General features: G+C 51.7%; 50 protein-coding genes and 1 tRNA gene (2 of these 51 running past the window's edge). 23 read left to right on the top strand and 28 right to left on the bottom strand.

What is annotated here, in order from left to right; genetic code table 11:
• The 8 genes from appB to hyaA all read right to left on the bottom strand — a co-directional run.
• On the bottom strand, positions 1 to 565 hold the 5' end (the start) of the coding sequence (gene appB, locus D9736_RS10105; protein ID WP_130258263.1) for a cytochrome d ubiquinol oxidase subunit II. It extends 572 nt beyond the left edge of the window; the window shows 565 of its 1,137 coding nt (coding positions 1-565); it begins with the start codon at positions 563 to 565; its stop codon lies off the left edge, out of view.
• Between the two features lie 11 nt (positions 566 to 576).
• Complete coding sequence (appC, locus tag D9736_RS10100; protein WP_130258262.1) at positions 577 to 2,121, bottom strand: cytochrome bd-II oxidase subunit 1; 1,545 nt, start codon at positions 2,119 to 2,121, stop codon at positions 577 to 579.
• A gap of 134 nt (positions 2,122 to 2,255) precedes the next feature.
• Positions 2,256 to 3,113, bottom strand: a complete 858-nt coding sequence (locus D9736_RS10095; protein ID WP_130258261.1) for a hydrogenase expression/formation protein — start codon at positions 3,111 to 3,113, stop codon at positions 2,256 to 2,258.
• Positions 3,110 to 3,508 carry a hydrogenase-1 operon protein HyaE gene (hyaE, locus tag D9736_RS10090; RefSeq protein WP_130258260.1) on the bottom strand — a complete coding sequence of 133 codons (399 nt, stop codon included), beginning with the start codon at positions 3,506 to 3,508 and terminating at the stop codon, positions 3,110 to 3,112. Before hyaE ends, D9736_RS10095 begins: the two co-directional genes overlap by 4 nt.
• Positions 3,505 to 4,092 (bottom strand): hydrogenase 1 maturation protease, encoded by a 588-nt coding sequence (hyaD, locus tag D9736_RS10085; RefSeq protein ID WP_130215801.1) that lies wholly within the window; start codon positions 4,090 to 4,092, stop codon positions 3,505 to 3,507. The genes hyaE and hyaD overlap by 4 nt, the downstream gene beginning before the upstream one ends.
• On the bottom strand, positions 4,089 to 4,799 hold the full coding sequence (gene hyaC, locus D9736_RS10080) for a Ni/Fe-hydrogenase b-type cytochrome subunit (protein WP_130258259.1): 711 nt from the start codon (positions 4,797 to 4,799) through the stop codon (positions 4,089 to 4,091). Before hyaC ends, hyaD begins: the two co-directional genes overlap by 4 nt.
• A gap of 18 nt (positions 4,800 to 4,817) precedes the next feature.
• Complete coding sequence (gene hyaB / locus D9736_RS10075; RefSeq protein WP_130258258.1) at positions 4,818 to 6,611, bottom strand: Ni/Fe-hydrogenase large subunit; 1,794 nt, start codon at positions 6,609 to 6,611, stop codon at positions 4,818 to 4,820.
• On the bottom strand, positions 6,608 to 7,726 hold the full coding sequence (gene hyaA / locus D9736_RS10070; protein ID WP_010344442.1) for a hydrogenase 1 small subunit: 1,119 nt from the start codon (positions 7,724 to 7,726) through the stop codon (positions 6,608 to 6,610). The genes hyaB and hyaA overlap by 4 nt, the downstream gene beginning before the upstream one ends.
• Positions 7,727 to 8,131: 405 nt before the next feature.
• Here hyaA and D9736_RS10060 point away from each other — a divergent pair.
• From D9736_RS10060 to tusE, 3 genes are all read left to right on the top strand, one after another.
• Positions 8,132 to 8,219, top strand: a tRNA-Ser gene (locus D9736_RS10060).
• 198 nt (positions 8,220 to 8,417) lie between these two features.
• Positions 8,418 to 9,077: an FtsH protease modulator YccA gene (yccA, locus tag D9736_RS10055; protein ID WP_000375136.1), complete on the top strand. Its 660-nt coding sequence runs from the start codon at positions 8,418 to 8,420 to the stop codon at positions 9,075 to 9,077.
• Positions 9,078 to 9,168: 91 nt separating this feature from the next.
• Positions 9,169 to 9,498, top strand: a complete 330-nt coding sequence (gene tusE, locus D9736_RS10050; protein ID WP_000904443.1) for a sulfurtransferase TusE — start codon at positions 9,169 to 9,171, stop codon at positions 9,496 to 9,498.
• Here the strand turns inward: tusE and yccX are convergent.
• Positions 9,495 to 9,773 carry an acylphosphatase gene (gene yccX, locus D9736_RS10045; RefSeq protein WP_130258257.1) on the bottom strand — a complete coding sequence of 93 codons (279 nt, stop codon included), beginning with the start codon at positions 9,771 to 9,773 and terminating at the stop codon, positions 9,495 to 9,497. The two genes, tusE and yccX, sit on opposite strands and share 4 nt — an antisense overlap.
• A 94-nt stretch (positions 9,774 to 9,867) precedes the next feature.
• On the opposite strand from yccX, the gene rlmI reads away from it, so the two are divergent.
• On the top strand, positions 9,868 to 11,058 hold the full coding sequence (rlmI, locus tag D9736_RS10040; RefSeq protein WP_064528417.1) for a 23S rRNA (cytosine(1962)-C(5))-methyltransferase RlmI: 1,191 nt from the start codon (positions 9,868 to 9,870) through the stop codon (positions 11,056 to 11,058).
• Between the two features lie 57 nt (positions 11,059 to 11,115).
• Positions 11,116 to 11,433, top strand: a complete 318-nt coding sequence (gene hspQ, locus D9736_RS10035; protein WP_001295356.1) for a heat shock protein HspQ — start codon at positions 11,116 to 11,118, stop codon at positions 11,431 to 11,433.
• Between the two features lie 45 nt (positions 11,434 to 11,478).
• Here the strand turns inward: hspQ and D9736_RS10030 are convergent, their stop codons facing one another.
• Positions 11,479 to 11,892: a CoA-binding protein gene (locus D9736_RS10030; RefSeq protein ID WP_130258316.1), complete on the bottom strand. Its 414-nt coding sequence runs from the start codon at positions 11,890 to 11,892 to the stop codon at positions 11,479 to 11,481.
• Positions 11,893 to 12,064: 172 nt separating this feature from the next.
• Between D9736_RS10030 and D9736_RS10025 the strand changes: the two genes are divergently transcribed.
• Together D9736_RS10025 and mgsA are read left to right on the top strand one after the other, a co-directional pair.
• A complete protein-coding gene (locus tag D9736_RS10025; protein WP_130205387.1) occupies positions 12,065 to 12,727 on the top strand; it encodes a DUF2057 family protein in 663 nt (220 codons plus the stop codon).
• A 95-nt stretch (positions 12,728 to 12,822) separates the two neighbouring features.
• Positions 12,823 to 13,281, top strand: a complete 459-nt coding sequence (mgsA, locus tag D9736_RS10020) for a methylglyoxal synthase (RefSeq protein WP_064528411.1) — start codon at positions 12,823 to 12,825, stop codon at positions 13,279 to 13,281.
• A gap of 31 nt (positions 13,282 to 13,312) precedes the next feature.
• Here mgsA and helD read toward each other — a convergent pair whose 3' ends face one another.
• Positions 13,313 to 15,367 (bottom strand): DNA helicase IV, encoded by a 2,055-nt coding sequence (helD, locus tag D9736_RS10015; protein ID WP_130258315.1) that lies wholly within the window; start codon positions 15,365 to 15,367, stop codon positions 13,313 to 13,315.
• A gap of 122 nt (positions 15,368 to 15,489) precedes the next feature.
• Here helD and D9736_RS10010 point away from each other — a divergent pair, with 122 nt between their 5' ends.
• Together D9736_RS10010 and yccS are read left to right on the top strand one after the other, a co-directional pair.
• On the top strand, positions 15,490 to 15,936 hold the full coding sequence (locus D9736_RS10010; RefSeq protein WP_064528407.1) for a YccF domain-containing protein: 447 nt from the start codon (positions 15,490 to 15,492) through the stop codon (positions 15,934 to 15,936).
• Between the two features lie 9 nt (positions 15,937 to 15,945).
• The gene (gene yccS, locus D9736_RS10005) at positions 15,946 to 18,108 is read left to right on the top strand and encodes a YccS family putative transporter (RefSeq protein ID WP_130258256.1); all 2,163 of its coding nucleotides are present in this window, start codon (positions 15,946 to 15,948) and stop codon (positions 18,106 to 18,108) included.
• Here the strand turns inward: yccS and sxy are convergent.
• Positions 18,071 to 18,700, bottom strand: coding sequence for a CRP-S regulon transcriptional coactivator Sxy (sxy, locus tag D9736_RS10000; protein WP_130222097.1), 630 nt, complete (start codon positions 18,698 to 18,700; stop codon positions 18,071 to 18,073). The genes yccS and sxy overlap by 38 nt on opposite strands.
• 217 nt (positions 18,701 to 18,917) lie before the next feature.
• Between sxy and sulA the strand changes: the two genes are divergently transcribed.
• Both sulA and ompA read left to right on the top strand, forming a co-directional pair.
• Positions 18,918 to 19,427, top strand: coding sequence for an SOS-induced cell division inhibitor SulA (sulA, locus tag D9736_RS09995; RefSeq protein WP_064528402.1), 510 nt, complete (start codon positions 18,918 to 18,920; stop codon positions 19,425 to 19,427).
• 356 nt (positions 19,428 to 19,783) lie between these two features.
• Positions 19,784 to 20,836, top strand: a complete 1,053-nt coding sequence (gene ompA / locus D9736_RS09990) for a porin OmpA (protein WP_064528817.1) — start codon at positions 19,784 to 19,786, stop codon at positions 20,834 to 20,836.
• Between the two features lie 74 nt (positions 20,837 to 20,910).
• Here the strand turns inward: ompA and matP are convergent, their stop codons facing one another.
• The gene (matP, locus tag D9736_RS09985) at positions 20,911 to 21,363 is read right to left on the bottom strand and encodes a macrodomain Ter protein MatP (RefSeq protein WP_130258255.1); all 453 of its coding nucleotides are present in this window, start codon (positions 21,361 to 21,363) and stop codon (positions 20,911 to 20,913) included.
• Between the two features lie 185 nt (positions 21,364 to 21,548).
• On the opposite strand from matP, the gene D9736_RS09980 reads away from it, so the two are divergent.
• Together D9736_RS09980 and fabA are read left to right on the top strand one after the other, a co-directional pair.
• On the top strand, positions 21,549 to 23,309 hold the full coding sequence (locus D9736_RS09980; RefSeq protein WP_130215789.1) for a Lon protease family protein: 1,761 nt from the start codon (positions 21,549 to 21,551) through the stop codon (positions 23,307 to 23,309).
• Between the two features lie 68 nt (positions 23,310 to 23,377).
• Positions 23,378 to 23,896 carry a bifunctional 3-hydroxydecanoyl-ACP dehydratase/trans-2-decenoyl-ACP isomerase gene (gene fabA, locus D9736_RS09975; RefSeq protein ID WP_000227926.1) on the top strand — a complete coding sequence of 173 codons (519 nt, stop codon included), beginning with the start codon at positions 23,378 to 23,380 and terminating at the stop codon, positions 23,894 to 23,896.
• A 69-nt stretch (positions 23,897 to 23,965) separates the two neighbouring features.
• On the opposite strand, the gene rmf is transcribed toward fabA, so the two are convergent.
• The 6 genes from rmf to rlmKL form a co-directional block, all read right to left on the bottom strand.
• Positions 23,966 to 24,133, bottom strand: a complete 168-nt coding sequence (gene rmf / locus D9736_RS09970) for a ribosome modulation factor (protein ID WP_000828648.1) — start codon at positions 24,131 to 24,133, stop codon at positions 23,966 to 23,968.
• A gap of 255 nt (positions 24,134 to 24,388) precedes the next feature.
• The gene (gene pqiC, locus D9736_RS09965; protein ID WP_130222099.1) at positions 24,389 to 24,952 is read right to left on the bottom strand and encodes a membrane integrity-associated transporter subunit PqiC; all 564 of its coding nucleotides are present in this window, start codon (positions 24,950 to 24,952) and stop codon (positions 24,389 to 24,391) included.
• On the bottom strand, positions 24,949 to 26,589 hold the full coding sequence (pqiB, locus tag D9736_RS09960) for an intermembrane transport protein PqiB (RefSeq protein ID WP_130205377.1): 1,641 nt from the start codon (positions 26,587 to 26,589) through the stop codon (positions 24,949 to 24,951). Before pqiB ends, pqiC begins: the two co-directional genes overlap by 4 nt.
• A 4-nt stretch (positions 26,590 to 26,593) precedes the next feature.
• Positions 26,594 to 27,847 (bottom strand): membrane integrity-associated transporter subunit PqiA, encoded by a 1,254-nt coding sequence (gene pqiA, locus D9736_RS09955; protein ID WP_130258254.1) that lies wholly within the window; start codon positions 27,845 to 27,847, stop codon positions 26,594 to 26,596.
• A gap of 199 nt (positions 27,848 to 28,046) precedes the next feature.
• Positions 28,047 to 29,954 (bottom strand): ABC transporter ATP-binding protein, encoded by a 1,908-nt coding sequence (locus D9736_RS09950; protein WP_130222102.1) that lies wholly within the window; start codon positions 29,952 to 29,954, stop codon positions 28,047 to 28,049.
• Between the two features lie 11 nt (positions 29,955 to 29,965).
• A complete protein-coding gene (rlmKL, locus tag D9736_RS09945) occupies positions 29,966 to 32,074 on the bottom strand; it encodes a bifunctional 23S rRNA (guanine(2069)-N(7))-methyltransferase RlmK/23S rRNA (guanine(2445)-N(2))-methyltransferase RlmL (RefSeq protein WP_064528388.1) in 2,109 nt (702 codons plus the stop codon).
• A 242-nt stretch (positions 32,075 to 32,316) separates the two neighbouring features.
• Here rlmKL and ycbX point away from each other — a divergent pair, with 242 nt between their 5' ends.
• Complete coding sequence (gene ycbX / locus D9736_RS09940; protein WP_130258253.1) at positions 32,317 to 33,426, top strand: 6-N-hydroxylaminopurine resistance protein YcbX; 1,110 nt, start codon at positions 32,317 to 32,319, stop codon at positions 33,424 to 33,426.
• On the opposite strand, the gene zapC is transcribed toward ycbX, so the two are convergent.
• Complete coding sequence (gene zapC / locus D9736_RS09935) at positions 33,423 to 33,965, bottom strand: cell division protein ZapC (protein ID WP_064528385.1); 543 nt, start codon at positions 33,963 to 33,965, stop codon at positions 33,423 to 33,425. The genes ycbX and zapC overlap by 4 nt on opposite strands.
• 172 nt (positions 33,966 to 34,137) lie before the next feature.
• Positions 34,138 to 35,148 (bottom strand): quinone-dependent dihydroorotate dehydrogenase, encoded by a 1,011-nt coding sequence (pyrD, locus tag D9736_RS09930; RefSeq protein ID WP_130205367.1) that lies wholly within the window; start codon positions 35,146 to 35,148, stop codon positions 34,138 to 34,140.
• 236 nt (positions 35,149 to 35,384) lie between these two features.
• Between pyrD and ssuE the strand changes: the two genes are divergently transcribed.
• The 5 genes from ssuE to ssuB are packed head-to-tail and all read left to right on the top strand — an operon-like array spanning position 35,385 to position 39,621.
• Positions 35,385 to 35,960 carry an NADPH-dependent FMN reductase gene (ssuE, locus tag D9736_RS09920; protein ID WP_130215779.1) on the top strand — a complete coding sequence of 192 codons (576 nt, stop codon included), beginning with the start codon at positions 35,385 to 35,387 and terminating at the stop codon, positions 35,958 to 35,960.
• Positions 35,953 to 36,912: an aliphatic sulfonate ABC transporter substrate-binding protein SsuA gene (gene ssuA / locus D9736_RS09915; RefSeq protein ID WP_130258251.1), complete on the top strand. Its 960-nt coding sequence runs from the start codon at positions 35,953 to 35,955 to the stop codon at positions 36,910 to 36,912. Before ssuE ends, ssuA begins: the two co-directional genes overlap by 8 nt.
• Entirely contained in the window at positions 36,909 to 38,054 is a 1,146-nt protein-coding gene (gene ssuD, locus D9736_RS09910; RefSeq protein ID WP_130258250.1) for an FMNH2-dependent alkanesulfonate monooxygenase, read from the top strand. Before ssuA ends, ssuD begins: the two co-directional genes overlap by 4 nt.
• 11 nt (positions 38,055 to 38,065) lie before the next feature.
• Positions 38,066 to 38,857 (top strand): aliphatic sulfonate ABC transporter permease SsuC, encoded by a 792-nt coding sequence (gene ssuC, locus D9736_RS09905; protein WP_130258249.1) that lies wholly within the window; start codon positions 38,066 to 38,068, stop codon positions 38,855 to 38,857.
• Positions 38,854 to 39,621, top strand: coding sequence for an aliphatic sulfonates ABC transporter ATP-binding protein (gene ssuB, locus D9736_RS09900; protein WP_130258248.1), 768 nt, complete (start codon positions 38,854 to 38,856; stop codon positions 39,619 to 39,621). The genes ssuC and ssuB overlap by 4 nt, the downstream gene beginning before the upstream one ends.
• Positions 39,622 to 39,927: 306 nt before the next feature.
• On the opposite strand, the gene pepN is transcribed toward ssuB, so the two are convergent.
• Positions 39,928 to 42,540: an aminopeptidase N gene (gene pepN / locus D9736_RS09895; RefSeq protein WP_130258247.1), complete on the bottom strand. Its 2,613-nt coding sequence runs from the start codon at positions 42,538 to 42,540 to the stop codon at positions 39,928 to 39,930.
• Between the two features lie 265 nt (positions 42,541 to 42,805).
• On the opposite strand from pepN, the gene pncB reads away from it, so the two are divergent.
• The 4 genes from pncB to aspC all read left to right on the top strand — a co-directional run bounded on the left by pncB (position 42,806) and on the right by aspC (position 48,625).
• Positions 42,806 to 44,008, top strand: a complete 1,203-nt coding sequence (gene pncB / locus D9736_RS09890) for a nicotinate phosphoribosyltransferase (protein WP_130205357.1) — start codon at positions 42,806 to 42,808, stop codon at positions 44,006 to 44,008.
• Positions 44,009 to 44,176: 168 nt separating this feature from the next.
• On the top strand, positions 44,177 to 45,577 hold the full coding sequence (asnS, locus tag D9736_RS09885) for an asparagine--tRNA ligase (protein WP_130205355.1): 1,401 nt from the start codon (positions 44,177 to 44,179) through the stop codon (positions 45,575 to 45,577).
• Positions 45,578 to 46,180: 603 nt separating this feature from the next.
• Positions 46,181 to 47,251: a porin OmpF gene (gene ompF / locus D9736_RS09880; protein WP_130205353.1), complete on the top strand. Its 1,071-nt coding sequence runs from the start codon at positions 46,181 to 46,183 to the stop codon at positions 47,249 to 47,251.
• Positions 47,252 to 47,434: 183 nt separating this feature from the next.
• Positions 47,435 to 48,625 carry an aspartate transaminase gene (gene aspC / locus D9736_RS09875; RefSeq protein WP_130205351.1) on the top strand — a complete coding sequence of 397 codons (1,191 nt, stop codon included), beginning with the start codon at positions 47,435 to 47,437 and terminating at the stop codon, positions 48,623 to 48,625.
• 221 nt (positions 48,626 to 48,846) lie between these two features.
• Here aspC and gloC read toward each other — a convergent pair whose 3' ends face one another.
• The 6 genes from gloC to mukF all read right to left on the bottom strand — a co-directional run.
• Positions 48,847 to 49,494 (bottom strand): hydroxyacylglutathione hydrolase GloC, encoded by a 648-nt coding sequence (gene gloC, locus D9736_RS09870; RefSeq protein WP_130205349.1) that lies wholly within the window; start codon positions 49,492 to 49,494, stop codon positions 48,847 to 48,849.
• A gap of 26 nt (positions 49,495 to 49,520) precedes the next feature.
• Complete coding sequence (locus D9736_RS09865; protein ID WP_130205347.1) at positions 49,521 to 50,069, bottom strand: YcbK family protein; 549 nt, start codon at positions 50,067 to 50,069, stop codon at positions 49,521 to 49,523.
• 180 nt (positions 50,070 to 50,249) lie between these two features.
• A complete protein-coding gene (gene ldtD, locus D9736_RS09860) occupies positions 50,250 to 52,097 on the bottom strand; it encodes a L,D-transpeptidase (protein ID WP_130258246.1) in 1,848 nt (615 codons plus the stop codon).
• A 257-nt stretch (positions 52,098 to 52,354) separates the two neighbouring features.
• A complete protein-coding gene (mukB, locus tag D9736_RS09855; RefSeq protein WP_130258245.1) occupies positions 52,355 to 56,815 on the bottom strand; it encodes a chromosome partition protein MukB in 4,461 nt (1,486 codons plus the stop codon).
• Positions 56,815 to 57,519 carry a chromosome partition protein MukE gene (gene mukE, locus D9736_RS09850; protein WP_130258244.1) on the bottom strand — a complete coding sequence of 235 codons (705 nt, stop codon included), beginning with the start codon at positions 57,517 to 57,519 and terminating at the stop codon, positions 56,815 to 56,817. Before mukE ends, mukB begins: the two co-directional genes overlap by 1 nt.
• Positions 57,500 to 57,671, bottom strand: the final stretch of a protein-coding gene (gene mukF, locus D9736_RS09845; protein ID WP_130205341.1) for a chromosome partition protein MukF. 1,151 nt of this gene lie beyond the right edge of the window; only the last 172 of its 1,323 coding nucleotides appear in the window; its start codon lies beyond the right edge, outside the window; its stop codon occupies positions 57,500 to 57,502. The genes mukE and mukF overlap by 20 nt, the downstream gene beginning before the upstream one ends.

Here is a 57,671-nt window from a genome sequence, read left to right as displayed (position 1 = left end):
GCAACCAGACGCCCCCTTGCAAAATCACCATCCCCAGACTGAGCAAGCCGCACAGCAAAGGGAATGGCGTCAGCAACTGCCAGAAGCTACCGAGATACTCCACGCGTAATTGCGGTGTGAAGGCAAACGGCACGCCGAGCAACAAGTTGCCGAAGGCGATACCGAAGACTACCGGCGGCACCAGACTACCAATGACCAGACCGGCATCCCACATTTTGCGCCAGCGGGCATCCGCTATTTTGCCGCGATAATCAAAAGCTAACGGGCGGAAGAACAGCGAGCACAGCACCAGGATCATCGCCACATAAAAGCCAGAAAACGCCGCTGCGTAGACTCTGGGCCAGGCGGCAAATAATGCCCCACCTGCGAGGATCAGCCAGACCTGGTTACCCTCCCAGTGAGCGCCAACGCTGTTGATCACTATCCGGCGTTCATCATCGTCACGCGCCACCAGTGGCAGCAGACAACCGATCCCCATGTCAAATCCGTCGGTGACCATAAAGACCACCAGAATGACGCCCATCAGCAGCCACCAGATGAACCGTAATGTTTCATAATCAAACATGACTCTCTCCTTTACCCCTGTTGCTGCGCTGGTTGTTCACTCTGCATCGTACTCGGCCCCAGGCGGGCATATTTCTGCATCAGGTAGACTTCGGCGATTAAGAACAGGGTGTAAAGCCCTACGATCATGATCAGAGAGAAGGCAAGTTGGCCCGTGGTTAATGCAGAGTGCGCGGAGTATGTCGGTAAGATGTCCTGAATCGCCCACGGCTGACGACCAAACTCGGTCATAAACCACCCGGCTTCAATGGCAATCCACGGCAGTGGCAAACTCCAGAGCGTCATTTTCAGCACCCAGCGATGTTGATCGATTTTGCCGCGCAGCGTCTGGACGAGCGCAATCAGCATCACCAGTAACAGCAGCGAACCGCAGCCAACCATGATGCGGAAACTCCAGAATACCGGCGCAACTTGCGGGATTGCGCCACGCATCGCCGCCTGGTACTGCGCAGCAGTGACATGATTCATATCCGGTGCATAGCGGGAGAGCAGCATGCCGTAACCGAGATCGCCTTCTAACTCGCGAAACGCCTGTAATACATGCGGCTCGCGGTTGCCCTGCGATATCTCCTGCATTAACAGCCAGGCTATGCGCCCGCGTTGCAGCCGTGGGTAGGTTTCGGCCATCAAATTTTTCAGCCCGGGAACAGGTTTATCCAATGAATGAGTGGCGAGGATCCCTAACAGGGCCGGGATTTTAATGGCAAAAGCGTTGCGTTCTTGATCTTGTTCCGGCCAGGCAACGAGATGGAACGGCGCAGGTGCAGGTTCGGTTTGCCACTCCCCTTCCATCGCCGCCAATTTTACCGGCTGTACTCGTGCGACTTCATATGCAGAGCTGTCTCCGAGTTGCAGCGCGCCGATTATCGCCAGGGTCCCGAAGACAGAACCGATGGCAAACGAGCGGAGTGCAACGTCGCGCTCCCGCCCACGCAGCAAATACCACGCGCTGATCGCCATAATGAACATCGCCCCGGTCACATAACCTGCCATCACCGTGTGCACAAATTTCACCTGGCTGACAGGGTTAAAGACCAGATCGCTGAAGCTGGTCATCTCCATACGCAGGGTATCGATATCGAAATGCGCCCCGGTCGGGAACTGCATCCAGCCATTGGCATTCAAGATCCACAATGCGGAGATATTTGAACCGAATGCCACCAGCCAGGTGACCAACAGGTGTTGATATTTGTTCAGGCGTTGCCAGCCGAAGAAGAACAGACCAACAAAAGTGGATTCGAGGAAGAAGGCCATTAATGCTTCCATCGCCAGCGGTGCGCCGAAAATGTCGCCTACATAGTTGGAATAGAATGACCAGTTAGTACCAAACTGAAACTCCATCGTCAGGCCAGTGGCCACGCCGAGAGCAAAGTTGATACCGAAGAGCTTACCCCAGAAACGCGTCATATCGCGGTAGATTGTTTTGCCGGTAACCACGTAAATAGTTTCCATGATGGCCAGCAAAAAAATCAGCCCCAGGGTAAGGGGCACAAATAAAAAGTGATACAGCGCGGTCAGCGCAAACTGCCAGCGCGATAAGTCAATAACATCCCACATGCTAACTCCTGTAGGCGAAGAGAGGGTAATAACCCTTTAATAGTAGATCCCTCTTTTTATCCTTACAGTTTGTAGGTAGTTGTATTCGCTAATTGCGATATTCACAGGACCGAAAGCGATATTTGCCACCATTTTTACTGTTGTGCGCTTTCCGCCAGCCACTGACAAACCTCGCCGAGACGCTGCGCAGAGTCCGCCAGATCTTCCGACGCAGCCAGCACAACTTCGGGTATCGGGCAGATTTCATAACTCTCAAGCAGCGGGCCTTTTAAGGTGTCCATACAGCGTAAATGCCAGACATGGCGTAATCCCGTAGCGTTGATATAGCTCTCGCCGTAGCCAATGGTGCGAATCTGAATATTGCCCGGCCCGCAAAGACGCGACAGAAAAAGCCGGTCAGCTTCGCTGATGGGTAACTGCGTCAGGTTAATACTGTGCGGCTGCGCGTCGGGGTTTCGCACATGCGCCAGCAACTCATGGGCCAGCGGTAAGCCATTCATCAGGCCATCAATGGGCGGCGGTAACAGCGAATCTGTCGGCAAGACGTTTTGCGTTGCCGCCTGCCACAACGCCAGCGGCGCGCAACCAGCCTCCAGTTTGTCCTCCAGCAACTGTTCGCCGCGACGTCTGCGTACACGCCATAATCCACAGAAGATCGCCTCCTGAATTTCACTTTCACTGCCGTCAGCGTGCTGGATGCGCACTGACACTTCCCCTTCCCCAAGCAGCGTATTGATGAAATGACGATCGTCGGCGTTGAGATTTAACAGATCGACTGCCAGCACCTCACCCAGCGGCGACTGGCGTTCGCTTAGTTGATGTTGTAACTCGTTTAACAGCGCAATCACCTGCGGGCTATGCACACATTGCTCCAGTGCCGCCATACTTGGTTCATCATTCACCTGACAGGTAATCGGCAGTGGATTCATACTGAAACTGTCGTCGCCAGGTTGTGTTCCCGGTCCCAGCAGATGGAAGAAAGTGTCGCTCATGAGGCTCGCTCCTGTTGCGGTTCGACAAGCCCACGCATCAGGTTTATCAGCTCCGCCCACGGGTGGATGCCGTTCAACACGCCGCGATAGCTACCGCCGGTAAACACCAGGGTGGCGGGAAAGCGAAAAACACCAAAGCGATCGCCAATGGCTTCGCTTTGCTCAAGATCGGCAATCGCCACCTTCCACACATAGTCTGGAAACTCGCGCAGTAGCTCGCCGATCATTACCGGATTGTCGCTGACTTCAGGCGTCCGTTTTGGGTCACTGCTTAACAACACCACGCCGTCTGGCGTTTGCGTAAGCCAGTCATCAAGATGGGATTCACTGACCGGCGTCCAGCCACGCGCCAGCATTCGTTGCCACAACGCATCAAATGGTGTGTCGTTGCTCATCCCTGCTCCTCCAGCGTCATCCGGTACTGGCGCAAACGAACGCCTTCGTAATTTTCCATCGACAGACAGTCATAATTGAGACAACGAGACTCCTCAGTCGGTTGCGGTACAACTCCCCACTCAGCCAGCTGGACCAGCGCCGCCTGTTCCGCAGCGGGCAGTTGCTCTCGCGCCAGTTCGCTCAGGCTGCCGCCGTAGTCGTCGAGCATCGCCGGTTGCAGGCCGACGAGGGCAATATGTGCTGGCAGATGTCCGCGGATATCTGCCAGCGCCAGCACTTCGGAGAAACTGTTCTGGTGCAGGCTCATTTTCTTCGCGCTGAGATAGGCCGGAATACGTTCTCCGGCATAGGTTCGTAGCGTTCCTGGCTCCAGCCCATAATCAATGGCATCGAGAATCAACAAGTGGCTGGCGCTTTCGACATAGCCCAGCAAGTTCAGCCCCTGAGTGCCGCCATCAACAATCTCCACTTCCTCGGGCCAGTGATAATGGGCATACAGCCGTTCTGCCACCCGCACGCCGAAGCCTTCATCGGCCCACAACAGATTTCCCAGCCCCATCACCACCACGCGTTGCTCACTCATGAACGCCCCTTGTTGCTTTTGACTTTAAAAAATTTGTGGCTGCGGTAGCCGTTCACCATGGTGGAGATCACCGTGTCATCAGACATGATGTCTTCACGCAGCGCCATGTACACATGACCGATCACAAACGCGCCAATCAGCCACATCCCCAGCCGATGCCAGCTGTGAATGTCCATTGAGTTGCCGCCCGTCCAGTAGAAAAATTCCACCACGTAACGGAACGGTGTGAAGAAGGCGTACTGACTGTGTTCGCTGAACAGCGCAAAACCGGTGACGATCATAAAAACGGACATCAGGAAATAGCCGAACATCGCGGCCTGGGCGATGGGATTATGACCAATATCAGCACTCGGGCGTTTTGCCAAAAACAGATACCAGCGAATTTCATACCACACGCCCAGCCACCAGCTTTTACGCCACACTGGCACGATAAACAGCTCGCGGGAGTAGCGATTACCGACAAATGCCCAGTAGATCCGCATCAGTAATATCACGGTAAAAATCATCCCGGCACTGAAGTGAATTAACCGGATGTACCCCATATAGAACAGATACGTCGCCTCGCCGCTGACCGAAGGCAGCGGTTTGCCGATAAAGTAGCCAGTAACCATCAACACTGCCATGCACAGCACCGTCAGCCAGTGCCAGATCCGCACGGGCGCTTCAAAGACATAGTGGCTGACAACGTTGTCGCTTTTCTGTTGCATGATGATTCTCCTTCGCTGTTAACGCACCTGCACGGAGATAAGCTCGCTACCGTCGTCGCCCAGCACATGAGTTGAACAGGCGAGGCACGGGTCGAAGCTGTGCAAAGTACGCAGGATTTCCAGCGGCTGTTCAGGAATAGCCATTTTGGTGTTCATCAGCGCCGCTTCATACGCACCAATTTGCCCTTTGGGATCGCGCGGGCTGGCGTTCCAGGTGGTCGGCACCACGCACTGATAGAGATCAATCTTGCCATCGCGAATGGCGGCCCAGTGGCCTAACGCCCCGCGCGGCGCTTCGGTAAAGCCAACGCCACGACACTCTTTCGGCCAGGTCGCTGGCTCCCATTTTTCGGTAGAGGCAGTGGCGAGATTGCCGTTTTTCAGGTTGGTCATCAGCTTGTCGAAGAAGTACTGCAACTTACCTGCGGCCCACTGCGCTTCGTGCGCGCGGCACAAAATGCGGCCCAACGTTGACTGGATGCCATAAAGCGGCAGGTTCAGTGCCGACATCATGCGATCGACAGACTCAACGGTTGCCGCATCGCCTTTGTGGTAAGCGATTAATGTGCGCGCCAGTGGCCCCACTTCCATCGCATGACCGCGCCAGCGTGGCGCTTTGATCCACGAGTAGCGTTCCTGTTCATTCAGCTGCTGAATGTTGGTGTCACTGCCTTTGACATCGCCGGGGTTGTACCACGGATCGGTAATACCATCGAAGGGATGACGTCCAACCCGATCGTCGGGATAACGATACCAGGCGTGATCGACAAACTCCTGCACCTGCTGCGGATCCACTAAATCTACTGGCAACACGTTTTTGAAGTCGCCGTTAATTACTGCGCCGCCAGGCATCAGCAGACTTTTTTCGCCAAAGTCGTTGGCGATATCGGGGAACGCACCGTAGCTGAGGACGCATTGATCCGAAAGGCCCGTGCCGATCTCGCTCCACGGTTTGTTGAACTGGCCGATGGCTAAAGCGTCGGGAATCATCACGTTATTAATGAAGTCCGCCGTACGGGTAATGATCGACTGCACCAGGTTCAGACGTTCCATATTGACCGCCCCGACCGCGCCGCTTTCGTCAATGTTAATGGCGCAAGGCATCCCGCCGACAATCCAGTTTGGATGTGGGTTTTTACCGCCAAAGACCGCGTGGATTTTGACAATTTCACGCTGGAAATCGAGAGCTTCGAGATAGTGGGCAAAGCCCATCAGATTGGCTTCTGGCGGCAGTTTATATTGCGGATGGCCCCAGTAGCCGTTGCGGAAGATCCCCAACTGCCCGCCTTCAACAAATTTCTTCAGTCGGTTTTGCACATCGAAGAAATAGCCAGGGGACGATTTCGGCCACGAAGAGAGGCTTTGCGCCAGTTCGGAGGTTTTCCGCGGATCAGCTTTCAGCGCATCTAACACATCGATCCAGTCCATCCCGGCGAGCTGATAGAAATGCACCAGATGATCGTGGCACCAGAGCGTTGCCAGCATAATATTGCGGATGATATTGGCGTTGTCCGGCACTTTAATACCGATGGCATCTTCGATGGCGTAAACCGAAGCCAGGGCGTGTACGCCGGTGCAAACGCCGCAAATACGTTCAACGAACGCCCACGCATCGCGCGGATCGCGCCCTTGCAGGATGATCTCCAGTCCGCGAAACATAGTGCCGCAGGAGACGGCATTGGTTATCACATTCTGATCGTTGATGTTTACTTCGCAGCGCATATGGCCTTCGATGCGCGTGATCGGGTCGACCACCAGGCGGAGCCCGGCATTGTTGATGGTGTATCCCTGAGTTTCGTACTGAGTGCTCATGCCTGTTTATCCTCGTTGCCCGGCTGTTGTTCTGCTTCTGCAAGTTGCTGGTTATGACGTCTGCGCTGGTCAACGGCGCTGGCGACTGCATGTACGCCAACCGCCGCAGCCACCACGCCAAGCGCGGTTAAGCCGACGGTATCGGCGGTGGAGTGAGTACCCATTTGCGGAATGTCGACCACGCGGCTGTAAAACGAGCCGCGATCCCAGAAGCCATTTTCAGAACAGCCAAGACAACCGTGACCAGACTGGATCGGGAAGGAAACGCCATCGTTCCAGCGGGTAGAGGAACAGGCGTTATACGTAGTTGGCCCTTTGCAGCCCATTTTGTACAGGCAGTAACCTTTACGCGCCGCGTCATCATCCCAACTCTGGACGAACTCTCCGGCGTCGAAGTGGGCGCGGCGATAGCATTTATCGTGGATTCGCTGGCCATAGAACATCAGCGGACGCCCCATTCTGTCGACATCCGGCAGGCGATCGAACGTCACCATGTAAGTAATGATGGCGCTCATCACATCCGGGATCGGCGGGCAGCCAGGCACTTTGATAATGGGTTTGTCGGTGATGACTTTGTCGATAGGCGTTGCCTGCGTCGGATTAGGTCGCGCGGCCTGCACGCAGCCCCAGGACGCGCAGGTTCCCCAGGCGATAATCGCACTGGCTCCGGCAGCGGCACGTTTGAGTTTCTCAATAAACGGTCGACCGCTGCTGATACAGAACATCCCCTGCTCGCCCAGCGGCGGATTGCCCTCTACCGCAAGGATATATTTGCCATTGTATTGCGTGATGATGTCTTCAAAGACTTCTTCCGCCTGAGTTCCGGCGGCAGCCATCAGAGTATCGTCGTAGTCGAGAGAAATAAGGGAAAGAATGACATCCTTCGCCAGTGGGTGAGCGGAGCGGATAAAAGATTCGGTACAGCAGGTGCATTCCAGACCGTGGATCCACACCACCGGAATGCGCGGTTTATTTTCCAGCGCCCAGGCAATCTTTGGTGCCATTCCCGCGCCTAATCCCAGCGAGGTTGCAGCCAGACTGCAATATTTGAGAAAGCTGCGCCGGGTGACCCCCTGACGCCGCATGGCCTGGTAAAATGTCTCCTCGTTATTCATATCGCACGTCTCTTCTCCTTGCGACACCAGCAGGACGCCGGGCGCTTATGGGTCGGCAAGCGACGTCCCTGTAGCAAGGCAAACCATCGTTTTACGTGAGATGCTGAAAACGAAAGCTCATCCTTCTGCACTGGCGCACGTCGCCAGAAAGTATTGTTAATAAATCGTAGTGAAACTTTTGCACAAAACAATACAAACTGTGTGGATTTGTCTTTTAGCGATAAAAATGGACCTTATTTTCCTTAAGGTTTGGCGCAGAAGAATTACGAGCCCATTTTTATGGCGACAGAATGTCCAAATTGCTGTTATTTCAAGCTATCGACACGCATTTGTCTGTTTTTCAAGCAAACAAACAAATTGGGGGTTTACACGACGCATCGGGATGTTTATAGTTCGCGTCATTCCGGAAGTGTGGCCGAGCGGTTGAAGGCACCGGTCTTGAAAACCGGCGACCCGAAAGGGTTCCAGAGTTCGAATCTCTGCGCTTCCGCCAAATAAGATAAGGGGTTAGCTAAATGCTAACCCCTTTTTCTTTTACCTGTCAAAATGCTATACCACACTCAGTGGCTTAACCATCCTCTGCTAAACCTGTTCCAGATCAAATGCGTAAAGATGGGTAAAACCTCTGGGTAGCTTTCGGCATTATCATTATGCTGCTTCATTAATTACATCTGTCATAGAGAGTGACTCAATGGATCGTATTGTTAGTTCTTCACATGACCGTACATCGCTGCTTAGCACCCATAAGGTGCTGCGTAATACCTATTTTCTCCTGAGCCTGACACTGGCCTTTTCGGCGATTACCGCGACGGCCAGTACGGTTCTGATGCTGCCATCTCCGGGGCTGATTCTGACGCTGGTGGGTATGTATGGTTTGATGTTCCTGACCTATAAAACGGCGAATAAGCCGACCGGGATTATCTCCGCATTCGCGTTTACCGGTTTTCTGGGTTATATCCTCGGGCCAATTCTGAACACCTATCTGTCAGCCGGAATGGGTGACGTAATTGCCATGGCGTTGGGCGGTACGGCATTAGTGTTCTTCTGCTGCTCTGCGTATGTGCTGACCACTCGCAAAGATATGTCGTTCCTCGGCGGTATGCTGATGGCGGGTATTGTTGTTGTCCTGATCGGGATGGTGGCGAATATCTTCCTGCAACTGCCTGCTCTGCATCTGGCGATCAGCGCGGTGTTCATTCTGATCTCCTCTGGCGCAATTCTGTTTGAAACCAGCAACATCATCCACGGCGGTGAAACGAACTACATTCGTGCCACTGTGAGCCTGTATGTGTCGCTGTATAACATCTTCGTTAGCCTGTTGAGCATTCTGGGCTTCGCCAGCCGCGATTAATCTCGCCCGCTATCTCTTTCTGAGCCTCGCTTTATGCGGGGCTTTGTTTTTTGTTACACTGCCGCCAGTCTGACTAAGGTAGTAAATAATTATGCTGATCTTCGAAGGTAAAGAGATAGAAACCGATACCGAAGGCTATCTCAAAGAGAGTAGCCAGTGGAGCGAACCACTGGCGGTGGTCATTGCAGAGAACGAAGGTATTACACTGTCGCCAGAACACTGGGAGGTGGTGCGTTTTGTGCGTGACTTCTACCTGGAATTTAATACCTCTCCGGCAATTCGTATGCTGGTTAAAGCGATGGCGAATAAATTTGGTGAAGAGAAAGGCAATAGCCGTTATCTGTACCGACTGTTCCCGAAAGGCCCGGCAAAGCAAGCCACCAAAATTGCTGGCCTGCCTAAACCGGTGAAATGCATTTAACGAATACGAAAAGCCGTTAACTCCCCGGAAGGATGATGCGGCTCGCTAAGCACCCGTTCCACACGCGCTGAACGCGGGCCGCCGCTTTTTAACCACTGCATTAATTTTTCCACCTGCCCTTCTTCACCGCAGGCAACGACTTCCACGCTGCCATCGTCAAGATTTTTGGCGTAACCGGTTAATCCCAATCTTTTCGCTTCGTACTGGGTGGTATAGCGAAATCCTACGCCCTGAACCCGGCCGTATACCCAGGCAATTATGCAGACTTTCGACATGACTGCTCCCCTTATCCTTAATGGACGCGTTGCAAATCCATGGAAAACTCCGGACAATGGCGCCCATTTCTTTGCATCGACAGAATAGTTAATTATGAGTGTACGTTTAGTGTTAGCCAAAGGGCGCGAAAAATCATTACTTCGTCGCCATCCGTGGGTCTTTTCCGGCGCCGTTGCCCGAATGGAAGGTAAAGCCAGCCTCGGAGAAACCATCGATATTGTTGATCATCAGGGAAAATGGTTAGCACGCGGCGCTTATTCGCCAGCATCGCAAATCCGTGCGCGCGTCTGGACGTTTGACCCGTCAGAATCCATCGACATTGCCTTTTTTACTCGCCGTTTACAACAGGCGCAAAAGTGGCGCGACTGGCTGGCGAAAAAAGATGGCCTCGACAGCTATCGTTTAATCGCTGGCGAATCTGATGGCCTGCCTGGCATTACTATCGACCGCTTCGGCAATTTTCTGGTGCTGCAACTGCTGAGTGCTGGCGCAGAGTATCAGCGCGCGGCATTAATTAGCGCCCTGCAAACGCTCTATCCGGAGTGCGCAATTTACGACCGCAGCGACGTCGCTGTACGTAAAAAAGAAGGTATGGAGCTGACCCAGGGCCCCGTTACCGGCGAGCTGCCGCCTGCCCTGCTGCCGATTGAAGAACACGGTATGAAGCTGCTGGTGGACATTCAACACGGCCACAAAACGGGCTACTACCTGGATCAGCGTGACAGCCGCCTGGCTACCCGCCGCTACGTTGAAAATAAACGCGTACTCAACTGTTTCTCCTATACCGGTGGTTTCGCCGTCTCGGCATTAATGGGTGGATGCAGCCAGGTAGTCAGTGTCGATACTTCGCAGGAAGCCCTGGATATCGCGCGGCAGAACGTTGAGCTGAACAAGCTGGATCTGAGCAAGGCTGAGTTTGTCCGTGATGACGTCTTTAAATTGCTGCGTACCTATCGCGATCGCGGTGAAAAATTTGACGTTATCGTGATGGACCCACCGAAGTTTGTTGAGAATAAAAGCCAGTTGATGGGCGCATGCCGTGGCTATAAAGACATCAACATGCTGGCCATTCAGCTGTTGAATGAAGGCGGAGTTCTCCTGACTTTCTCATGTTCTGGCCTGATGACCAGCGATTTATTTCAGAAAATCATCGCTGACGCCGCAATTGATGCCGGTCGTGATGTACAATTTATAGAGCAGTTCCGTCAGGCCGCCGATCACCCGGTGATCGCTACCTACCCGGAAGGGCTATATCTGAAAGGGTTTGCCTGTCGCGTCATGTAACTTGAAAAGTGAAATTTTGCCCATATATCAAAGGTAAAGATTTCCCGGGAGGTGACTATGATTGCCAGCAAATTCGGTATCGGCCAGCAGGTCCGCCATTCCCTGTTAGGTTATCTCGGAGTGGTCGTGGATATCGACCCGGTTTACTCGCTCTCTGAACCGTCGCCTGATGAGCTGGCGGTGAATGACGAGCTTCGCGCCGCTCCGTGGTATCACGTGGTGATGGAGGATGACAACGGCCTACCGGTTCATACCTACCTGGCTGAAGCCCAGCTAAGTAGCGAATTGCAGGATGAACATCCAGAGCAACCGTCAATGGATGAGCTAGCGCAGACTATCCGCAAACAACTCCAGGCGCCGCGTCTGCGTAACTAATCCTCATAAACATGCCCGGAAGGTTTTCGCCTTCCGGGTATTTTTTTATTTCGCCAGGCCCAGACGAGGGATCTCAATCGCCGGGCAGCGATCCATCACCACGTTTAGCCCTGCATCACGCGCCAGCACTGCCGCCTGTTCATTTATAACACCCAGTTGCATCCATAAGGTTTTCGCCCCAATAGCGATCGCCTCCTGCGCCACGTCCCATGCTGCTTCTGAATTACGGAAAACATCGACCATATCCACTTTTTCCGGAACCTCCGCCAGCGTGCCGTAACCTTGCTGGCCTAACAGCGTTTTACCGGCAACCTTTGGGGAGACGGGAATAACGTGATAGCCCTGATCGAGCAGATACTTCATTACGCGATAACTTGGACGATCGGGTTTGTCACTTGCTCCCACCAGCGCAATGGTGCGAGTGGACGTTAAAATGCCTGCAATATCGGTTTCTTTCATCATTTCCTCCAGACTATTTACCAAAGTGTACGACAATCCCGACATGCCAACCATGTAGCTACTACGAATGTATGAGAGCAAAAGCAGAAAACATGTCTATATGTTAGTAAGTATGATTAAAGAAAAATTTTGATACATTATTAGTCGGGCGGTCTTTGGACAGGAGCTACCTATGAAAACCGGCATTATGACCACCTTGATTGCACTGTGTTTGCCGGTATCCGTTTTTGCCACCACACTGCGGCTATCCAGCGATGTTGATCTCCTGATACTCGACGGTAAAAAGGTTTCCAGTTCTCTGCTTCGCGGTGCTGATAGCATCGAACTGGATAATGGACCTCATCAGTTAGTGTTTCGCGTTGAAAAGACAATCCATCTTTCCAGTAACGAAGAACGACTTTATATTTCCCCGCCGCTGGTCGTTAGCTTTAATACCCAGCTCATTAGTCAGGTGAATTTTCGTCTCCCTCGCCTGGAGAATGAACGAGAAGCGAACCATTTTGACGCAGCGCCGAACCTTGAATTGTTAGATGGCGATGCGACGCCGATTCCGGTGAAGCTGGATATTCTCGCCATTACCTCTGCCGGGAAAACAATCGATTATGAGCTGGAAGTCGAACGCTATAACAAATCCGCAAAACGCGCTTCGCTACCGCAATTTGCCACTATGATGGCGGACGACAGTACACTGCTCTCCGGCGTTTCGGAACTGGATGCAATTCCTCCGCAGTCACAGGTGCTCACTGAACAACGGCTGAAGTATTGGTTTAAACTGGCTGACCCACAAACGCGTAATAACTTTCTGCAATGGGCGGAAAAACAACCTTCTTCCTGAGATTTTTGTGCCTGTGCGCAGGCTTTTTCAGTCTTTATCTTGCAGCGATAAGTGCTTACAGTAGTCTGTAGGAAAGTTAACTACGGATGTAAATTATGGAACTGACAACTCGCACAATGGCGGCGCGTAAACATATTGCGCTGGTGGCACATGATCACTGCAAGCAAATGCTCATGAGCTGGGTGGAAAGGCATCAACCGCTTCTGGAGCAGCACGAACTTTATGCAACGGGCACCACGGGTAACTTAATTTCCCGCGCGACAGGAATGAACGTCAACGCGATGCTGAGCGGCCCGATGGGCGGCGATCAGCAGGTTGGCGCATTGATCTCAGAAGGGAAAATTGATGTGCTGATTTTCTTCTGGGACCCGCTGAATGCTGTACCACACGACCCCGACGTGAAAGCGTTGCTGCGTCTGGCGACGGTGTGGAACATTCCGGTCGCCACCAACGTGGCAACGGCTGATTTCATCATCCAGTCACCACATTTCAACGACGCTGTAGATATTCTGATCCCGGATTATCAGCGTTATCTCGCAGAACGCCTGAAGTAAGTTCGCACAGGCGGCACTCGCCGCCTGCTTCTTACGGTTTCCTTGCTACCGGTACATCCAGTTTTTTCAGGTCGTCCACAAAGGGAGAAGGATTCTCTTTGCTGAACAGTACCCAAACCCGATGCCGTGCGCGAGTGAGCGCAACGTACATCAATCGCCGTTCTTCGGCGTCCGGGTAGTCCTCTACCGGTGGCAGTAGCGCCTCTTCCATAATGGACTCACGCGCCACAGCCGGGAAGCCATCACTCCCCTTCTGCAAACCAACGATGATGACGTAGTCGGCCTGTTGCCCTTTGCTGGCATGAATGGTCATAAAGTCGATTTGCAGCTTCGGCCAGCGCGTCGTGGCTTTATCCAGAGTAACGGGCTTCAGATGGTGGTAACGCGCCAGTACCAGAATGCGCTCTTCGGGTTTGACATAACCAGATAGCTTGTCCAGTAAAGCGTCAAGCTGACTCTCATCCAACAAGGTGACGGCTTTTTTGTCACCATTCGTTAAGCTATTCAGCGGTTTTTTCAACTGATTAGGGTTCTGCTGAATAAAACGGTTTGCCACCTCTCCGATACGGCTATTGAAACGGTAAGTCGTGTCTAAATCACAGCGATCGCCTTCACCGAAGTTTTCATGGAAGGCCGTGGTGAGCGACATTTGCGCGCCGCTGAAGCGGTAAATAGCCTGCCAGTCATCGCCAACGGCAAACAACGTTGTCTGACTATTTTGTTTACGCAATGCTGCCAGCAAGGCCGCTCGCTGTGGGGAGATGTCCTGGAATTCATCAACCAGAATATGTTTCCACGGGCTGATAAACCGCCCTTTCTCAAGGATAGCAATCGCCTGATGAATCAGACCTGAAAAATCGACGGCATTTTCCGCTTTCAGCGCACCTTTCCAGGCTTTCAGCAACGGTGCCATCAATTTGATTCGTTTACTGAACAGATCCCGAATCTCTTCTGGCGCACTGGCAATCATTTCAGCCTGCGCGCCACCGTGCATCCGCATCAGACTGACCCAGCGATCGAGGCGAGATGCGAGACGACGCTGCAATTTTTCATCATCCCAGAAGTTGCCTTCTGGCACTGACCACTGCAGTTCTTCCATCAACCATTGTCGCCAGCCCTTCGCCTGTGCTTTCTTTTCACTACACTGCTTGCGCCACTCAGCAATAAAGAGTTCATGGCGGGCTGCGGTGTCATTTTCCAGGTTGCTGACTGTCGGTACTTTTTTGCTGCCTTGCTGAATAATATGCAGGGCCAGAGAATGAAACGTGCGCGCGGTAATCTCTTCGGTATGCAGCCGTTCGCGGATCCGCTCGTCCATCTCTTCCGCCGCTTTTCGGCCAAACGCCAGCAATAAAATTTGCTCGGGAGATGCTTCACCACGCGCCAGTAACCAGCCTGCGCGCGCCACCAGCACAGACGTTTTTCCGCTTCCTGCGCCAGCCAGCACTAACAGGGAATGCTCACCATTAACCACCGCCCGGGCCTGCGCCGGATTAAGCGGTGAAGACTCAACCTGACGGAAGAAATCCGCATATTCGTTAAGCATGGTTTCGGTATACGCCTGATTATGCTGCAACCGACTGCCTTCAATATCTTTCAGCCAGGCCTGACATTTGCGCCACGCCTCACGACAGTTATCAAATTCCTCCAGGCGATTAACCGGTAATGGCAACGCTGACAAAGCCTGACGAATTTGTTGCTGTACCCCAGTGGTTTGCTCCCGCGTCAGCCATTTATTTTCTCCAGTGCGGGCAGCAATAAGATCCAGTTGTTGCTGCAATACGCCAGCGGCAATTTCGCTCATTTCCTCGCTCCAGCGCCGCCAGAGAGCATCAAGATGATGGTGAAAACGCTGCGTCTCTGCCCATTCAGTGCCATGCAGACGCACGACTTTTTCATCAGGCAATACAAATTCCAGCTCACCCCAGACCAAACCACGTTTGCAGTGAATAGCCAGTAATTGATTGAAAGGAATAAGGTATTCGTGGCGATCGCCGGAAACTTTTATCCCGGCATTGAGGATCACCGCCCGATCGTAAGGGTGCTGTGCCAGACGTTTGCCAAGAGTTGTCGCTTTCAGTTCCATGTCTCTGTAGATCCACACGATGTCATTTCTTATCAGTGTAACCGCCAGAGAAAACGTGCTCCAGCCCAAAAAAACGTTACAATTGCCGCCCATTACTGAAAACCACAGTAAAGCGAGGTTTTATGCGTACCGTTTTGAACATTCTGAACTTTGTGCTTGGCGGATTCGCCACCACTCTTGGCTGGCTGTTAGCGACCCTGGTCAGTATTGTGCTGATTTTCACCTTACCGCTGACACGGTCCTGCTGGGAGATAACCAAACTGTCTCTGCTGCCTTATGGCAATGAAGCTATTCATGTCGATGAACTAAACCCGGCAGGCAAAAATGTGCTGCTTAACACTGGCGGTACGGTGCTGAATATTTTCTGGCTGATTTTCTTCGGCTGGTGGCTATGTCTGATGCATATCGCAACAGGTATCGCGCAATGCATTTCCATCATTGGTATTCCGGTTGGTATTGCGAACTTTAAAATTGCCGCTATTGCTCTGTGGCCGGTCGGACGCCGCGTGGTATCGGTAGAAACAGCTCAAGCTGCGCGTGAAGCCAATGCACGTCGCCGTTTCCAATAATCCAACATTATGGCCTTTATGCTAAGTCCTTTGCTCAAACGCTATACCTGGAACAGCACCTGGCTGTATTACGCGCGCATTTTTATCGCACTTTGCGGCACCACTGCGTTTCCGTGGTGGCTGGGTGATGTAAAACTTACGATTCCGCTGACTCTCGGAATGGTAGCGGCAGCACTGACCGATCTCGACGACCGACTGGCGGGACGTCTGCGTAATCTCATTATTACGCTGTTCTGTTTTTTTATTGCCTCGGCTTCAGTAGAGCTGTTATTTCCGTGGCCCTGGCTGTTCGCCATTGGTTTAACGCTCTCCACCAGCGGCTTCATTTTGCTCGGCGGTCTGGGTCAACGCTATGCGACCATCGCTTTCGGTGCATTGCTGATTGCCATTTACACGATGCTGGGAACCTCCCTGTATGAGCACTGGTATCAGCAGCCTATCTATCTGCTTGCTGGTGCGGTTTGGTACAACATCCTGACGCTTATTGGTCATTTGCTGTTCCCTGTCCGCCCGTTGCAGGACAACCTGGCTCGTTGTTACGAACAACTGGCGCGGTATCTGGAACTCAAGTCACGTATGTTTGATCCTGATATTGAGGATGAAAGCCAGGCACCGCTGTATGATTTGGCGCTCGCCAACGGGCAACTTATGGTGACGCTGAACCAGACGAAAATCTCGTTGCTGACCCGCTTACGCGGCGACCGCGGTCAGCGGGGAACGCGTCGTACACTACATTACTATTTTGTAGCGCAGGATATCCACGAGCGGGCAAGCTCTTCACATATTCAGTATCAAACGCTGCGAGAACATTTTCGCCACAGCGACGTGCTGTTCCGCTTCCAGCGCCTGATGTCGATGCAGGGACAAGCCTGCCAACAATTGTCGCGCTGTATTTTGCTGCGTCAGCCTTACCAGCACGATCCGCATTTTGAACGCGCTTTTACACATATTGACGCCGCACTTGAGCGGATGCGCGATAACGGCGCGCCCGCCGATTTACTCAAAACACTGGGATTCCTGCTGAACAATTTACGTGCCATTGATGCCCAACTGGCGACGATTGAATCAGAACAAGCCCAGGCACAGCCCCACAATGCAGACGAAAATGAACTCGCCGACGACAGTCCTCGCGGGTTTAGCGATATCTGGCTGCGTCTTAGCCGTCACTTCACACCAGAATCCGCCCTCTTCCGTCACGCGGTAAGAATGTCGCTGGTGTTGTGCTTCGGTTACGCCATCATTCAGATTACCGGGATGCATCACGGGTACTGGATCTTGCTGACAAGTCTCTTTGTCTGCCAGCCAAACTATAACGCCACGCGCCACCGACTGAAGTTAAGGATTATTGGTACGTTAGTGGGTATTGCAATTGGTATTCCGGTGCTGTGGTTTGTTCCGTCACTGGAAGGGCAACTGGTGCTGCTGGTGATTACCGGCGTGCTCTTTTTTGCCTTCCGTAATGTGCAATACGCTCATGCAACGATGTTCATTACGCTTCTGGTGCTACTGTGCTTCAACCTGCTGGGTGAAGGTTTTGAAGTCGCGCTGCCTCGCGTAATCGATACACTGATCGGCTGTGCAATAGCATGGGCGGCGGTGAGCTACATCTGGCCCGACTGGCGGTTTCGCAATCTGCCGCGAATGCTTGAACGCGCGACGGATGCTAACTGCCGTTATCTCGATGCCATTCTTGAGCAATATCATCAGGGGCGTGACAACCGTCTGGCGTATCGTATTGCCCGTCGCGATGCTCACAACCGTGATGCTGAACTGGCGTCGGTGGTGTCGAATATGTCCAGTGAGCCGAACGTCACACCGCAAATTCGCGATGACGCATTCCGTTTACTGTGCCTTAACCATACGTTTACCAGCTATATTTCTGCCCTCGGCGCACACCGCGAGCAGTTAACCAACCCTGAAATTCTGGCGTTTCTTGATGACGCAGTTTGCTATGTTGATGACGCGCTACATCATCAACCTGCCGATGAAGAACGCGTCAATCAGGCATTAGCTGGCCTGAAACAGCGGATGCAACAACTTGAACCGCGGGCAGACAGCAAAGAACCTCTGGTCGTACAGCAAATCGGGTTACTGATTGCATTACTGCCAGAAATTGGCCGTCTGCAACGTCGGATTACTCAAGTTCCTCAGGAAACTCCTGTTTCGGTGTAATAGAATCTGCCCATTCTGCAAGCTCCTGGCGGCGTGCCACCGGGAGCGCAGCTTCATGAATACCGATAATTGCGCCTTCAAGCATGAACAGAATCTTTTCTGTCACCAGACTGTTATGCTGCCGTAGTCGCAACCAGCACATTTTCGCCCCAAGTATACGTAGCGCCCGAACATCCTTAATCCCCACTTCCCCGAGAATCGCTTCCAGGTGATAAGACATATTGGGCAAATCTTTCAGCCGTTGCTGGGTGTCGCGCGTACTTTTCTCTTTAAGCGCAGCGTCCAGCGAATATTTCGACAGCCGCACCAACTTCTGTTGATTCCGCCATAAGCTTTCATCAACCCGGTAGTAATTGAGAGTAACGGGACGGCCACACTTTTTGTATGTCAGCCAGACTGGTGGATGTTTTACACAGTACTGTGCGCTTTGCTCACAAGCCCGAAGATACAACTCACCATCAGAAACCATCGCAAACACTGTATCGTCAACGGTCAGACTGTAACTGCCAAACAACGATCGATATTCAATAGTGCCTAACATCGATAGATATTCTTGTGACTTATAGATCCGCTTGTAGGAGAGGCTTTTCATAAAATTCCTTTTAAAATCATAATATAAAAGAATAATTCACATTAACGGATCCGTTAAATACGAAAATAGGCAACTTATTCTCAAGGGGCAAGATTAATTTAAGTTTTCAGGTCACCAACGACAAAAATTGCGAGGCTCTTTCCGAAATTTGTGTTGATCTTTGTTGTCACTGGATGTACTGTATATTCATACAGTAACTCACAGGGCTGGATTGATTATGTACACTTCAGGCTACGCAAATCGTTCTTCGATGTTCTCCTCCACAGCAAGCAAAATTGCGCGTGTCTCTACGGAAAACACTACAGCCGGGCTAATTAGTGAAGTTGTCTATCGCGAAGATCAGCCCATGATGACGCAACTCCTGCTTTTGCCATTATTACAGCAACTCGGCCAACAATCGCGTTGGCAACTTTGGTTAACGCCGCAACAAAAACTAAGTCGTGAATGGGTGCAGGCAGCGGGACTACCCTTAACTAAGGTGATGCAGATAAGCCAGCTTTCCCCTTGTCACACCGTGGAATCAATGGTTCGTGCTTTGCGTACGGGAAATTACAGCGTAGTGATCGGTTGGTTGGCAGACGATCTGACAGAAGAAGAGCATGCTGATCTTGTCGATGCCGCCAATGAAGGTAACGCAATGGGGTTTATTATGCGTCCAGTAAGCACACACTCTCACGCCACGAGACAACTTTCTGGGCTAAAAATTCACTCAAATTTGTATCATTAAGTAAATTTAGGATTAATCCTGGAACTTTTTTTGTTAACCCGTAGACGCTTTCACTTGTCACTAATTTTACTTGTGGAGGCTTGTCTGAAGCGGTTTCCGCGATTTTATCCTGTAAAGTATCGTTAACAAAAACGGTTAAACGTACCTTATACAAGTCTTTTTTTTCATATGCCTGACGGAGTTCACACTTGTAAGTTTTCAACTACGTTGTAGACTTTACATCGCCAGGGGTGCTCGGCATAAGCCGAATTTATCGGCAGAGTTACAATTGAGCAGATCCCCCGGTGAAGGATTTAACCGTGTTATCTCGTTGGAGATATTCATGGCGTATTTTGGATGATAACGAGGCGCAAAAAATGAAAAAGACAGCTATCGCGATTGCAGTGGCACTGGCTGGTTTCGCTACCGTAGCGCAGGCCGCTCCGAAAGATAACACCTGGTACACTGGTGCTAAACTGGGCTGGTCCCAGTACCATGACACTGGTTTCATTCCTAACAATGGTCCGACCCACGAAAACCAACTGGGTGCAGGTGCTTTTGGTGGTTACCAGGTTAACCCGTATGTTGGCTTTGAAATGGGTTACGACTGGTTAGGTCGTATGCCGTACAAAGGCGACAACATCAACGGCGCATACAAAGCTCAGGGCGTTCAGCTGACCGCTAAACTGGGTTACCCAATCACTGACGATCTGGACATCTACACTCGTCTGGGTGGTATGGTATGGCGCGCAGACACCAAGGCTAACGTACCTGGTGGCCCATCCTTTAAAGACCACGACACCGGCGTTTCTCCGGTATTCGCAGGTGGTGTTGAGTACGCGATCACTCCAGAAATCGCTACCCGTCTGGAATATCAGTGGACCAACAACATCGGTGACGCTAACACCATCGGTACTCGTCCGGACAACGGTCTGCTGAGCCTGGGTGTTTCCTACCGTTTCGGTCAGGGCGAAGCAGCTCCAGTAGTTGCTCCGGCTCCGGCTCCGGCTCCAGAAGTACAGACCAAGCACTTCACTCTGAAGTCTGACGTTCTGTTCAACTTCAACAAAGCAACCCTGAAACCGGAAGGTCAGGCTGCTCTGGATCAGCTGTACAGCCAGCTGAGCAACCTGGATCCGAAAGACGGTTCCGTAGTTGTTCTGGGTTACACTGACCGCATCGGTTCTGACGCTTACAACCAGGGTCTGTCCGAGCGTCGTGCTCAGTCCGTCGTTGATTACCTGATCTCTAAAGGTATCCCGTCTGACAAGATCTCCGCACGTGGTATGGGCGAATCCAACCCGGTTACTGGCAACACCTGTGACAACGTGAAACAGCGTGCTGCTCTGATCGACTGCCTGGCTCCGGATCGTCGCGTAGAGATCGAAGTTAAAGGCATCAAAGACGTTGTAACTCAGCCGCAGGCTTAAGTTCTCGTCTAATAAAAAACCCCGCTACTGCGGGGTTTTTTTTCATCTGTAGTAAAGTAAATGACCTTCGCCAGTTATTCCTTACCAAGTAATGCCTGCAAATCCTGCTTCAAAGAAGACATTTTATTCGCATACTTCTCTTTGTTTTCCGCATCTTCAATCAGCTGGACAATCGTTTCGGATAGCGTTTTACCACTACGTTGCGCAAGCCCTGCTAACCTTTGCCAGACAATAAATTCCAGATCGATAGATTTCTTGCGCGTATGCTGATGCTCCGCATTAAAGTGCCGTTTTCGTCTGGCCCGAATCGTCTGTTTCATGCGATTAAGCAGCTCTGGATTCATATGTTTTTCAATCCAGCCATTTACGAGTACAGGTTCGTTCTCCAGCGATAGCAACACATCGACGGCTTCCTGGGCGGCACTGGCCTCTATGTAACGGGTGATCAACTCACCTTCACGGTGCTTCTTCACCAGATATTTCCATTTCCAACCACTTTCAAGATTTTCAAGTTGTTGATATTTCATAGCGATCTCAATGTTACCGTGTAACTCTTTACAGAATATCAGCTTTTTACCTGCTTGATGAAAAGAATCTCTGTCCTGTGAGCTTTAACGCGCATGCCGGGACTTTTGTCGGTGCTTTCTACGTGTGCTGCAGTGCCGGTTACGGTATAATCGCGCCTTTGACAACAGACTAAAAAACATCGACTTTGACCATTACGAAACTTGCATGGCGTGACCTGATTCCTGATACCGAAAGCTATCAGGAAGTATTCGCACAGCCACATTTGATTGACGAAAACGATCCTTTATTCAGTGACACTCAACCGCGACTGCAATTTGCGCTTGAGCAGTTGCTGCACGCGCGGGCATCATCCTCTTTTATACTGGCAAAAGCGCCGGAAGAATCCGATTATCTGAATCTTATAGCCGATGCTGCACGCACGCTACAAAGCGATGCAGGCCAACTGATGGGCGCTCACTATGAGATTTCCGGCCACACCATACGCTTACGGAACGCAGTTAGCACTGACGATAATTTTGCGACCTTAACCCAGGTTGTTAGTGCTGACTGGGCTGAAGCCGAACAGCTTTTTGGCTGTTTGCGCCAGTTTAATGGCGACATTACCTTGCAGCCAGGACTGGTACATCAGGCCAATGGCGGCATTTTGATTATCTCCTTGCGCACACTGCTGGCCCAGCCATTGCTGTGGATGCGTCTGAAGAACATCGTCAACCGCGAACGCTTCGATTGGGTAGCATTTGATGAGTCGCGCCCTCTCCCCGTCTCTGTACCTTCAATGCCATTGAAGCTGAAGGTCATTCTGGTAGGCGAACGCGATTCATTGGCCGATTTCCAGGAGATGGAGCCAGAACTGTCTGAACAAGCGATCTATAGCGAATTTGAAGATACTCTGCAGATAGTCGATGCCGAATCCGTACGCCAGTGGTGTCGCTGGGTGACGTTTATTGCCAGACTTAACCACTTGCCAGCGCCAGATGCCGACGCCTGGCCGGTGCTTATCCGCGAAGCAGTACGCTATACCGGTGAGCAAGAAACGCTGCCCCTTAGTCCGCAGTGGATCCTCCGCCAGTGTAAAGAGGTCGCTTCATTGTGCGAAGGTGATACCTTCTCTGGCGAGCAGCTAAACTTAATGCTACAGCAGCGGGAATGGCGCGAAGGTTTCCTCGCCGAGCGTATGCAGGATGAAATCCTTCAGGAGCAGATCCTGATTGAAACCGAAGGTGAACGCATCGGGCAAATTAACGCCCTTTCGGTCATTGAATTTCCAGGCCATCCACGCGCATTTGGCGAACCTTCTCGCATTAGCTGCGTTGTGCATATTGGCGATGGTGAATTCACCGACATCGAACGCAAAGCGGAGCTTGGCGGCAACATTCACGCTAAAGGGATGATGATCATGCAGGCGTTTTTGATGTCGGAACTTCAGCTTGAGCAACAGATCCCTTTCTCGGCGTCACTGACCTTTGAACAATCTTACAGTGAAGTGGATGGTGACAGCGCATCAATGGCCGAGCTCTGCGCTCTGATCAGCGCCCTTGCTGATGTCCCGGTGAATCAGAGTATCGCCATTACAGGTTCAGTGGATCAGTTTGGTCGCGCCCAGCCTGTGGGCGGTCTGAATGAGAAAATCGAAGGCTTCTTTGCTATCTGCCAGCAGCGTGAGTTAAGTGGGAAGCAAGGTGTGATTATCCCCAGCGCTAACGTTCGCCATTTAAGTCTTCACAGTGAACTGGTGAAGGCGGTAGAGGAAGGCAAATTCACCATCTGGGCAGTGGACGATGTGACTGATGCACTGCCGTTATTATTAAATCTGGTGTGGGATGGCGAAGGCCAGACGACGCTGATGCAAACTATCCAGGAACGTATCGCGCAAGCATCGCAACAGGAAGGGCGTCACCGTTTTCCGTGGCCACTACGTTGGCTGAACTGGTTTATTCCGAACTGATCGGACTTGTTCAGCGTACACGTGTTAGCTATCCTGCGTGCTTCAATAAAATAAGGCTTACAGAGAACATGGTAGATAAACGCGAATCCTATACAAAAGAAGACCTTCTTGCCTCTGGTCGCGGTGAACTGTTTGGTGCTAAAGGCCCACAATTGCCAGCACCGAACATGCTGATGATGGACCGTGTGGTCAAAATGACTGAAACGGGCGGTAACTTCGACAAAGGGTATGTAGAAGCAGAGCTGGATATTAATCCGGACCTGTGGTTCTTCGGTTGCCACTTCATCGGTGATCCGGTAATGCCGGGCTGCCTGGGCCTGGACGCGATGTGGCAGCTGGTAGGATTCTACCTCGGCTGGCTGGGCGGCGAAGGTAAAGGCCGCGCCCTGGGCGTTGGCGAAGTGAAATTCACAGGCCAGGTGCTGCCGACGGCGAAAAAAGTGACCTATCGTATTCACTTTAAACGCATTGTTAACCGTCGTCTGATTATGGGCCTGGCGGATGGCGAAGTGCTGGTTGATGGTCGTTTGATCTATACCGCCAACGACCTGAAAGTGGGTCTGTTCCAGGATACGTCTGCATTCTGATTTTAATCAGACAAAGTATATAAAGGCGAAACCTCCGCAATGCGGAGGTTTCTTTTTAAAGAGACAGAATCAGGCCATTACTACCCTGTCCGCCATGGCTTCTCGCCAGCCTCCCAGCCATTGTGACCTTTGATTCAGCGTCTGATAGGGACACATTTCTTTTGAGCGTCCGGCGATGCCGGCCTGATAACCACGTTGATGTGCCCGTTCCAGGCGATCTCGTTTTTGTCTCTTCATGCCTCGTTTCCCTCATACTGGTTTCTGGTGGAAAAGAAAACAGTGATTACTAAATGTGCAATCACAGTTAAGCAATACCGCGAATCATAACTGCCGTCAATGCGCAAAATTCACGCCACTGCCATATTTGTGAGCTACACGGGCATGTCGGTTGTACAAAAAATGTGAAGCGGAACAAGTTTTCCCATGGCTTATAAACAAATAAACCGCCTCAGGCTACATGCCGGAGACGGTTATATTTACAAATCTTTATAATTAAGGTAGACGCTTTATCTCTTGCGCAATAGTCGCGGCTTCCTGACTCCAGACACTGGCCAGTACTTTCACCATTTCATCGTAGCCATCCTGATTCTGCACCCCTTCCACACGGAACGGACGTTTTATCAGTTGTCCCTGATGGTTTAGTAGCCACTCGCCGCTCACAATCACCTTACCATCGTAACGGCCGTTAAACTCCGTCACAGTCACATTAAGCGTGTCCTGGGTGCTTCCCAAAGGCTGGGAAGCTACGACCCAACCGGGCAGTTGCGCACTCAGGTTAGCGACCAAAGTATTGCGCAACTGTTGATCCAGCGGGCTGGCCCACAGGTTGTTATTGGCAATCACATACTTCACATCACTGGTTTGATAAACCACACCATTCCCCGCCAGATAATCAGGAACAACGACCTGCTCTACCCATAGCAGGCGGTTACCCTGGCTGGCGGTACTTTGCGTACCGCTCTGCACCACAGGTAATTGGTAATAGTTTTTGTTAATTTCACCGGAGCTGCATCCGGCCAGCCACAGTGCCGCTATCGTCACTAGCCACTTTTTCATTGTTTCGCCCTCTTCGGCTCTGGATCTTTTTTATCCTTCGCTTCAAATACCAGCGCGTTGCTCTTCTCGTTGAGCGTTTTCAGAACCGGTTGCAGTTCACGCAATACCTGATCAAGACGCTGCATATCCGCCACCATCTTGTTATAGGCTGCGGAACCCGGCTGGAAGCCCTGCATGCTACGATTCAATTCGCGCAGTGTCGACTGCATATCCGTCGGCAACTGTTGCATCGACTGGCTGGCAAGGATCTTGTTCATACTATCCAGCGTAGTCTGCAGGTTTTTCATCGTGCGCTGACTTTCCGACAACGTACTGGTCGCCTGTTCAATCATCGGATTCAACGGCAGTTTGTTAATCTTATCCAACGCTTCCATCAGACGTTGCTGGATTTGCGCCAGACCACCGCTAACGGTCGGGATTATTTGATAGCCATTAAACTCACGCACACCGGTAATTGCCGGAGCATTTGGATAGAAGTCCAGATCGACGTACAGCGCTCCCGTGACCAGATTCCCGGTTTTCAGTGAACCGCGTAAACCGCGCTTCAGCAATTCGGCCAGGTGTTCTACCACATCAGCATTTTCACCTAGCTGCATTTTCAGTCGTTCTGGTTCAATACGCACCATGACTGGAATGCGATAATCATCGTTAAAGACCTGACGCATATTCGGCGCAAAGAATGGCACTTTGCTTACCGTACCGAGACGAATACCGCGGAATTCCACTGGCGCGCCAGGTTGCAGACCGCGTACCGAATCTTTAAAGAACATCAGATAATCAATGTGATCTGTGTAGAGTGAATCCTGGATACTCTTCTGATCATCATACAAAACGAATGACGTTTTTGGCGCAACCGGCTGTCCCAAGTCCAGTCCTTCAGGCACGTCAAAGCTGACACCACCACTTAGCAACGTCGTCAATGACCCCATCTCTACGCGCATCCCCGCCGAGGTCAGATCCACCGCTATGCCGCTATCTTTCCAGAAGCGAACGTTGCTCGTTACCAGGCGGTCATAAGGCGCATTGATGAACAGTTGATAGCTGATATTACGCTTCTGGGTATCGAAGGTGCTGGTTTCAACCGACCCTACGCGATAACCACGAAACAGCACGGGATCTCCCGCCGTGAGTTGCCCAGCTTTGTTGCTGTCAAGAATGACACGGATCCCTTTGGCATCTGGTGGGGCCAACGGTGGAGAATCAAGCAAATCATATTTTGTTTGCTTGCTGCCTGCAGCCCCCGGTTGCAACTCGATATACACACCGGAAAGCAACGTACCAAGGCCACTAATGCCTTCACGACCAATTTGTGGTTTCACTACCCAAAAAACAGTATCTTTGTGCAGCAGTTTTTCCATACCGGCGTTGAGACGCGCTTTGATTTCAACATGCGTTAAATCATCAGCCAGCGTGGCACTTTCGACCACACCGACGTCCACGCTACGACTTTTAATGGTAGTCTTGCCGCCTTCTATTCCTTCCGCATTAGCAGTGATCAGGGTAACTTCCGGCCCTTGATGACTGTAATGATAAAAAAGTACCCAGGCCCCGATGAGTGCCGTAACGATGGGAAATATCCACACAGGGGACCAGTTCTTCACTTTCTGGATTTTGGCTTCCCCACTATTAGATTCCATACTGTCAGGACTCCTCATGCTCTGGTTCAGGTTGACGATCCCACGACAAACGTGGATCAAACGTCATCGCAGAAAACATTGTCATAATGACGACTAAAGCAAACATTAATGCACCCATTGCCGGATAAATACTCATTAAGCCTCCCATACGCACCAGCGCCGAGAGCACCGCTATCACGAAAACGTCAATCATTGACCAGCGGCCTACAAACTCAACAACTTCGTAAATCAAATGCATTCTTTCACTATCACGCTTGCCGTGCCCTTTCGCATCCCAGCACAGCCAGGCTATGGCGATCATCTTTAAAGTTGGCACCATGATACTGGCTAAAAAGATGACGGCGGCAACCGGATAAGAGCCTTCGCTCCATAATAAGATAACCCCGGCGAGAATGGTCGACGGCATCTTAGAGCCTAAAAAATCGGTCACCATAATGGGTAAGATGTTCGCCGGGAGATATAACATGATCGACGTAAAAAGCAGTGCCAGCGTCCATTGCAGACTGTTTTTGCGTCGAACATATCCTTTGGTGCCACAGCGCGGACACACTGGATCATCGGCAGGAAGAATTGCCGTACAGCATGAGCAAGAGCGCAGCCCCTGGCGTATTCCCGTTATGCCCGGTTTCAGCGTCTGGTCAAGCTCTGGCATCGGGGCAATATCATCCCATAACCAGCGGCGATCAACGCACTGAAAGGCGCGTAATTGCAGCACACAAAATAAACACCAGGGAATGAAACTACTGCCCACGCCAATGCTGCCGTAAGCCATCAGTTTGACAAAACTGACCAACACACCGGCAAGGAAAATCTCCGCCATTCCCCAGGTTTTGAGCTGAAAAAGTACCCGCCCCAGTTGTTCTTTTAAACGAACTGGTATTTCCGCGCGATTAACCAACAGTAAAATAGTAATCAGGCAAAACGCGGGGACCAGTTGTACAAACAACAGGAAAAAAGTACCAAGGCTGGCATAGTCCTCGGAAAACAGTACGCCCGGGATTTCCAGCAACGTAATCTCACTGGTTACCCCTGCAACGTTCATATTGACAAAAGGGAACAGGTTGGACAGCAGCAGCATGAACAGTGCAGCCAACGCATAAGCGGTAGGACGCTGTCGAGGGGCATCCCACGCAACGGTTAACGTTGTGCCACACCGAGGACATGCCGCCTTCTGACCATGCTCAAGGTGGGGTAAAACCACCAGCATGTCACACTGCGAGCACAGGATGTGCTTCGCGGCATGATGATGTTCGCACATTGGTACTCCTTAATGATGCGCTATTCTACAGAATGCTGACATAGCACTCGCTTGCCGGATGCTGAACTACCGCATTATCCGCTCAGGGAGCTCGTGGAAACGCAATAAATTGACGTTTCCACCCAGGCCAGACAAGCGTAGCGCATCAGACAATTTGGCCGTTGTCAGCAGTCTCTCTTTTCACTTAACTGATTAGCGATCAGCCACCATTTTTTAACGCTTCAAGATACTCCCAACGTTCAAAAGCCTGCTCCAGTTCCTGTTCAGCAGCAGTCAGATCAGCGAGCACTTTTTGCGTATGCTCATGGGGCTGGCTGAAGAAAGAGGCATCTGCCACCTGCGCCTGTAAGGCTTCCAGTTTTGCTTCCAAATCTTCAAGCAGTTGCGGTAGCTGTTCTAATTCGCGCTGCAATTTATAGCTTAGTTTGCTACTGCTGCGTTTTACAGTTTCTGCTTTCGGCGCAGCTACTTCTTCGTTTTTTTTCACCGCAGGCTGTTTTAACGCCACATACTGTTCTTGCTGTCCGCGCGCGTCGTGATAACCGCCGACATAACGGCCAATTTTGCCGCCACCTTCGAAGATCCAGCACTCTGTTACGGTGTTATCAACAAACTGACGATCGTGACTAACCAGCAATACTGTACCCTGGTAGCTGTCGATCAGCTCTTCAAGCAGTTCCAGCGTTTCAACATCGAGATCGTTGGTCGGTTCGTCGAGGATCAGTAAGTTACTGGGTTTCAGGAACAGACGCGCCAAAAGCAGACGGTTACGTTCCCCGCCGGAGAGCGCGCGCACCGGCGTCATCGCCCGTTTCGGATGGAACAGGAAGTCCTGTAAATAGCCCAGTACATGGCGCGGTTTACCATTAACCATCACCTCTTGCTTACCTTCAGCAAGGTTATCCATCACCGTTTTATCGGGATCGAGTTCCGCACGGTGCTGGTCAAAATAGGCGACTTCCAGTTTAGTGCCGACATGAATGCGTCCGCTGTCCGGCTGAAGTTGACCAAGCATCAGTTTCAGCAGCGTGGTTTTGCCACAGCCATTCGGGCCAATCAGGGCAATTTTATCGCCACGCAGTACCTGGGCAGAAAAATCTTTCACCAGTTGCTTACCGTCAACCTGGTAGCAAACGTCTTCCATTTCGAAAACGATCTTACCGGAGCGACTGGCCTCTTCTACCTGCATCTTTGCAGTACCCATTACCTCGCGACGTTCACCGCGTTCACGACGCATTGCTTTCAGCGCACGCACGCGGCCTTCATTACGGGTACGACGCGCTTTGATCCCCTGACGGATCCACACTTCTTCCTGTGCCAGTTTGCGATCGAACTCGGCATTTTGTAGTTCTTCCACGCGCAGGGCTTCTTCTTTTTCCAACAAATACTGGTCGTAATTACCCGGATAGGTGACCAGTTTGCCGCGATCGAGATCGACAATACGCGTCGCCATATTGCGAATAAATGAACGGTCGTGGGAGATGAAAATAATCGTACCGTTGAACGTTTTCAGGAAACCTTCCAGCCAGTCGATGGTTTCAATATCCAGGTGGTTAGTCGGTTCATCGAGCAGCAACACGCGCGGATTGCTCACCAGCGCTCGCCCTAATGCGGCTTTACGCAACCAGCCGCCGGAAAGCGACGACAACGCAACGTTAGGATCTAATCCCAGCTGTGCCAGCACTTCGTTGATACGGTTTTCCAACTGCCACAGGTTGTGGTGATCCAACTGTTCCTGAACCTTCGCCAGTTCGTTGAGATTTTTCTCGCTCGGGTCGTTCATCACCAGGCGCGAAATATCGTGATAGCGTTTCAGGTATTCCGCTTGTTCTTCAATGCCTTCGGCAACGAAATCATAAACGCTACCCTCAACGTTACGCGGTGGATCCTGTTGCAGACGAGCTACAATCAAATCTTGCTCGTAAATAATGCGACCGTCATCCAGCCCCTGTTCACGGTTGAGGATCTTCATTAACGTCGATTTGCCTGCGCCGTTACGGCCCACCAGACAAACACGTTCGTTATCTTCGATATGCAGTTCTGCGTTATCGAGAAGCGGCGCGTCGCTGAACGACAGCCATGCGCCATGCATACTGATTAATGACATTACTATTCCTTTCAGGCTGCGGTAATCAGCCAGCAGTTGTGGATCTGGCGGTTACGGGCGAAATCCTGGGAGAGCGTTTTTTGCGTAATTTCTTGTGCTTTCAGTCCCAGTTTTGCCAGTCCGTCAAGATCCATACGGAAACCACGTTTGTTGTTCGAGAACATGATCGTCCCACCTGCACGCAGCAGACGTTTCAAATCTTTCATCAGCGCCAGATGATCGCGCTGAACATCAAACGCATCTTCCATTCGTTTTGAGTTAGAGAAGGTTGGCGGATCGATAAAGATCAGATCGAACTGTTCATTAGCCTCACGCAACCACGCCAGGCAGTCGGCCTGAATGAGGCGATGCGCACGACCGGTTAAGCCATTAAGGCGCAGGTTTCGTTCTGCCCACTCCAGATAGGTACGCGACATATCCACCGTCGTGGTGCTGCGCGCGCCGCCTAATCCCGCGTGCACGGTGGCGCTCCCGGTATAGGAGAACAGGTTGAGGAAATCTTTGCCTTTGCTCATCTGACCGAGCATACGACGGGCGATACGGTGATCGAGGAACAAACCAGTATCAAGATAATCCGTCAGGTTCACCCACAGGTGAGCGTTATATTCGGTGACTTCAAGAAACTCGCCCTTCTCGCCCAGTTTCTGGTACTGATTTTTGCCCTTCTGGCGTTCACGGGTTTTCAGCACCAGTTTGTTTGGCGCAATCCCGAGTACCGAAATGGTCGCCGCGATAATATCGAACAGACGTTGACGCGCTTTGTGCGCATCAATGGTTTTCGGCGGCGCATACTCCTGCACCACCACCCAATCGGCGTAGCGGTCAACGGCAACGTTATATTCCGGTAGATCGGCGTCGTACAGGCGGTAGCATTCAATGCCTTCCTGACGCGCCCACTTCTCGAATTTTTTGAGGTTCTTACGCAGGCGGTTGGCGTAGTCTTCTGCCACCATTGCCGGTTTGCTGTCTGGAGTGCTTTCGGCAACGTGGTAATTTTTCTGCACGCAGTCTAATGGACCGTTTTTCGCTTTGTACTGTTTGTCTGCACGCAACTGCAGGCAACTTAACAGATCCGGCGAGGCACTGAATAAAGAGAGATTCCAGCCGCCGAACTGGTTTTTCATGATTCGGCCCAGCAGGCTATGCAGCGCAATCAGCGCCGGTTCGCTGTCCAGACGTTCGCCGTAAGGCGGGTTACTCAACACTGTACCGTATGGCCCTTTCGGCAGCGGATTGGTCAATTGCGCGACATCTTTCACTTCAAAAGTGATCAGTTCGCCAATCCCCGCAAGACGGGCGTTGGTGCGCGCACGTTGAATCACCCGCGCATCGCTGTCGGAACCGTAGAAATGAGAGTTGTACTCAGCCAGACCTTTACGGGCGCGGGTTTGCGCTTCCGCTTTTACTTCTTGCCAGATAGCTTCATCATGTTGCGCCCAGCCGCTAAAGCCCCAACGCCCGCGGTGCAAGCCCGGTGCGCGGTCGGTCGCCAGCATCGCCGCTTCAATCAACAACGTACCAGAACCACACATTGGATCGAGCAGCGGTGTTCCTGGCTGCCAACCGGAACGCATCACAATTGCCGCCGCCAGAGTTTCTTTGATCGGCGCAATACCTGCACGATCACGATAGCCGCGCAGATGCAAACCATCACCACTTAAATCGAGAGCGATGCTGGCGGTTTCTTTATTTAGCCAGACGTTCACGCGGATATCCGGCGCATCGCGATCGACATTCGGGCGCGGCAGATTCTTACGGGTGAAAGCATCAACGATCGCATCTTTGACTTTCATCGCGCCGTACTGGCTGTTGCGGATGGTGTCATTCAGACCGCTGAAGTGGACAGCAAAGGTCGCGCCAGGATTAAACATCTCTGTCCAGTTGATCGCCTGAACGCCGAGATAAAGGTCTAAGTCGCTGTAAACCTTACACTCGCCCAGCGGCAACATAATACGCGAGGCCAGGCGACTCCACATCAGGCTCTGGTAAACAAGCCGCGTGTCGCCCTTGAAATGGACCCCACCCTGAACCACCTGGCATTCAACGGCCCCCAGGTTTTCGAGTTCAGTTTTTAACAGCTCTTCCAGCCCACGGGCCGTACTGGCAAACAGAGAATTCATATCGTCACTTTTACTCTAAGGCCTACCGCAGTAGGCGTAATTGTTGCAGTCAGTTTGGACATGGACAGCACGGAGAAACCGGAACGTACACCAGTACGTGAGGATTTCGAGCACTGCCCAGGGCTAAACTGACAAATAAAATAGCCTAACGGGATAGGCACTAAGAAAATTGTTGCGCATTATAGCTAATAAGCGCGTCATGTCATAAAGTTGAGGGCTTATTTTCATTTGAGGACCGCACCGTGACGACATTAACCCGGCTTTTTATTCATCCTGTTAAATCGATGCGCGGCATCGGTCTGACACATGCTCTGGCTGATGTCAGCGGTCTGGCCTTCGATCGCATCTTCATGGTCACAGAACCTGACGGTACGTTTATTACTGCCCGCCAGTTTCCGCAAATGGTGCGGTTTACCCCTTCGCCCGTGCATGACGGCTTACATCTCACCGCGCCAGATGGCAGCAGCGCATACATCCGTTTTGCTGATTTCGCTATGCAGGACGCGCCAACCGAAGTGTGGGGTAACCATTTTACTGCACGCATTGCGCCAGATGAGATCAACAAATGGTTAAGCGGCTTTTTCTCCCGTGAAGTGCAACTGCGCTGGGTAGGACCGCAGATGACACGGCGCGTAAAACGCCATAACACTGTACCCTTGTCGTTTGCTGATGGCTATCCGTATCTGCTCGTTAATGAAGCCTCACTGCGTGATGTGCAGCAACGCTGCCCGGCAAGTGTAAAAATGGAGCAATTTCGCCCCAATCTGGTGGTTTCCGGCGCGGCAGCCTGGGAAGAAGATACCTGGAAAGTGATTCGCATTGGCGATGTGGTGTTTGACGTCGTAAAGCCCTGCAGCCGCTGTATTTTCACCACTGTCAGCCCGGAAAAAGGACAAAAGCATCCGGCAGGCGAACCGTTAAAAACGCTGCAATCATTCCGCACTGCCCGGGATAATGGCGATGTCGATTTTGGTCAGAATTTAATTGCCCGCAATAGTGGCGTTGTTCGTGTTGGTGATGCAGTGGAAATTCTTGCAACTGCACCGGCGAAAATCTACGGCGCGGCAGCCGCAGACGATACTCTCCCGACAACGCAGCAAATGGATGCAAATGTAGATATCGACTGGCAAGGACTGGCATTTCGCGGTAATAATCAACAGGTTTTGTTGGAGCAATTAGAAAATCAAGGGATTCGGATCCCCTATTCTTGCCGCGCGGGCATATGCGGAAGTTGTCGGGTTCAGCTTCTGGAAGGCGAAGTCACCCCGCTGAAAAAATCAGCTATGAGCGACGACGGGACAATTCTTTGCTGTAGTTGTGTACCGAAGACTGCATTGAAACTGAAAGGTTAAACGGCCTGTTCAAGGCTGAAGCTGTCATAACTCATATGAGGTTTCAGTCTGTCATTCATAATTTTGATGGCGTCACCCAGTTGCATGGCGCGACCAGCGATGACAACACAAGGCTGCGCAAGGAGACACAGCGCGGCATTTTCGCCAGATTCAACAACCAGCAGGCTGACTTGTTCATTGGTATCGCTTAACCAGACACAGGCTGCATCACCCGGCACTGGCGACCACATTTCACCATGAGAAACAAAATGCCAGCTTTTCGGCATTTGCGGTTTGAGATAACGAACTGCCACCAGCGCATTAAGCACCAGTTCAGCTTTTTGTTCTTTTGATAAGTTAAGGTCGCGGCATTTTTCTTCAAACGAGAAATAGAGCGCGGCGTCATCAACGCAGAATCCCGCTGGAGAAAAGGCATCTGGTGTCAACATTTTGCGCGCAAAACGTGAGCGAAATAGCATGCCATTGGCTAAATCAAGCATCATTCGATCATGCTCTTCATCATAATACCAACGCCAGTTATCGTCTGGTTTAATTCGCATATGCGTCTCCTCTACCCTATAAATCCACTGCAACATATTCCATTGTCGCTTCGCTTAATAACCTCAACAAAAAAGTACAAAATGTCTAAATAAGTAACAGCAATGAATATAAAACAACCAGGGCTGAAAATAAAGCCCTGATTATCTTATAAAGAGAAAATGAAAGAAATAATTAGATATGGTTAACGATTTCTTTAATCAGCGGCGGACCTTTAAAAATAAAACCGGAATAAATTTGCACCAAAGAAGCCCCTGCAGCTATCTTCTCGCGAGCAGCAATTACCGAGTCAATACCACCAACACCAATAATCGGTAAGCGGCCGTTTAATTCCTGCGACAAGCGACGAATAATTTCCGTACTTTTTAATTGTAAAGGACGACCACTTAAGCCACCGGTTTGATCACAATTTTTCATCCCCTGAACCAAAGAACGATCGAGGGTCGTATTAGTTGCAATGACGCCATCAATATTATGGCGAACTAAACTATCGGCAACCTGGATCAACTCTTCTTCAGAAAGATCCGGCGCGATCTTCACTGCTATTGGTACATATTTATGGTGGTGCGCTTGCAGATCATTTTGTTTATTTTTAATTGCCGTTAATAAATCATCCAGTGCTTCGCCATATTGCAGAGTGCGTAATCCCGGGGTATTTGGTGATGAAATATTGATGGCAATATATCCTGCATAGGCGTAGATTTTTTCCATACAAATCAGATAGTCATCTTTGCCTTGCTCAACCGGCGTATCTTTATTTTTGCCGATATTGATTCCCAGAACACCGTCGTAGTGGGCTTTTTTAACGTTCTCAACGAGGTTATCAACGCCGAGGTTATTAAAGCCCATACGGTTTATTAAACCTTCAGCATCTACCAGGCGAAAAAGACGCGGTTTGTCGTTTCCTGGTTGTGGACGCGGGGTGACAGTACCGATCTCGATCGATCCAAATCCCATTGCACCAAGGGCATCAATACACTCCCCGTCTTTATCAAGACCGGCAGCCAGGCCAAGCGGGTTTTTAAAGGTCAGTCCCATACAGTTAACCGGCTTCGCTGGAACATTTTGCCGAACAAGCGCTTCAAACGGTGTTCCGGTGATGCGGCGTAATTGTTGAAAAGTAAACTCGTGTGCGCGCTCTGGATCGAGCTGGAAAAGGGCTTTACGAACGAAGGGGTAGTACATGAACTCTCCTGGATTCCCGGTGTGCAAACCGGGGGCGTATTATGTGCGAGTTCGCAGCAAAAGGGAATTGACCTGCGGCAATAAATAGCAAACGTTTTCTTGTTGCGCCCTTTTTATGCTTTTTTTGGCTTTCCTTCTTCAGATAAATCATTTCGACTCACGAACGCCCTCTGTCAGACTGACCGAATTGTTATCAATGTTAACAAAACAAGAACAATTGGTTATAAGGAGAGAGTATGCGTGTCATCACCCTGGCGGGTAGTCCTCGCTTTCCTTCTCGCTCCAGTTCCTTACTGGAATATGCGCGGGAAAAACTGAATGGCCTGGATGTTGAGGTTTATCACTGGAATCTGCAAAACTTCGCCCCGGAAGATCTGCTCTATGCCCGTTTCGATAGTCCGGCACTCAAGACCTTCACCGAACAGCTGCAACAGGCCGATGGACTGATAGTCGCTACACCTGTGTATAAAGCCGCCTATTCTGGCGCGCTGAAAACCCTGCTCGACCTACTGCCAGAACGCGCTTTGCAAAGCAAAGTGGTACTGCCACTGGCGACGGGCGGCACGGTGGCTCATCTGCTGGCGGTCGATTACGCCCTTAAACCAGTTTTAAGCGCGCTGAAAGCCCAGGAGATCCTGCACGGCGTGTTTGCCGATGACTCGCAGGTGATTGATTACCAGCACAAACCCCTGTTCACGCCAAATCTGCAAACCCGTCTTGATACCGCGCTGGAAACCTTCTGGCAGGCGCTGCACCGCCGTGATGTTCAGGTTCCTGACCTTCATTCTCTGCGAGGTAATGCCCATGCGTAACATCATTAAACTGGCGCTGGCGGGATTACTTAGCGTCTCAACACTTGCAGTTGCTACGGAGTCGACTCCAGAAGCGTTACATATTGGCTACCAGAAAGGTAGCATTGGTATGGTGCTGGCAAAAAGCCACCAGTTACTGGAAAAACGCTATCCGCAAACAAAAATCTCGTGGGTGGAGTTTCCCGCAGGTCCGCAAATGCTGGAGGCGTTAAACGTTGGCAGTATTGATCTCGGCAGTACGGGGGATATTCCACCCATCTTTGCTCAGGCCGCCGGGGCTGATTTGGTATACGTGGGCGTCGAGCCGCCGAAGCCAAAAGCCGAAGTGATTCTGGTTCCAGAAAACAGTCCGATCAAAACCGTAGCCAATCTTAAAGGCCACAAAGTTGCCTTTCAGAAAGGTTCCAGTTCGCACAACCTTTTACTGCGCGCCCTGCAACAGGCCGGGCTTAAATTCACCGATATCCAGCCCACTTACCTGACGCCCGCCGATGCCCGCGCCGCGTTCCAGCAAGGTAACGTTGACGCCTGGGCTATCTGGGATCCCTACTACTCCGCTGCATTATTACAGGGCGGCGTGCGGGTGTTGAAAGACGGCACCGATCTCAATCAAACCGGATCGTTTTATCTGGCCGCTCGTCCCTATGCAGAAAAAAACGGCACCTTTATTCAGGGTGTGCTCACAACCTTTAGTGAGGCCGATGCGTTAACCCGCAGCCAACGCGAACAGAGTATCGCCCTGTTGGCAAAAACAATGGGCTTACCTGCGCCAGTGATTGCCTCGTATCTGGATCATCGTCCCCCTACCACCATCAAACCGGTGAACGCTGAAGTTGCTGCCTTACAGCAGCAAACAGCAGACCTGTTTTATGAAAACCGTCTGGTGCCGAAAAAAGTCGATATTCGCCAGCGCATCTGGCAGCCCACGCAACTGGAAGGAAAACAATTATGAGTCTGAATATGTTCTGGTTTTTACCGACCCACGGTGACGGACATTACCTGGGAACGGAAGAAGGTTCACGCCCGGTTGATCACGGTTATCTGCAACAAATTGCGCAAGCGGCGGATCGTCTGGGCTATACCGGTGTGCTAATTCCAACGGGGCGATCGTGTGAAGATGCGTGGCTGGTGGCGGCGTCGATGATCCCGGTGACGCAGCGGCTGAAGTTTCTTGTCGCCCTGCGCCCCAGCGTAACCTCACCTACCGTTGCCGCTCGCCAGGCCGCCACGCTTGATCGTCTCTCTAACGGACGCGCGTTGTTTAACCTGGTCACAGGCAGCGATCCGCAAGAGCTGGCTGGCGACGGCGTGTTCCTTGACCATAGCGAACGTTACGAAGCCTCGGCGGAATTTACCCGGGTCTGGCGGCGGTTGTTGCTGGGCGAAACGGTGGATTTCAACGGCAAACACATTCATGTGCGAGGAGCAAAACTGCTCTTTCCACCGATCCAACAGCCGTATCCTCCTCTTTACTTTGGCGGATCGTCCGACGTCGCCCAGGATCTGGCTGCCGAACAAGTTGATCTTTATCTCACCTGGGGCGAACCGCCGGAACTGGTTAAAGAGAAAATCGAACAAGTGCGTGCGAAAGCTGCCGCGCATGGACGCAAAATTCGTTTCGGTATTCGTCTGCATGTGATTGTTCGTGAAACTAACGACGAAGCGTGGCAGGCCGCCGAGCGGTTAATCTCCCATCTTGATGATGAGACTATCGCCAAAGCACAAGACGCATTCGCCCGCACGGATTCCGTGGGGCAACAGCGAATGGCGGCGCTGCATAATGGCAAGCGCGACAATCTGGAGATCAGCCCCAATTTATGGGCGGGCGTTGGCTTAGTACGCGGTGGTGCCGGGACGGCGCTGGTGGGCGATGGTCCGACGGTCGCTGCGCGAATCAACGAATACGCCGCGCTTGGCATCGACAGTTTTGTGCTTTCGGGCTACCCGCATCTGGAAGAAGCGTATCGGGTCGGCGAGTTACTGTTCCCGCATCTGGATATTGCCATCCCGGAAATTCCCCAGCCACAACCGCTGAATCCGCAAGGCGAAGCGGTGGCAAATGATTTTATCCCCCGTAAAGTCGCGCAAAGCTAAGGAACAAAATAATGGCAACGCCAGTGAAAAAGTGGTTATTGCGCGTTGCCCCCTGGTTTTTACCGGTGGGCATCGTGGCGGTGTGGCAACTGGCCTCGTCAGTTGGTTGGCTGTCGACGCGTATTTTGCCCTCACCGGAAGGGGTGATGATGGCGTTCTGGACGCTCTCAGCCAGCGGCGAATTGTGGCAGCATCTGGAGATCAGCTCCTGGCGGGCGCTGATTGGCTTTTCAATTGGCGGATCGCTGGGGTTGATTCTGGGGCTGATTAGCGGGCTGTCGCGCTGGGGAGAAAGGCTGCTGGATACCTCCATTCAGATGTTGCGCAACGTGCCGCATCTGGCGCTGATCCCGCTGGTGATTTTGTGGTTTGGCATTGATGAATCCGCAAAAATATTTCTGGTGGCGCTCGGTACGCTATTCCCCATTTATATCAACACCTGGCACGGCATCCGTAATATCGATCGCGGGCTGGTGGAGATGGCGCGTAGCTATGGTTTATCCGGTTTGCCGCTATTTATCCATGTGATCCTGCCTGGCGCCCTACCCTCAATTATGGTCGGCGTGCGTTTTGCATTGGGCCTGATGTGGCTGACGCTGATTGTTGCCGAAACCATTTCTGCCAATTCCGGCATTGGTTATCTGGCGATGAATGCGCGGGAGTTTTTGCAAACGGACGTGGTGGTGGTTGCCATTATTCTCTACGCCCTGCTCGGCAAACTTGCTGACGTCAGCGCGCAGCTGTTAGAGCGCCTCTGGTTGCGCTGGAATCCGGCTTATCATCTGAAGGAGGCCACTGTATGAATACTGCTCGTCTGAACCAGGGCACACCATTGTTGCTCAATGCAGTAAGCAAATATTACGCGGAAAATATCGTCCTGAACCAACTGGATTTACATATTCCGGCAGGTCAGTTTGTGGCGGTGGTGGGCCGCAGCGGTGGTGGCAAAAGTACCCTGCTGCGCCTGCTGGCAGGTCTGGAAACGCCTACCGCAGGCGATGTGTTAGCGGGCACCACACCGCTGGCTGAAATTCAGGATGATACGCGAATGATGTTTCAGGATGCGCGTCTGCTGCCATGGAAATCGGTGATTGATAACGTTGGGTTAGGCCTTAAAGGTCAGTGGCGCGATGCCGCGCGTCGGGCGTTGGCTGCGGTAGGACTGGAGAATCGCGCCGGGGAATGGCCTGCCGCACTTTCAGGCGGGCAGAAACAGCGAGTGGCGCTGGCAAGGGCGCTGATTCATCGACCGGGTTTATTGTTGCTTGATGAACCACTCGGTGCGCTGGACGCTTTAACGCGACTGGAGATGCAGGATTTGATTGTGTCACTTTGGCAGGAGCACGGCTTTACCGTACTGTTGGTGACGCATGATGTGAGCGAAGCGGTGGCGATGGCTGACCGGGTGCTGTTAATTGAAGAAGGAAAAATTGGTCTGGATTTGACGGTGGATATCCCCCGTCCGCGCCGGTTAGGATCAGTGCGATTAGCGGAGCTGGAAGCGGAAGTGTTGCAGCGGGTGATGCATCGTGGGCATTCTGAACAACCGATTCGGCGTCAAGGTTAATATGCCGGATGCGGCGCACAAAACCAGCAGTTTCAACGGACTTGTAGGCCTGATAAGACGCGGCAAGCGTCGCATCAGGCAGTTGGACACGGTTGCCGGATGCGGCGTGAACGCCTTATCCTGCCTACAAAACCAGCAATTTCAACGGGTTTGTAGGCCTGATAAGACGCGTCAAGCGTCGCATCAGGCAGTTGGACACGGTTGCCGGATGCGGCGTGAACGCCTTATCCGGCCTACAAAACCAGCAATTTCAGCGGGTTTGTAGGCCTGATAAGACGCGTCAGCGTCGCATCAGGCATGTTTGTATCAAGCCAGAGCTTTAGTTATCTTCTCGTACAGATCGCCAGAGAGATTTTCCAGCCCTTTCAACTGTTCCAGCGCCGCGCGCATTTTCTCCTGACGTTTGGCATCGTAACGTTTCAGGCGAATCAACGGCTCAATCAGACGTGAAGCCACCTGCGGGTTACGGCTGTTCAGGTCAGTAAGCATTTCCACCAGGAACTGGTAACCGCTGCCATCTTCGGCATGGAACGCTGCCGGGTTGCTGCCCGCAAACGCGCCAATCAACGAACGAATACGGTTCGGGTTACTCATGGTAAATGAGCGATGCTGCAACAGGCCTCGCACCGTCTCCAGCACATTCGCCGCCGGGCTGGTAGCTTGCAGGATAAACCATTTATCCATCACCAGACCGTCCTGATGCCACTTATCGTCGTATTCCTGCATCAACTTGTCACGGCATGGCAACTGCGCAGCAACCGCCGCAGAGAGCGCCGCCAGCGCATCGGTCATATTGTTCGCTTCGTGGAACTGCTTGCTCACCAGCACATCAGCCAGATGCGTTTCACCAAAAGCGAGGAAGCGCAGGCAGGCATTACGCAGAGTGCGTTTCGCAATATCTTCATGCTCAACGCGATACTCGCTCTGGTAATTCGCGTTATAGATTGCCAGCAGCTCATCCGCCAGTTCAGTCGCCAGAGTACGGGTGAGTGCTTCGCGCACTTCGGCAATAGCAATCGGATCAATGATATCGAACAGTTCCGCCATTTCATTGACGGATGGCAGCGTGAGGATTTCTGCCGCCAGTGCCGGGTCAATCTTCTCATCGAGTAGCACCGCGCGGAAAGCATCAGCCACATGCACCGGCAGAGACAGCGGCTGTCCTTGCTGATGACGGGCGACGTTCAGCTTGATGTAGGTCGCCAGCAGGCTTTGCGCCGCATCCCAGCGGGAAAAATCATTACGCGCATGACGCATCAGGAAGGTCAGTTGCTGATCGCTCCACTTATATTCCAGTTTCACTGGCGCAGAGAATTCGCACAGCAGCGCAGGCACCGGCTGGAAGTAGACATTATCAAAGACAAAGGTCTGTTCCGCCTGGGTGACGTTCAGCACGGAATTCACCGGGTGACCGCCTTTCTGCAACGGGATCACTTTGCCTTCGTTGTCATACAGTTCGATGGCAAACGGAATATGCAGCGGCTGTTTTTCTGCCTGATCCGGTGTGGCTGGCGTGCGCTGGCTGATAGTCAGGGTGTACTGCTCAGTTTCCGGATTGTAGTCGTCTTTAACGGTCACAATCGGCGTGCCGGACTGGCTGTACCAACGGCGGAAATGGGAGAGATCGACATTCGACGCATCTTCCATTGCCTGAACAAAGTCGTCACAGGTCGCTGCGCTACCATCATGGCGCTCGAAATAGAGCTGCATCCCTTTCTGGAAGTTTTCTTCGCCCAGCAGGGTGTGGATCATACGAATCACTTCCGCGCCCTTCTCGTAAACGGTCAGGGTGTAGAAGTTGTTCATCTCAATAACCATGTCCGGGCGGATTGGGTGCGCCATCGGGCTGGCATCTTCCGCAAACTGCAATCCGCGCATGGTGCGCACATTATTGATACGGTTTACCGCGCGGGAACCAAGGTCAGAGCTGAATTCCTGATCGCGGAAGACGGTTAAACCTTCTTTCAGGCTGAGCTGGAACCAGTCGCGGCAGGTCACACGGTTACCGGTCCAGTTATGGAAATATTCGTGACCAATAACGCGCTCAATATCAAGGTAATCTTTATCGGTGGCGGTGTCGGTGCGCGCCAGCACATATTTGGAGTTAAAGATATTCAGACCCTTATTCTCCATTGCGCCCATATTGAAGAAATCCACCGCGACGATCATATAGATGTCGAGGTCATACTCCAGGCCGAAGCGTTCTTCATCCCACTTCATGGAGTTTTTCAGCGAGGTCATCGCCCACGGAGCGCGATCAAGGTTGCCGCGATCGACGTACAGCTCCAGCGCTACTTCGCGACCAGAACGCGTGGTGAAGGTGTCGCGCAGTACATCAAAGTCGCCTGCCACCAGCGCAAACAGGTAGCACGGTTTCGGGAACGGGTCCTGCCACTGTACCCAATGACGTCCGTTTTCCAGTTCGCCTTGCGCAACGCGGTTACCGTTGGAAAGCAGGAATGGATATTTGGTTTTATCGGCAATAATTTTGGTGGTAAAACGCGCCAGCACGTCCGGGCGGTCAAGATAATACGTAATATGGCGGAAACCTTCGGCTTCACACTGGGTGCAAAGCGCATCGCCTGACTGATAAAGTCCTTCCAGCGCGGTATTCGCTGCCGGACTAATTTCATTAACAATCTTGAGCGTAAAACACTCCGGTAAATTACTGATGACCAGTGCGCCCTCTTCTTCTTTCCAGGCGGTCCACGGCTCATCATTAATATGAATAGAAACCAGTTTAAGATCTTCGCCATCAAGACGAAGCGGTGCATCTGATGCACCGTGACGGACAGCCTGGCTGACTGCGGTAACTACCGTCTTTTGCGCGTCCAGGTCAAAGGTCAAGTCAATATCAGTAATCTGGTAATCCGGCGCACGATAATCGTGACGGTATTTGGCTTGTGGCTGTTGAGTCATAAATAACCTTTAGCATCTTTTATAGAGTCTGGTGTTCAGTCTATTCCTGTTGCGTAAATCTCGCTACGCAGAATCTTCATCTTTTCAGGTACAAACGCTTTTATTGCTACATTTGTATAACATACACAGCGCAACGCTATCGACCATAAAGGTGGCATATGGTGTGATCGGGGTTCAATAAATTGCGAAACAAGGTATACTCCAGCAGTTTCCTAAGATGTTTATTGTACTAAACGCTCCCGTAAGAGGACGCTACTGCGCACCTATGACACAATTCGCTTCTCCTGTTCTGCACTCGTTGCTGGATACAGATGCTTATAAGTTGCATATGCAGCAAGCCGTGTTTCATCACTACTATGATGTGCATGTCGCGGCGGAGTTTCGTTGCCGTGGTGACGATCTGCTGGGTATTTATGCCGATGCTATTCGTGAACAGGTTCAGGCGATGGAAAACTTGTGCCTGCGGGATGATGAATATCAGTGGCTCTCTGCCCTGCCTTTCTTTAAAGCCGACTATCTCGACTGGCTGCGTGAATTTCGCTTTAATCCGGAACAGGTCACTGTTAGCAACGATAACGGTAAGCTGGATATTCGTTTAAGCGGTCCGTGGCGTGAAGTCATCCTATGGGAAGTTCCTTTGCTGGCGGTCATTAGTGAACTGGTACATCGCTATCGCTCACCGCAGGCCGACGTTGCGCAAGCCCTCGACACTCTGGAAAGCAAGTTAGTCAACTTCTCGGCGTTAACCGCCGACCTTGATATGTCGCGCTTCCATCTGATGGATTTCGGCACTCGCCGCCGTTTTTCTCGCGAAGTACAAGAAACCATCGTTAAACGCCTACAACAGGAAAAGTGGTTCGTTGGCACCAGCAACTACGATCTGGCGCGTCGACTTTCCCTCACGCCGATGGGAACCCAGGCACACGAATGGTTCCAGGCACATCAGCAAATCAGCCCGGACCTTGCCAACAGCCAGCGAGCTGCACTTGCTGCCTGGCTGGAAGAGTATCCCGATCAACTGGGGATTGCGTTAACCGACTGTATTACGATGGATGCATTCTTACGTGATTTCGGCGTGGAGTTTGCCAGCCGCTATCAGGGCTTGCGTCATGACTCTGGCGACCCGGTAGAATGGGGCGAAAAAGCGATTGCACATTATGAGAAACTGGGGATTGATCCGCAAAGCAAAATACTGGTTTTCTCCGACAATCTGGATTTACCTAAAGCGGTTGAGCTTTATCGCCATTTCTCTTCTCGCGTGCAATTAAGTTTTGGCATTGGCACACGCCTGACTTGTGATATTCCTCAGGTAAAACCCCTGAATATCGTGATTAAACTGGTGGAGTGTAACGGTAAACCGGTGGCGAAACTTTCTGACAGCCCTGGCAAAACTATCTGCCATGACAAAGCGTTTGTCCGCGCGCTACGTAAAGCATTCGACCTTCCGCACATTAAAAAAGCCAGTTAATATCATCAGGGAGCCATAACGGCTCCCTTTTTTACCTTTTATTCCGAAATCTTTTGTCCCATCTGCGAATTCTGCTTGTCTGATTGCAGATGCCAGGTAACATAGGTATCCCCCCATTGACGGGTGGACAAGTGTTTATTTTTTCCGACTATTAACAGAGAGAATATTATGAGCGTTGTGCCTGTAGCCGACGTACTCCAGGGCCGCATAGCCGTTGACAGCGAAGTCACCGTGCGCGGATGGGTACGTACCCGCCGAGATTCAAAAGCTGGCATCTCCTTCCTCGCCGTTTATGACGGTTCCTGCTTTGATCCTGTACAGGCTGTCATCAATAATTCTCTGCCCAATTACAATGAAGACGTACTGCGTCTGACCACCGGTTGCTCGGTCATTGTGACGGGTAAAGTCGTGGCATCGCCGGGCCAGGGGCAACAATTTGAAATTCAGGCCAGCAACGTTGAAGTTGCCGGTTGGGTTGAAGATCCAGACACTTACCCGATGGCCGCAAAACGCCACAGCATCGAATATCTGCGTGAAGTCGCTCACCTGCGTCCGCGTACCAACCTGATTGGCGCAGTAGCACGCGTTCGCCACACGCTGGCACAGGCACTGCATCGCTTCTTTAACGAGCAGGGCTTCTTCTGGGTTTCTACGCCGCTGATTACCGCGTCCGATACCGAAGGCGCTGGCGAAATGTTCCGCGTTTCAACGCTGGATCTGGAAAACCTGCCGCGTAACGATCAGGGCAAAGTGGATTTCGACAAAGACTTCTTCGGTAAAGAGTCTTTCCTGACCGTATCCGGCCAGTTGAACGGCGAAACTTATGCCTGTGCGCTGTCGAAAATTTATACCTTCGGCCCGACATTCCGTGCTGAAAACTCCAACACCAGTCGTCACCTGGCGGAATTCTGGATGCTGGAGCCAGAAGTCGCGTTTGCTAATCTGAACGATATCGCCGGTCTGGCTGAAGCCATGCTGAAATATGTCTTCAAAGCAGTTCTCGAAGAACGTGCTGACGACATGAAATTCTTCGCTGAACGCGTGGACAAAGATGCTGTAAGCCGCCTGGAACGTTTCATTGAAGCAGACTTCGCCCAGGTTGATTACACCGAAGCAGTCACCATCCTTGAAAACTGCGGTAAGAAATTTGAAAACCCGGTTTACTGGGGCGTCGATCTCTCTTCTGAGCACGAGCGTTATCTGGCGGAAGAACACTTTAAAGCACCGGTGGTGGTTAAAAACTATCCGAAAGACATTAAAGCGTTCTATATGCGCCTTAACGAAGACGGTAAAACCGTTGCCGCAATGGACGTTCTGGCGCCGGGTATCGGTGAGATCATTGGTGGTTCGCAGCGTGAAGAGCGTCTGGACGTGCTGGACGAGCGCATGCTGGAGATGGGCCTGAACAAAGAAGATTACTGGTGGTATCGCGATCTGCGTCGCTACGGTACTGTTCCACATTCCGGTTTCGGTCTTGGCTTTGAACGCCTGATTGCCTACGTGACCGGCGTACAGAACGTGCGTGACGTGATTCCTTTCCCACGTACCCCGCGTAACGCCAGCTTCTAATTCACTTCCTGAAAGAGCCAGCGCACGCTGGCTCTTTTTTCATCCCCTTCTGTCAAGTTATCTGTTTGTTAAGTCAATCAATCTATTTGCAACCCCTCAAGGCCCCTCTTCCTGTTACGGAATATTTCTCTGAAATATTTGCGAACAAAAAATTAACCCACAGTCTTATTGCGGATTAGCAATTTCTTAGCTGATAGCACAATTTTTATACTTATTTTTGGCTTTCTGGACGCCTGAAAGCGTGATTCAGTGTGAATGCGGGGATAAATGATCAGAAAGAAAATTTTCGTTTAGTTAATTTAAATATAAGGAAATCATATAAATAGATAAAATCCACTGCAAATATCATTAAAGTCCAATGGAAATATGACGGCGTTCACAAAGTTCCTTAAATTTTACTATTGGTTACACATTTTTGCTTTTTGTAACTATATCTTTATCTTTGTAGCACTTTCACGGTAGCGAAACGTTAGTTTGAATGGAAAGATGCCTGCAGATACATAAAACACCAAACTCTCATCAATAGTTCCGTAAAGATTCATTGACAGAACTTATTGGCGGCAGTGGCAGGTGTTATAAAAAAAACCATGAGGGTAATAAATAATGATGAAGCGCAATATTCTGGCAGTGATTGTCCCTGCTCTGTTAGTAGCAGGTACTGCAAACGCTGCAGAAATCTATAACAAAGATGGCAATAAAGTAGATCTGTACGGTAAAGCTGTCGGTCTGCATTATTTTTCCAAGGATAACGGTGAAAACAGTTACGGTGGCAATGGTGACATGACCTATGCCCGTCTTGGTTTTAAAGGGGAAACTCAAATCAATTCCGATCTGACCGGTTATGGTCAGTGGGAATACAACTTCCAGGGTAATAACTCTGAAGGTGCTGACGCTCAAACTGGCAACAAAACCCGTCTGGCATTCGCTGGTCTGAAATACGCTGACGTAGGTTCTTTCGATTATGGTCGTAATTACGGTGTTGTTTATGACGCACTGGGCTACACCGATATGCTGCCAGAGTTCGGTGGTGATACCGCATACAGCGATGACTTCTTCGTAGGTCGTGTTGGCGGCGTTGCAACTTACCGTAACTCCAACTTCTTTGGTCTGGTTGATGGCCTGAACTTCGCTGTTCAGTATCTGGGTAAAAACGAGCGTGACACTGCACGTCGTTCTAACGGCGACGGTGTTGGCGGTTCCATCAGCTACGAATTCGAAGGCTTTGGTATCGTTGGTGCTTATGGTGCAGCTGACCGCACCGACCTGCAAGAAGCTCAGCCTCTCGGCCAGGGTAAAAAAGCTGAACAGTGGGCAACTGGTCTGAAGTATGATGCAAATAACATCTACCTGGCTGCAAACTACGGTGAAACCCGTAACGCTACCCCGATCACTGGTGGCTTTGCCAACAAAACGCAAGACGTTCTGTTAGTTGCGCAATACCAGTTTGACTTTGGTCTGCGTCCGTCCATCGCTTACACCAAATCTAAAGCGAAAGACGTAGAAGGCATCGGTGATGTTGATCTGGTGAACTACGTTGAAGTGGGCGCAACCTACTACTTCAACAAAAACATGTCCACTTATGTTGACTACATCATCAACCAGATCGATTCTGACAACAAACTGGGCGTAGGTTCTGATGATACCGTTGCTGTAGGTATCGTTTACCAGTTCTAATAGCAGACCTCTTTGTTAAATGCCGAAAAAACAGGACTTTGGTCCTGTTTTTTTATGCCTTCCAGAGCAATCTCACGTCTTGAAAAAACAGCCTGCGTTTTCATCAGTAATAGTTGGAATTTTGTAAATCTCCCGTTACCCTGATAGCGGACTTCCCTTCTGTAACCATAATGGAACCTCGTCATGTTTGAGAACATTACCGCCGCTCCTGCCGACCCGATTCTGGGCCTGGCCGATCTGTTTCGTGCCGATGAACGTCCCGGCAAAATTAACCTCGGGATTGGTGTCTATAAAGATGAGACGGGCAAAACCCCGGTATTGACCAGCGTTAAAAAGGCTGAACAGTATCTGCTCGAAAATGAAACCACCAAAAACTACCTCGGCATTGACGGTATTCCTGAATTTGGTCGTTGTACTCAGGAACTGCTGTTTGGTAAAGGTAGCGCCTTAATCAATGACAAACGCGCACGTACAGCCCAGACCCCAGGTGGTACCGGTGCATTACGTGTAGCTGCCGATTTCCTGGCAAAAAATACCAGCGTTAAGCGTGTGTGGGTGAGCAACCCAAGCTGGCCAAACCATAAGAGCGTATTTAACTCTGCGGGTCTGGAAGTTCGTGAATACGCTTATTACGATGCGGAAAATCACACTCTGGACTTCGACGCTTTAGTTAACAGTCTGAACGAAGCTCAGGCTGGTGACGTTGTCCTGTTCCACGGCTGCTGCCATAACCCTACCGGCATCGATCCTACACTGGAGCAATGGCAAACACTGGCGCAGCTTTCTGTTGAGAAAGGCTGGCTGCCGCTATTTGACTTCGCTTACCAGGGTTTCGCCCGTGGTCTGGAAGAGGATGCTGAAGGTCTGCGCGCTTTCGCGGCTCTGCATAAAGAGCTGATCGTCGCCAGTTCCTACTCTAAGAACTTTGGCCTGTACAACGAGCGTGTTGGCGCTTGTACTCTGGTTGCCGCAGACAGTGAAACTGTCGATCGTGCATTCAGCCAGATGAAAGCAGTAATTCGTGCAAACTATTCTAACCCACCGGCTCACGGGGCTTCGGTTGTTGCTACGATCCTGAGCAACGAGGCTTTGCGTGCGATCTGGGAACAAGAGCTGACCGATATGCGCCAGCGTATTCAGCGTATGCGTCAGTTATTTGTTAATACACTGCAGGAGAAAGGCGCAAACCGCGACTTTAGCTTTATCATCAAACAGAATGGTATGTTCTCTTTCAGTGGTCTGACAAAAGAACAGGTACTGCGTCTGCGTGAAGAGTTTGGCGTGTATGCTGTTGCTTCTGGTCGCGTAAACGTGGCCGGAATGACGCCAGATAACATGGCGCCGCTGTGCGAAGCGATTGTGGCTGTGCTGTAAGCGTTAAAACCAATGCAGCCCGCTGAAAGCGGGCTGAGACTGATGACAAACGCAACATTGCCTGATGCGCTACGCTTATCAGACCTATGCGTCCCCTGCAATATTTTGAATTTGCACGATTTTGTAGGCCGGATAAGGCGCTCGTGCCGCATCCGGCATAAACAAAGCGCACTTTGCCAGAAATCCAGGCCCGCATTAAAAGCGGACTTTTTTATGCGCTTTTACCAGACGGGCATTTCGTCTTGCAGGAAGGGATTATGCAGGCGCTCATAACCAAGAGTGGATAATGGTCCGTGACCTGGAATAAATGTCACGTCATCCCCCAATGGCAGCAATTTATCTTTGATTGAAGAAATCAGTTGATTGTGATCGCCTCGTGGGAAGTCACTGCGCCCTACTCCGCCTTTGAAAAGGACGTCGCCAGAAATCAACAGTTTTGCCTGATTATCAAAGAAAACCACATGGCCTGGCGTATGCCCTGGGCAATGTAACACCTGTAAAGTCACATTCCCTATGCTGATAGTGTCGCCTTCATTCAGCCAGCGATCTGGCGTTAATGGCTGACACTCTTCCAGGCCAAACATGCGACTCTGCGCAGGCAAGCCTTGCAGCCAGAACTCATCTTCTTTTTCCGGGCCAAGCACTGGCACGCCGTAGTGTTGTGCCAGTTCCGCCGCTGCGCCAACGTGGTCCAGATGACCATGCGTCAGCAGGATCTGCATTAGCGTCAGACCGCTGGCGTCAACTTCCTGTTTGATTTTTTCCGCATCGCCGCCCGGATCAACCAGTGCGGCCAGGCGAGTTTGCTCACACCAGATCAATGAACAGTTCTGGGAAAATGCGGTGACCGGAATAATACGATAGTTCATACTGCCCCTGTTTCGTTAAGCGATTGTTACCAGTGCCGCGCTGGCCCGGTATCAATATGCACAAAGTTACTGCGTGGGTAATATCCTACACCACCTGCGCGCATAGATAACGCTGCTTTGCGTATATTGCTTAACGCAATACCTTCAATATGGAAGTCCATCGCCTGCCCTTTAGTGTGATAGCTTTTCTTTGCTACTCCACGGCTGTGGGCGCGTAATTCATTATTGGTGTCAATCGAACGGTAGCCAGATATGAGCTGTACTGGCTTGCGAGTGCCTAACAACCCTTGCAGGCGATATAACTGGTCGAATAATCCTGGGTCGATGGACCTTATTTTGTTCGCGCGGAAATCGCGGAAAAAATGGTTTAGTTTTGCCAATTCTTCCTGAATATAGCCTCTGCCATCGAAAAACTCCGCCTTAATTGACTCTCCGGTATGGAGATTGTTAAGTGTCAAAATGCGCGGACGTGGGGTAGAGAGTGTCGCAAATGAAGGCGTCGGCAGGATGGCGGCACCAAGTGCAACGCCACCAAGCGCCAGTAGTTTGCGGCGATTAGCGTCGAATTTGTCCATGATAATCAAGTCTACAGGTCAATGTTATCGTTTATATGCACTTCTGGCGCACAAGAGGCACCTTAACCGCCCATAAAGCTGACGTCAAGATGACTCACCCCCAGCAGCGACGGGGGCTACAGAGAATAGCCCCCGAACATGCCAATTATTACGACAACAGATTTTCCCGAACTACTTCATTTATCTGATTAATTGTTCCGCTTTTGAGACAATTTGCGAGCTGGATCGTGCAGGCAGATCATAATTGTAAATATCTGTACGATATTGGGTACGACCATCTGCACCAACAAAGGCGGTCAGATAGTAAAGATTAACCGGTATCGATTGACGAATATTAACGTAACGGGTATCACCCCGCTTCAGAGCATCGGAGATACGCTTGTCATTCCAGCCAGCATCCTGCAGCAGCATATTTGCCAGATCCGACGCCTTATTCACCCGTACACAGCCAGAACTCAACGCGCGCGTTTCACGTTTGAAAAGATTGTGATTCGGCGTGTCATGCAAATAGATAGCGTCTGAACTCGGCATATTAAATTTATACCGTCCTAGCGAATTTCGCGGACCAGGAGCTTGCTGGAAGCGGAACGGCAAATTCGATGCGGTTATCGTCGACCAGTCAATCTGCCACGGGTCAAGCGCATCTTTGCTGTTCCAGCCGCGCATCACCGTATAGCCATGACTTTCCAGATAACCAGGATCGTTACGCACCTTTGGCAGAATATCTTTGCGTGCCAGCGTCGGTGGTACGTTCCACGGCGGGTTTACCACCACATTGTTTAAGGCACTGCTCATCATCGGCGTTTTGCGATCGGGACGACCGACAATGACCCGTGAATCCAGCACTTGATTGCCGTTCTGATAATAGACCAGCGAATAGGCCGGAATGTTAACCATAATGCCAGTAGAAAGCTCGGATGGTAGCAAGCGCAATCGCTGGATATTGAGCGCCAGCACGCCCGCTCGCTGTGCAGGCGTGACGTTTAACCAGTCTCGCGTTGCCGGGCCAATAGAGCCATCTGCCCCTAAGCCTTGCCATGCCTGAAAACGTTTCACGGCTTCCACCAGCTCATTATCATAAGCAGCTCGGACGGCTGGCGCAGATTTACTGCGAGCTGTAGTTTGCTTATCCATCGGCTTAGTTTCGGCTGTTTCGATTGCAGCGGCAGACGGACTAACTACCGCGCCTGTCGATGTTTCATCGCCCGGCAGTGCTATTTTCGGCCCACCTTCGAGCATACCTGTACGCTGCAAAATCTCGCGCAGCGCCGGGACATCGTTACTCCATTGACCAGGGCGTAGCGTTGCTTTACCGGTCAGTTGCGGCCACGGTTTGGAATCACTCAATAAGTTCAGCAAAGATTCATGCATTGCTGAATATTGCGGATGCTGTGGTGCCAACCCTGTGACAAACGTGGTCAGTTGACCGTTATCCAGCGCCACCTGCCAATGGTTAATGACCGAGAGCGGCGGTGTTGAGAGCGCATAAGGTTTACTGCTGTACAGCCAGCGGGTACCTTTGACCGGAATGTTTGCGACGAAATGGAGATACCCCATCATTGCATCCGATAGCACCACATCACGTGCCATACCGTTAACGCCAGGGTTAGTCAGTAACTCCACCCATTTGTTAAACTGCGGTTGAAAACCGGCAATCGCCACTTCCGCCAACTGCTGCTGGAAAGTTTTAACTGCATCACGATTTTCCCACATCGGCTGCATATCGCGTGCTGCATACAAGAGTTGAAGCTGGTTAAGATAAACCGGCTTATAACCTGCAGGTAATTGTGATTCAATTTGCGTGCGGGCCTTTTCTGCCGCACCTTCAGGTAGCGGTTGGATCCCCGCCATTATTGCCGTGGCTTGCGCCTGCGGCAGTACATCTCCCTGTTCACTTACAGCCACCGGGCTGTCACCAGGGATAACCTCAGGCTCATCAGCCTGCACACTGAACAGTGGAGCGAATGTTACGGCCAGGCACAAACTGATTGCCGAAAGCCGACGACCACACATCATGTTAAGCAACATCCCTTGCCCCCTGTTTTTATCATACTCTGAATAGCCAGGCTGTTTTATCTTAACTGCCTTTACAACGCCAATACTCATGAAAGTATGACGAGCAAGCCTGTTACTTATCAAGCTTACCTTCAGTATATAAACGTCGGTACGTTTTTACACAACCTAATGTAAAGAAGTTTAAAGAAAAGCGCGCCATAATGCGGCATTTTTTTAGTGCAGAAACGGAGTTTTTCGAAAAAAAAGGCGGCATCGCTGCCGCCTTGAACTTAACTTGCCTGAGAAGGCGCTTCATCTGTTCCTGGAAGCGTTTCAGGGAGTTGCGGCGCAAATCCTCGCAGGCCGACTACGTGAACGTGTTCGGTATTCTGGAAGACTTTACGCACCAGTTTATAGGTGGTGCCTTTCTCCGGGCTGATATTTTCAGGTGCCGCGATGATGAGCTGCATTTGCAAACGCTCACACAATTCAAACAGCGTGGCGATGGAACGGGCATCCAGTCGCGCAGCTTCATCGAGGAATAGCAGACGGCAAGGAGAGATATCTTTACCGCGCAGGCGGCGAGATTCATCTTCCCAGCTCTGTACTACCATCACCAGAATCGACATACCCGTACCGATAGCCTCACCGGTCGACAGTGCGCCAGACTCCGCGCGCAGCCAGCCATCGGAACCACGGTTAACCTCAACTTCCATCTCCAGGTAGTTACGGTAATCCAGAAGTTCTTCACCAATGGTCTGCGGCGTGCGCTGGCCCATATCAATTTGTGGGTTAAGTCGCTGATACAGTTTTGCCAGAGCTTCCGAGAAGGTCAGGCGGTTGCTCTTGAACAGATCCTGATGTTGCTCATGCTGTTCTGAAAGCACGTCAAGCAACATGGCGTGGGTTTCACGCACGTTCACGTTCAGACGCACACTGTTCACCTGACCGAACGATACGCTCTGCAAGCCCTGGTTGAGCATGCGGATTCGGTTCTGTTCGCGCTGAATGGTTTTGCGAATGATGTTCGCCACACTGCGGGAGCTGATCGCCAGTTTCTGTTCGCGAGAAGTTAACTCTTCGGTCAGACGGCTGAGTTCGATTTCCATCTGCTCGATAGCTTCCACCGGATCATCGGTACGAATAATATCCTGGCGAATACGTTCGCGCAGATGCTGATAAACCGCCACGAAGAACTGGATTTTGCGCTCAGGTCGTTTTGGATCTTCCGACATGCGCAGCACGTCGCGCAGATGTTCGTTATCCGCCACCGCCAGACGCAGCGCACCTAACGCCTTATCCGACATGGAACGTAAATCATCGGCAGAGAGATAAGCCAACTCACGACGGTGTAAGCGGCGTTCAACGCCATTATCTTTCACCATGCGCATTACCGCACACCAGCCCGCTTTGGCGGTCACTACCTGCTCGCGCATCTCAAAGTAATCACGTTCCAGCTTGCGCAGTTTGCGGGTCAGGTTGTCCATCTCCGCCTCGCAGAAGGTCAGCGCTTTTTCCAGTTGATTGCGGCGTGAACGGTTATTGCTCAGTTGCGCATGCAATTCGTCACGACGAATACGCGCCCGCTCTTCTGCCCCGCTATCGGCGCGCACGCCGATATCCTGCAGTTCACGTTGCAGATCGTTGAGCAGCTCTTTTTTGGTGTCGTAAGAACTTTTCAGCGAAGCCAGTACCTGGTTGTACTGACTCAACTGCGCAGCGTGGCCGCGCAACGCTTCACGAGCACGAGTACGTTCCGCTTCCGCCTGCTCCAGACGTTCGCGCAGTTTTTCGTTGAGATCGCTGTTCCCACTAAGCATTTCTGCCGAGTCAGAGTAGCTAAAGTGCGCACGACGCTGCACCACTTCAGTCAGGGCAAATGCCTGTTGACGGGCATCGCGCTGCATCTGCTGAGAATACGCGTAATCTTCTTTTAACTGTTCGAACTGTTCCGGGTCGCTCTGCAACACAGAAACGATCGGCTCCAGTTTCGCCAGTTGGTTGCCAAACTGCTGAACAAAACGCGCAGCTTCCTGAGCTTCATCAAGACGTTCGCGGATTTCATCGACACGATCCGCCAGTGAGTCATCCGCCAACAGGTTGAGACGCGGCAGGATACGGTTCAGTGCCGCAACGCCCTCTTTCGCCTGCTCAAACTGAATTCGCTGCTGCTGGTTATCATTTTCATGATTACTCAACGCCCGCTCCAGTTCGACACGACGGCTGTTCAGTTGGCGAATTTCGGCTTCCGGATCGGACTCAAACGCCACTGCCAGATGGCTGCCAATAAAGCGGCTGAATGCCTGATGCAGTCGCTGGGTTTTCTGAACATCAAAGGAGAGCGTAGCAAAGCGTTCAGAGAGCAATTCGCGCTCGGCGTGCAGGCTTTCGATCCGGCTTTCACGCGCCGCGCGACCAAACAGCGGCACTTCCGGGAAACGTGAATAACGCCACTGACGCTCGGCGGTTTTCACCACCACCGCTTTTTCCAGCTCATCGACGTTGAACACGCTATCATCGAACGACTGCGGATCTCCCTCGATCAAGTAGAGATCTTCCGGGCAATCGGTTAAGCCTTCCAGCTGTTCGGCCACCTGTGACAGATCCGGCACCACAATGGCGTGGCGAGACGGGCCATACAACGCCGAGAAGTACGGTGCATCTTCCAGGCTAACGTCGTCATAAATTTCTGACAGCAGCACGCCGCCAAAGCGTTCCGCCAGCGCATTCAGACGCTGGTCTTCGGAGCCGCCTGGCTGGCTTAAACGTTCGATCTCTTCATCGACAGCGTTTTTGCGCGCGCCCACTTCATCACGTTCAACAATCGCTTCGCGCTCACGCTCCAGCAGTTGTTGCAGATATTCGGTGACGTCCTGGCTGCAGGTGAACTCTTCACCGCACTGCTCGCTCAACTGATTGAGGCTGTTTTGCGCTGCCAGCCAAACCGGCGCACGCTGCATTAGGCTCTGAATACGGGATTGCAGCTGTTCCTGTTCCTGACGCAGTGCCATACGCTCTTCACGGGCGTTGGAAACGCTGTCAGAAAGAGAGGCAATACGCGCTTCCAGTTCCTGATGCAGGGCTTCCAGTTCGTCGATATCAAAATTCTTGCCCTGACGTTTGCAGAAATCTGCCAGCAGACGCTCAGCTTCTTGCTGCTCGCGCAGACGTTGTTCCAGTTCGCTTAAGCGCATCCGCAGTGGCTGAACCTGCTCTGCCAGGTGACGCTGATCGACCCCTTCGCGCAGCAGTTCGCGGGCGACATCCCACGCCTCGTTACGCGCCAGCGGGCCGTTGATTGCAACCACCAGCTGATAAGCCTGCTCAAACTGGCTGTGCGCAGTTTGCGCCATGCTCATTTTCTGCTCAAGAGAGAGCATTTTTTCGGTCGCTTCCAGCTCTTTCGCCTGGAAGGTTTCCAGCCATTCGGCGGCGCTGTCGGCGGTTAAGTCCGGCAGATGGCACAGTTCTTTGGCGCGATTAAGCGCAGCAATCGCCTGGTTGTACTGGATCGCACGCGTTTGCTGGACGTCCAGCGCCTGCTGATAGTCAGCAAGCTGACTTTTCAGCTCGTCCACTTCCAGTTCGGCGGCTTCCGCGCGCGCTTCGTTATCTTCCTGGCGCTCGATGGCTTCTGCCACCACTTCATTTTGCTCTTCCAGACGGATCTGCAGTTCATCGAGGTCCGCTTCGTAGCGTTCGATTTTCTCCTGCTGACGCAAAGCGGTTTGCACCAGGTTCAGGTGATCGCTGGCCGCCTGATAATCCGCTTCCAGATCGCCCTCGGCACCGTTGTGCTCTGCCAGTTCACGCGCCATATCGACATGTTTGTACTGCTCCGCCGCCAGTTGCTGACGCGAAGTATGTAGCTCGCGACGAAACTCCAGCGCTTTATCGAGATGGACACGGCGCTCGTTGGCGTGACGCATGTAGTCCGCCGCCACGTAGTTGGTGGCTTCGCTGATCAGATGCTTAAACAGGTCACGGTCCGACTGGGTGACGCGAATCGCTTCCAGCGTCATGCGGTTTTCACGCAGCGCCGCTTCCATGTCCTGGAACGCTTTACGCACACCGCTGTTTTCCGGCAGCAGGTAGTCGCGCAGAGAACGGGTAATGGCGCTGGAGATCCCGCCATACAGCGAGGCTTCGATCAGACGATAGAATTTACTACGATCAGACGCTGAGCGCAGACGACGCGCGATGATGCCCAGATCGAACATCAGCGAGTGGTAATCGGTAATGGAGTTGAACTGTTTAAACTGCACGCCTTCCATCGCCTCGAGCTTGTCTTTCAGCTCGTTAAGCGGCAGCACGCGCGCCTGACGTTCGTTCAGGGATTCGGTCACCAGCTGTGTCGGCTGCACCGACATCGGCAGTCCCTGAATGGCAAACGGCTTGATATCCACTTTACGATCGCGTCCGGCAACCTGTTGCAGACGCACACCGACCACCACGCGCTGGTGGCGCGAGTTAATGGTATCGAGCATCGAATAACAGACACCCGCTTTCAGCTTACCGTGCAGACCTTTATCGCGCGAACCGCTGGTGGCCCCGGCTTCCGTAGTGTTACGGAAATGCAGCAAGGTCAGGTCGGGGATCAGCGCCGTAACGAACGCCGCCATGGTAGTAGATTTACCCGCACCGTTACCGCCGGAAAGTGTCGTAACCAGCTCATCCAGGTCAAAAGTTCGGGCAAAAAAGCCGTTCCAGTTAATCAGCGTCAGTGAGCGAAATTTACCGCGTTCAATCATTATTCTTCCTCTCCGCTATCTGGCTGACTCTCTTCAGTTTCGTCATTGAGTTGCAGGTGATTTTCCAGCGACATTGCTTCGCCATCGCGAATCAGACGACGTTGTGCTTCACGCGGATCGTCGCCCGCACGCACATCGGCACCAAAACGGAACACCGATTCGGTAATGCGGAACTTGCTGCTGTCGTGGCCCATAAACCACACCATGCCTAAGCGACGCAGACGGTTGAGCGAAGAGCGTACTTTTTCCTGCAACTTCTGGCGGTCAACGTCTGAACCGGTAGAACGATTGTTCACCAGTTTCAGCAATTTTGCTTCATCGGCCAGAGTGAGCAGTTCGTCATACAGTTCCTGCTGAGTAAAAATCCCCTCGTTCGCCAGCCGTTCCGGGCTGAGATAGAGATAACAGAGGATTTTACCGACCATCATGTCCAGTTCAGACAATACGGAACGTGGGATGATGGTGGTGGAACGTGGACGTAAATAGAAGAAACCTTCCGGCGCGCGGATTAACTCCACGTTATAACGCGCGTAAAACTCTTCCAGATATTCCTGAAAATCCATCAGGAAAGCATGATTATCCAGTTCGTCGAGGCCAATATGGCGGCCTGAACGTAAGGCGCTATCCAGCGCCGGAAATAACGGATTCGCCAGCGCCTGCGCCAGCTTAACCGGCATCACTTGTTCAATATTTGTCGATGACATGCGCCTGTACCTTGGCTCCGTAATCATTAATCGGCTGCCATTTCGCTGGCAGTCCGGTGAAGTCTGCTTGCGCTACGCCGAGGCGTACCGCCTGATCAATAACAATACGCGCGACGTCAAAGTGACGCGCACGCGGATACTGCGCCAGATAT

The organism is Escherichia sp. E10V10, assembly GCF_004211985.1.
Taxonomy (GTDB): domain Bacteria; phylum Pseudomonadota; class Gammaproteobacteria; order Enterobacterales; family Enterobacteriaceae; genus Escherichia.
Note: the sequence above shows the minus strand (reverse complement) of the source record. Positions and strands in the feature narration are given on the sequence as shown.

What these genes read in the sequence shown, in the direction of transcription:
- rlmKL (WP_064528388.1), bottom strand. Translation starts at nt 32,074, where the DNA reads ATGAATTCTCTGTTTGCCAGTACGGCCCGTGGGCTGGAAGAGCTGTTA.
- aspC (WP_130205351.1), top strand. Translation starts at nt 47,435, where the DNA reads ATGTTTGAGAACATTACCGCCGCTCCTGCCGACCCGATTCTGGGCCTG.
- hspQ (WP_001295356.1), top strand. Translation starts at nt 11,116, where the DNA reads ATGATTGCCAGCAAATTCGGTATCGGCCAGCAGGTCCGCCATTCCCTG.
- tusE (WP_000904443.1), top strand. Translation starts at nt 9,169, where the DNA reads ATGCTGATCTTCGAAGGTAAAGAGATAGAAACCGATACCGAAGGCTAT.
- pncB (WP_130205357.1), top strand. Translation starts at nt 42,806, where the DNA reads ATGACACAATTCGCTTCTCCTGTTCTGCACTCGTTGCTGGATACAGAT.
- appC (WP_130258262.1), bottom strand. Translation starts at nt 2,121, where the DNA reads ATGTGGGATGTTATTGACTTATCGCGCTGGCAGTTTGCGCTGACCGCG.
- D9736_RS10010 (WP_064528407.1), top strand. Translation starts at nt 15,490, where the DNA reads ATGCGTACCGTTTTGAACATTCTGAACTTTGTGCTTGGCGGATTCGCC.
- pepN (WP_130258247.1), bottom strand. Translation starts at nt 42,540, where the DNA reads ATGACTCAACAGCCACAAGCCAAATACCGTCACGATTATCGTGCGCCG.
- rmf (WP_000828648.1), bottom strand. Translation starts at nt 24,133, where the DNA reads ATGAAGAGACAAAAACGAGATCGCCTGGAACGGGCACATCAACGTGGT.
- hyaE (WP_130258260.1), bottom strand. Translation starts at nt 3,508, where the DNA reads ATGAGCAACGACACACCATTTGATGCGTTGTGGCAACGAATGCTGGCG.
- matP (WP_130258255.1), bottom strand. Translation starts at nt 21,363, where the DNA reads ATGAAATATCAACAACTTGAAAATCTTGAAAGTGGTTGGAAATGGAAA.
- mukB (WP_130258245.1), bottom strand. Translation starts at nt 56,815, where the DNA reads ATGATTGAACGCGGTAAATTTCGCTCACTGACGCTGATTAACTGGAAC.
- ompA (WP_064528817.1), top strand. Translation starts at nt 19,784, where the DNA reads ATGAAAAAGACAGCTATCGCGATTGCAGTGGCACTGGCTGGTTTCGCT.
- yccA (WP_000375136.1), top strand. Translation starts at nt 8,418, where the DNA reads ATGGATCGTATTGTTAGTTCTTCACATGACCGTACATCGCTGCTTAGC.
- ssuA (WP_130258251.1), top strand. Translation starts at nt 35,953, where the DNA reads ATGCGTAACATCATTAAACTGGCGCTGGCGGGATTACTTAGCGTCTCA.
- sxy (WP_130222097.1), bottom strand. Translation starts at nt 18,700, where the DNA reads ATGAAAAGCCTCTCCTACAAGCGGATCTATAAGTCACAAGAATATCTA.
- yccX (WP_130258257.1), bottom strand. Translation starts at nt 9,773, where the DNA reads ATGTCGAAAGTCTGCATAATTGCCTGGGTATACGGCCGGGTTCAGGGC.
- gloC (WP_130205349.1), bottom strand. Translation starts at nt 49,494, where the DNA reads ATGAACTATCGTATTATTCCGGTCACCGCATTTTCCCAGAACTGTTCA.
- ssuD (WP_130258250.1), top strand. Translation starts at nt 36,909, where the DNA reads ATGAGTCTGAATATGTTCTGGTTTTTACCGACCCACGGTGACGGACAT.
- pyrD (WP_130205367.1), bottom strand. Translation starts at nt 35,148, where the DNA reads ATGTACTACCCCTTCGTTCGTAAAGCCCTTTTCCAGCTCGATCCAGAG.
- hyaB (WP_130258258.1), bottom strand. Translation starts at nt 6,611, where the DNA reads ATGAGCACTCAGTACGAAACTCAGGGATACACCATCAACAATGCCGGG.
- sulA (WP_064528402.1), top strand. Translation starts at nt 18,918, where the DNA reads ATGTACACTTCAGGCTACGCAAATCGTTCTTCGATGTTCTCCTCCACA.
- D9736_RS09865 (WP_130205347.1), bottom strand. Translation starts at nt 50,069, where the DNA reads ATGGACAAATTCGACGCTAATCGCCGCAAACTACTGGCGCTTGGTGGC.
- zapC (WP_064528385.1), bottom strand. Translation starts at nt 33,965, where the DNA reads ATGCGAATTAAACCAGACGATAACTGGCGTTGGTATTATGATGAAGAG.
- hyaD (WP_130215801.1), bottom strand. Translation starts at nt 4,092, where the DNA reads ATGAGTGAGCAACGCGTGGTGGTGATGGGGCTGGGAAATCTGTTGTGG.
- pqiA (WP_130258254.1), bottom strand. Translation starts at nt 27,847, where the DNA reads ATGTGCGAACATCATCATGCCGCGAAGCACATCCTGTGCTCGCAGTGT.
- pqiB (WP_130205377.1), bottom strand. Translation starts at nt 26,589, where the DNA reads ATGGAATCTAATAGTGGGGAAGCCAAAATCCAGAAAGTGAAGAACTGG.
- yccS (WP_130258256.1), top strand. Translation starts at nt 15,946, where the DNA reads ATGGCCTTTATGCTAAGTCCTTTGCTCAAACGCTATACCTGGAACAGC.
- asnS (WP_130205355.1), top strand. Translation starts at nt 44,177, where the DNA reads ATGAGCGTTGTGCCTGTAGCCGACGTACTCCAGGGCCGCATAGCCGTT.
- ldtD (WP_130258246.1), bottom strand. Translation starts at nt 52,097, where the DNA reads ATGTTGCTTAACATGATGTGTGGTCGTCGGCTTTCGGCAATCAGTTTG.
- hyaA (WP_010344442.1), bottom strand. Translation starts at nt 7,726, where the DNA reads ATGAATAACGAGGAGACATTTTACCAGGCCATGCGGCGTCAGGGGGTC.
- fabA (WP_000227926.1), top strand. Translation starts at nt 23,378, where the DNA reads ATGGTAGATAAACGCGAATCCTATACAAAAGAAGACCTTCTTGCCTCT.
- mukE (WP_130258244.1), bottom strand. Translation starts at nt 57,519, where the DNA reads ATGTCATCGACAAATATTGAACAAGTGATGCCGGTTAAGCTGGCGCAG.
- hyaC (WP_130258259.1), bottom strand. Translation starts at nt 4,799, where the DNA reads ATGCAACAGAAAAGCGACAACGTTGTCAGCCACTATGTCTTTGAAGCG.
- rlmI (WP_064528417.1), top strand. Translation starts at nt 9,868, where the DNA reads ATGAGTGTACGTTTAGTGTTAGCCAAAGGGCGCGAAAAATCATTACTT.
- ssuC (WP_130258249.1), top strand. Translation starts at nt 38,066, where the DNA reads ATGGCAACGCCAGTGAAAAAGTGGTTATTGCGCGTTGCCCCCTGGTTT.
- ssuB (WP_130258248.1), top strand. Translation starts at nt 38,854, where the DNA reads ATGAATACTGCTCGTCTGAACCAGGGCACACCATTGTTGCTCAATGCA.
- pqiC (WP_130222099.1), bottom strand. Translation starts at nt 24,952, where the DNA reads ATGAAAAAGTGGCTAGTGACGATAGCGGCACTGTGGCTGGCCGGATGC.
- D9736_RS10030 (WP_130258316.1), bottom strand. Translation starts at nt 11,892, where the DNA reads ATGAAAGAAACCGATATTGCAGGCATTTTAACGTCCACTCGCACCATT.
- ssuE (WP_130215779.1), top strand. Translation starts at nt 35,385, where the DNA reads ATGCGTGTCATCACCCTGGCGGGTAGTCCTCGCTTTCCTTCTCGCTCC.
- helD (WP_130258315.1), bottom strand. Translation starts at nt 15,367, where the DNA reads ATGGAACTGAAAGCGACAACTCTTGGCAAACGTCTGGCACAGCACCCT.
- D9736_RS09950 (WP_130222102.1), bottom strand. Translation starts at nt 29,954, where the DNA reads ATGTCATTAATCAGTATGCATGGCGCATGGCTGTCGTTCAGCGACGCG.
- mgsA (WP_064528411.1), top strand. Translation starts at nt 12,823, where the DNA reads ATGGAACTGACAACTCGCACAATGGCGGCGCGTAAACATATTGCGCTG.
- ompF (WP_130205353.1), top strand. Translation starts at nt 46,181, where the DNA reads ATGATGAAGCGCAATATTCTGGCAGTGATTGTCCCTGCTCTGTTAGTA.
- D9736_RS10095 (WP_130258261.1), bottom strand. Translation starts at nt 3,113, where the DNA reads ATGAGCGACACTTTCTTCCATCTGCTGGGACCGGGAACACAACCTGGC.
- D9736_RS10025 (WP_130205387.1), top strand. Translation starts at nt 12,065, where the DNA reads ATGAAAACCGGCATTATGACCACCTTGATTGCACTGTGTTTGCCGGTA.